We start from the raw sequence: 49,385 nt of genomic DNA, 5'->3' as shown, positions 1-49,385 counted from the left end.
CAGAACTTCAGTAAGTACGCCTGCAGGGTCGACAATATGAGGAGCGGTCATCGTGAGATGTCCTTTCGAGTGGGATGTGAGAATTTTCCTCGAAGGACCCACGGTGACCGCCCCCTTTTCAGGGCTACCGGTCACCGCCGGGTGTTACACCACTCTACGGGGCACTACTTGGCTCAGAATGTAGCAGCGGCTCTGATTAGAAATGTCTCCCACAGCCTGTGCGTCACTCCTGAGTTGTCACTGTTGGTCGTATGCCAGAAAGGAACCCTGACCGACCGGCGCCTAGGCCGCAGGAAAACATTTGTCCATGGTCATGCCTTCGCAGATCGTACGGAGTTTCTGACTTATTTGCTTGATTGCCACTTCTTGTATGAGTTGGGCAACAAGATTGCCACCATGACCACTATGGCTATTCCCGGCATAAGTGCCCACAGATTGGGATTGCCCTCGGACCCAAAAAATAACGAGATACAGGCTAACGATTCCGAGCGCCAAAAGTAAGATGTGAATCCAGAACATGGCTCGCCACAATCTCAAGTCGCTTTGTCGGCTGGCTGCTTCCCAATCCACCATGTCCCCACCCTAGAACGCCAGCAAGAATTTGGATAGCAGGGAAGTGAGTCCCGAAAGGGGCGTCCCGTATGGACGCCACCGAAGTGTCCCGTAAGCCGGTCCTCCACCGGACACGCCCGCCGCTGACCTGCTGCTTTGCTAATGGTGACCTATGAAGTGTCCGTATAGGGTGTACGGTGAACTGTCCGGTGAAGGATCCCTAAGTGACACACTGATCTACATGTCTAAGATCATGGTCGGTTTCGCACGCGTGTCCACGGAAGAGCAAGACCTCACCGCCCAGCGTGATGCCCTGTCATCCCTCGGCGTTGAACCCGAACGCGTCTATGTTGATCATGGCTTTACCGGCAGGAACAAGAATCGCGCAGGACTTCGCGAAGCCCTCGCCGCATGCCGGGCCGGAGATACCTTCGTCGTTACCAAACTCGATCGTCTGGCCCGGTCCGTCCGGGACGCCCACGAAATAGCCGGCGACCTTGCCAGCCGCGAAATCAAACTCAGCATTGGTGGTTCCGTCCATGACCCCACCGACCCCATGGGCAAACTGCTATTCAACGTCCTGGCGATGATCGCCGAGTTCGAAGCCGACCTCATCAGCATGCGCACCCGCGAAGGAATGAAGGTCGCTAAGGCTAACGGCCGACTCCGGGGAAAACAGCCAAAACTCAGCGTGAAACAAGAAGCCCATCTCCTGGAACTGCACGATGCAGGGAAATACACCATGACCGAAATGGCCGAACTATTCTCCATCAGCCGATCCACCATCTACCGGGCCGTTGAACGCGGACAACGCGGGCAGCCGAACCACTACGCTCCTGAGAAATGTGCCGTCGACTTCTGACGGAGCCCACCCAACACGAAGCCAGAATAAGCATCGGCGGCGCCGTCCGCGATCCCACGGATCCCGGCGGACAGTTCCAGCGTTCAAAGCCAGAATCAGCATCGACACACCCTAAATGTGAATTTCCGTACCGATCCTCCTCAGACCCCAATACGCCATCAACTGGAACCTTTCACGTTGACTGTGCCGGTGGTCTTGGCTTTGGCGAGGCGGCGTCCACGCGTGGGACGAAGGTCCCGGCACAGCCTCGCGAGCCATCGTTGCCGTTGAGGCCTCGGGCATGACCGGTTAGAGACGGACGGTTCCCTCAATGCAGCTCGTCACATGCCCACCAACCCAGATGGTCCCGTTGTGGAGACTTATCTGCACTCGACCCTGGCGTCCCAGAACTGTTCCCTGAGCTGCCGTGTACGGTGGCGTGGCCGCAGCTGTGTCGATCATCCATCGCGCAAGGCCGGCGTTGAGGCTACCTGTTACGGCGTCTTCCCACACGGGGTCTCCTCCGACGAAGGCACGCACCTCGAACTGCGTTTCCCCCTTGGACTCGTATGGACCTACAACGCCGATTTCATGATCTCCGGCTTTTCCCGGGTCGGGGTGCAGGGCCAAAACTTCCTGTGCCGAGGAAAGCCGGACGCCAATCCACTTGGGACCACTAACCAGCCACGACGCATCGATAATTTTGTCCCGGGAAATCCCCAAGATCGTTGCTATTCTGTGTATGAGTGACTCTTCAACTGGGCCGTAGCGAGTTAGAGGTGGTGCCTCAAAGGCGATTTCACCATCTGCTACACGGACCGTGATTAGTCCTGCTGCACATTCCTGGATGACCATCCCTCCGGGCCTTGTTGATCCACCGGCATCCAGCCACGCCTTGGCGGAACCAAGTGTTGGATGGCCCGCAAAAGGCAGTTCTTCCTTAGCGGAGAAGATCCTCACCCGATAGTCAGCCTGCGTACTGCTTGGTGTAAGGAGAAACGTCGTCTCCGACAGGTTGGTCCAGTTGGCGAACCGCTGCATGTCTTCGGCGCTCAGGCCGTCAGCATCATGAACGACAGCCAGCGCATTGCCCCGATATGCCTCATGGGAGAAGACATCGACTGCACTGTATCGGAGTGTTTTCATGGCGCCACTGTAACAGGCTCCCTCCGCGGTGCCCTAGTCCCATATAACGGGCGAACGGGGGCTACGACGCTCTTGTGAACCTTGGCGTCGGGTGTTCCACTTTTTCACAAGCCACCCCTAGTTGACGCTGCGGGCTGCCCGGATGAAGTCACGAATCAGTGCTGAGTCTTTCACACCGCGGCTGATTTCCACCCCGCTGGAGACGTCCACGCCGTTCGGGCGCAACGCCTGGGCCAGTGCCGCGACATTGTTGGGGTTGAGCCCGCCAGCTAAGAGCCAGAATCCCGTGGGCGTCCCCTGAGCCAGTTCGCTGCTGTCAAAGGTCACGCCGGCACCGGGTTCGACGGCGTCGAGCAAGAGTCGATCGGACGCCCACGCCAGTTGCGCTGCGGAGTCCAAGGCGTTGTAGGTGGCCACGGAGAATGCTCGCAGGGTTCTAAAGCCTTCTTGACGCAGGCGAACCACATCCTCCCAGGACTCAACACCGTGTAGCTGCACAGTTGTCAGCCGCGCGTCGCGGGACGTTTTCACAACCTCTTCCAGTGGCTGGTTGCGGAATACACCCACGGTTTCAATGGCGTTGGGCACGCGGCGCACCAAGTCAGCTGCCAGTGCCGCGGTAATTGTCCTGGGGCTGCCGGGCGCGAAAACGAATCCCACGGCGTTGGCGCCAGATTCGACGGCGGCGGCAACTGTCTCGGCAGTCTGCAAGCCGCAGATCTTGATGTACATTTTTTGCTTCGGTCCTGACGTCTTTGCTTCGTGTGTGCCGCCATCAGCTTTATGGGGCCGTCCTTTTCATATTAACAGCAGATCACTCAACGAGCGGTCCCACATACGGTCACGCTCGTGTGTGGCAACGGGGGACGGCGCCTAAGGTGCTAGGAGAACACAGCGTCGGCGATGGCCCAGACGACGTAGCCGCTGACAGGGACCAGAACCAACCATTCCCGCACCGAGCCGGCATTGCCCAAAAGGGGTATGGCAACGTTTCCGCTGGGTCGCCACATGTTTTTCACCAGCGGTATCTTGCGCAGCATCCGCGGTGGCCTGATCCGAAAGGGCCACAAGAGATTGCAGCCGCCGGTGGTCAGCATGTCCCCAACAATGTGGATACTCACGCCCATGGCCATGGCCAGTGGGAACCAGTAGGGTTCCTGCGGGGCAAAGAGGGTAACAAATACGCCAACGGTCAGCCCTACCACCCACGGAAACTTTCGCATGGTGTCGGGGATGAACTTCAACGATTTCGCGGCGAAGGACGCTAACAGCACGGCCAAGATCCCCGCTCCCGGGAAGATGGTGCCAAACTGTGCCACGTCAACGGTCCACATCCCTGCAAGCCAGGCGATAACCACAAAGAAGGCCAAGCCCAGAATGGAATGTGTGCCATGGCGGTGCCCGCCCGACATCTTGCCAATCTGGATGCACAGGACATTGGACAGTGGCGGCAGGGAATGGGCAATGGTGGCGTGGCGATGGTCTGCATCGGGCACGAGTGCCGCCCCGGCAGTTACCAGCGCCCCGGCAACCACTGCCGTCGGGGTGAGATCAAGCAGGCCCATGCCAACGGCGACGTGTTCGGGTACAACTGGCAGGATTTGGTGCACAGCACCCAGACCCACACTGAATTGTGTGGTCAGCGCCAACCAAACGGCGGCGCCGCTGGCAGCGTGATGGGCTCCCATCATGAGGGTACGTCCTTGCATACTCGGGTTCTTTTGTTCTGATCCCGCAATACGTGGACAAAACCTGCTGGTTCAAGCCTAGGCGCAGCCACTGACATCCGCCCATGCGCGACGCCGGGTGGAAACGATCTGTGGGCAGGCTCATATCCAAGCCACCTACCAGGTCATGTTCGCAACCATCGGGTCGGGCAGTACCACCAACTTGGCACGGGAGGCAGCAAAGCCGGTGATGAATCAGGTAGGACGTGCCAGCAGAAACGCTCGGATGACTGTCACTGCGCAAGAATGGGTGTCACCAGCGAAATATAGGAGGAAATCCATGAGCGATCCACGCGCCGAGCTGTTGCAGCTCCATGGGGTGGGGCCCAAATCGATCCGAATACTGAGTGAGGAGTTGGCGCAGCGCGGACTAGCATTTGCTGGCGAATAGTCCAGTGTTATTTGCTGAGCTGGAGCAGCATTTCAACCGATCCAGTGCCCTCAACCTTGACAAACCCCAGATCGGGGGCGGCAATGCCGAAGTCAGAGAAGGAGATTGGGATGGAGCCTTGAACCTCCACCCCAGCGGCAGTGGTTTGTGCCTCGAGGCTGACGGTCACTGATTTGGTCACGCCGGCCACCGTCAGATCACCTGTCGCCTGCACGGAGGTCACGCCGTCGTTGACCGCTGCAATGTCTACGGGTTCGGTCAGGGTGAAGGTTGAGGTGGGGAATTCGGCTGTCTTGAGGATGCTCAGGAATTGTCCATCTCGCCTACTGTTGTCCGTGGCAACGCTGGTCATGGAGACAGTAATTTGCGCGGCGCTCAAGCTGGTTCCGTCGATGGTTACCTGGCCCTCGACGTCGTTGGTCCTACCCACAACCGTGACGTCCTGGCCATTCAAGACTTCCTTGACTCGGTAGCCGGCCCGCGAAGTATCACTAACGCTCCACGTCCCGGCAATACTTGCTGCCGGCGAGGTGCCGGTGACCCTGGCCGTACTCGTGCTGGTGGGGGTCGACAGGGCAAGTTGGTCGGGCGCATTGCTGTTCTCGAGCGTGGCGTAAATGGCGCTGCCGCCCCACACCCCGGCAACAAGCACCAACAGTGCAATCCCCAAGACGATCAACTTTTTGCGCATGGCCTTCCCTTTGATGGACACGGATCTCCGCTTTGAACAGCGCGCCTGATCGGGTCCCGCCGTCGTGCCCGCCTCGACAGGGGTTCACGAATGTAGGTGATAAGCGTAGGGTCAAAAGATGAGTAGAAAACCAGCACACGATCAGTCCGGCGACGACTCCACTCACGGCGAGGGCGCTTCCTCGCTGGAGGAATTCATTGGTCTCATAGTTCCCGCACCCGAGCTTCTGGAAGAGGAAACCACCACCGATCCGGACATTGAACCCCGCGTGACAGGGTCCTAAGAAACAGCTACAAGGAAAGGGTTGACGTTGCCATGACAGCTCAGTCGATAGTGCGGGTGTCCATTCCAGATCCCGGCAGGCCACCCATTGCCCCCGATCCGTCACGGCCCCCGGATCCCACAACGCCCTTCCCGCCGCCCTTCTCCCCGGATCCCAGCTTCCCTCCAGATCCCACGGGGCCGCCGGATCCAAACGCGCCGCCGGAGCCGTTCCCCTCGCTAACCCGTACGACGGCGCAACTCACCCTCTGAGGGCCGGTGACACCACCGCTAGCGGGGCAACCATCGGGCCAATCCTTCAAGGATCAGAGTCAGGCCAATCTCGAATTCGTCGCCAAAGTTATAGCCGGGTTTCAAGACATGCTCCGTGGCCACCTCCACCAGATGCGGGAACTCGCCACTGGAGAATTGCTCCACCATGGGGGCCGCAATCTCTGCCACGTCATTGCCCTCACCTGTGAAGGGTAGAGAATTCTCCTGCAGCGCGAAGCCGTAAATATAGCTGTCCAGCAAGGCGTAGGCATGAGCACTGAGCGCGACAGAAAATCCGGCGTGGCGCAGGACTCCCAGGGTGGCGTTGTGGTGGCGCAAGGTGGCAAGTCCCGGTGCCATGCGCGACTCCAGCAGGCCAATGGCCCACGGATGACGGCCCAGGGCACGGCGGACCGAGGCGGCGCGCGTCCGCATAGCTGTATCCCATTTTTCTGTGCTGGAGGGCAGCTCAACCTCACTGAAAACAATGTCAATCAGACCGTCAAGGAGCGCACCCTTATTGGCCACGTAGTAGTAGAGGGACATGGGCTTCACGCCCAACTTCGCTGCGATGGAGCGCATGGTCACGGCCGCGATGCCCCGACGGTCGGCAATCTCCACGGCGCACTGCAGTACCCGGGCGCGGCTCAACGGCACGCGAGCCTGGGGAATTTCGGCACTTTCTTCCACTGACATGATGCCAGCCTATCGCATTACCTTACAATGTAAGATACGCTTTCTTACTAAGTAAGGTAACTGGCCATTCGGGACCACCACAGTGAAGGATGCTCTCATGTTCAACGAAGCAGCAAAGCAAGCGACTGACGCAAGCGTGACGGCCGGCCAAGCAGGGAAGCTCATGAACGCCGTCGTCCAGGAAAAATATGGCGACGCAGACGTTTTGCACGTGGCGCAGATTCCACGCCCCACACTGGCGGACGACGAGGTACTGGTGCAGGTTCACGCTGCTGGTCTTGACCGTGGAACCTGGCACCTGATGACCGGGCGGCCATACCTATTGCGTTTGGGGTTTGGTTTCCGCGGGCCCAAGAATCCCGTTTCGGGCATAGACCTTGCCGGGACCGTGGTCGCTACGGGAGCGGCGGTGACCCGCTTCGAGATTGGCGCGGAGGTGTTCGGTTTCGGCAAGGGATCGTTCGCCGAATACGCGGCCGTCAAGGAAAATCAGTTGGCAACCAAGCCGCCCAGTCTCAGTTTTGAACAAGCGGCAGTCGTGCCGATCTCGGGCGGGACAGCGTTGCAGGCCGTGTCTGACGCCGGCCACCTCAGTGCCGGGCAGAAGGTGCTGATCACGGGCGCCTCCGGGGGAGTGGGCAGCTTCGCCGTGCAACTAGCCAAGGCCATTGGTGCTGAGGTGACGGGTGTGTGCAGCGCCGCCAAAGCGGACCTGGTCAAGTCGCTCGGGGCAGATCACGTCATCGACTACACCACAACTGACTTCAGCACTTCCGCGGAACGGTATGACGTGATTCTGGACTTCGCCGGCAACACGCCCGTGCGCCGGATGCGGCACGTCCTCAAGGGCAAGGGAATCTTAGTAGTTGGCGGCGGCGAACAGGGCGAGACCGTCACCGGTATCAGCAAGCAGCTCCGGGCCGCGCTGCTATCGCCGTTCGTTCCCCAACGGCTCATCATGTTCATTTCCAGGCAGCGCGTCATTGATCTGCAGAAACTAACTGAGCTGATTGAATCTGGTGCGGTAGCGCCGTGTCTGGATACCGTCTACCCGTTGGAGCAGGCGGCCGAGGCCATGAGGCACCTGGCGGATGGCAAGGCCCGCGGCAAGATCGCCATCAGGGTCTTGGCGCCAAAGCAGTAGTGCGGCTCTTGGAACCTCGAGTCTTGGTGATGGGAGCGGGGGTTGGCCGAGATTCACACGAGGGCTGCTTGGTGTGCAGGCTGGCCGCCGGGAAATGCACTACGACAAACTGGGCTAACGCGAGGTTGAGGATGTTGCGCCACGTCCCCTAGGATTCGTTTGACTCAGGCATATCCGCCATCAAGCCTCTGCGCTGCGGCAAGAACATCGGGGGAGAGAACTGCGGATGCGAACAGCACCTCAACCCCCAGCAGGAATCCGTCATCGTCAAAGTCGAGAATTAGTTCCCCGTTCCCTCCGGGCGCTTGAATCGAATGGAGCTGCTGGGTCGCTTGACTGGCAGCGATGGGCCCACCGATCCGGATATAGGCCGCGTCCGCCTGAGAGTCGTGGCTAATCTGCACTGCCATCCCTTACTTTGCCGTGAGATGGGTTGTGGACGATTTTTGATTGGCGCGTCGCCGGGTCCCGGGACCGTCTCAGGACCAGTCGTTTTTGGGTGGGTGCGATCAACCGGACGTAACATGCCCTTAGTGATCGCTAGCTGCCTGGGTACGGGCTTGGTACCCTCAGAAATAGCGAATGAAGGAGTTCTGATGGCTGGCGAAGTGATTCTGGTGACCGGGGCCACAGGCAATATCGGCCGGGTCGTGGTCGAGCAGTTGTTGGACGCCGGACAGTGGGTTCGGGCCGCGGGGCGCACAGTGGATTCTGTCAGGGGAATGTTTGGGGAGCGGGTTGAGGCGGTCGCTTTGGACTTCACCGATGAGATAACTTGGTCCGGGGCATTTGATGGGGTCAAGCGGATGTTTCTGTTGCGCCCACCGCAGTTGGGTAAGCCGAAGAAACAAATTGTTCCCGCCCTTGAATATGCCCGAGCTCAGGGCGTCGAGCAGGTGGTGTTTCTTTCCCTGCAGGGTGCGGAGAAGAATAAAGTCGTCCCGCACGCATCCATCGAAGCATGGTTGCGTACTTCCGGCGTTGACTGGACCTTTGTGCGGGCTTCCTTTTTCCACCAGAATCTCTCCACCACACATTTGTCCGATATCCGGGACCGCGATGAGCTTCTGGTTCCGGCCGGCCGGGGAGCAGCCGCGTTTGTTGATGGTCAAGACGTCGGCGCCGTCGCCGCCGCCGCGCTTCTGAGCCCCGCCGGTCATCGCAACACCGCCTGGACCGTCACCGGGAACGAAACCCTGACCTATGAACAGATCGCACGAATACTGACCAGCGAACTTGGCCGCTCCATCAGGTACGCCCGGCCGGGCATCCTCCGATACCTCCGGCACGCGCACCGAACCCTTGGAATGCCGTGGGGCATGGTGTTGGTGACGGCCGCCATCTACACCACAGCTCGTCTTGGGTTGGCCGACGACTTGACCGAGACCGTGCATGAAGTATTAGGCCGAGATCCGATCAACTTCGCGGAGTTCGCGCATCGGGAACGCGAAATCTGGACCTTACCGTCGACGACGAAGGAAAACTCATGAAAATTGCGGTTCTTGGAGCTACCGGTCGCACTGGCAGCCTTGTTCTGGCCGAAGCACTCTCGCGCGGACACCAGGTCACCGCACTTGCCCGTAATCCCGGCGTGCTGGGGCATTCGGACGTGAACGCAGTCGAAGGTGATATCGGCGACCTAAGCGCACTCGGTCGCGTCTTCGAAGGAGCGGACGCGGTGATCTCGGCAATTGGCGCCCGAGGCCGCACCTCAGATCTGCACACCCTGCTCGCCACGAACAGCGTCAAGGCCATGACAGCCACGGGCGTGAAGAGGTTCGTCGGTGTCAGCGTCGGAGGGCTCGATGTTCCTGGCGACCAAAAAGGGCCCCGCGACCGGTTCATCGGATTCTTGGCACGGACCAGCGCCGGCGCATCATCGGCCGACCGGGAACGCGAATACCTAGCATGGCAGGCCAGCGCCCTGTCGTGGACGCTGGTCCGGGTCCCCCGCCTCCTCGACGGCGAAACCAGCATACCGGCAACCGCCGACCCACACATCCCGCCCCGCAAGACTGTGCTGCACCGTTCAGCGCTTGCGGTGTTGCTGCTGGATTGCGCCACCACCGATCGATACGTGCAGCAAGCACCCTTCGCCGCCGACAGCTGACATACGGTCACTGCACAATCCCGCACGATGGGCTCCGGGACCGTCTCAGAATCGATCGATTGTGGACGCCGCCATTCATCCTCGGTGGAGCTCGCTGGATCGCGTAGCGGCCGGAAAGTACCTCGCCACATCGACGTCATCTACGGGATACCCCCTGCTCTGGCAGAGCGGTCAGGGCCGCGTCTATGTAGCGGGTGTTCCACAGGATGACCGCGTTCAAAACGAGCCCGAGTGCGCCGAGTTGGTCCTCTTGGCCTTCGCGGTTTCGATTGGCGGAGTTCCCCGCGCTGGACGAAGAAGATTTTCCGGGCCGTGCGGTGATGGTATTCCTGGACGGTGCGTTGAACGTGTATCGAACGGCAGCACTCATCGTCCAGGTCATACATGGCAAGAAGATGCAGGGTCTTTGCTGCACGCCCATAGTGAGGCGAACACTGTCCCGAGAGGTGTGGGGTTGCCGTCGCCGCCCAGCATTCTCGACAGGTCGTAGCCGGCGACCGAACCGCTGTGTAGGAACCCCACGACGTGCGGTACGTCGGCCCATTGCGTCCGGATACGCTCGGCGGAGAATCTGCTCGTCGAGACAGGTGCTCAGAGTGCCATAATCAGCAGAGTTCATCATGAGACATAGCGTTTCAGATCTGGTTGCAGATCCGGTCACCGACCCGACATAAGCACGTCACTTCGGACTCGTTCGTGGGCGAATCCAGCATCATTTCCGCGCTTACATCACGCCCCTAGCCGTTCCCCCTACGCCAGGAGAAGGTGTGCAGACAGCTTGGGAGAATGACACTGTGCACGATAGTTGGGAGAATGGCTCCATGCGCCTCTACCTGTCTTCGTACCAGCTGGGTGACCATCCTGAAGCGTTCACCCGACTGGTCCGGGGGAGTGGACTCGGGTGGGTCATCATGAACGCCCTCGACGGGGCTGGTCCTGAGATGCGGCGCCGAGAGACTGAACGCCAGGTTGAGAATCTCGCGGCCCTTGGGCTCACAGCGCAAGAGCTCGACCTTCGGGCACACGACGCCGAGAGCCTTTATGCGACGTTTGGCCAACCGGATTTCCTTTGGGTTCGGGGCGGCAACGTCTTCACACTCCGGGCGGCTATGGCCAGATCGGGGGCCGACACGCTCATTGCGGATCGTCTCAGAGGGGACGCACTGGTCTACGCCGGTTTCAGCGCGGGGGGCTGTGTTCTCGCCCCGAGCCTGTTGGGCCTGGAGGAGTGCGACCCAACGGAGGACGCCTCGTCCGTGTACGGAACCGTCGAGTTTGACGGCCTCAACATCCTGGATCGACCCTTCGTCCCTCATCTTGGATCGTCGGCGCACCCGGAGACCGAGGCCCTAACCCGGGTGGCGGCTGCCTACGCCCAAGAGGGCAAGCCGTATTGGGCGCTTCGGGACGGTCAAGCGTTGGTGGTTGATGGCAGCCGAGTTGCGCTTCTCTAAGAGATAGCCCGTTCCGGAATTCACTTCCAACAACACCTCTGAAACCTCGGATGCTACGGGCAGCCAACTCCACTAGGGGTTGCCTACCTGTAGCGTCTTTGGAACTTCCCGGGCTTGGGTCGCAGGAAGAACCGGGGCGGTGCACGGTCCCGTGAGCGCAGGGAGGATAATTACTGTGGTGGCCGCATCGTCACCACATATTCCACAACTTTAAGGAAGCTCATGTCCAAGTTGAAGCAACAACTGAAGTCCGACGTCGTTGTCCATATGAAGGCTGGCAACAAATTGGCTTTGACCACTGTGCGCAACGTCTTGGGTGAGATAGAGACGCGTGAAAAGTCAGGCAAAACACCCATTGAGCTCGACGACGTTCAGGTAACCACCTTGCTGCAAAAGGAAGCCGCAAAACGACGTGACACTGCACAGATATACAGCGAGGCGGGGGAGCCCGGGCGCGCGGCCGCGGAGATCAGCGAAGCAGAGGTCATTGAGGCGTACCTGCCGCAGCCGCTGAGCGCCGACGAGGCGGCTGGCATCGTGGATCGGATCATCAGTGGACTTGAAGTGGAACAAGGCCAGTTGTCCATGAAACAAATGGGTCTTGCCATGAAGCCCATCACAGCCGAGATCGCAGGTCGCTTTGACGGCAAAGCCATTTCTGAAATGGTGCGCCAACGCCTGCAGTAACGATCCAAGGCTAGTGAGTCCTAGCCACACGGCTCGCCAGGGCTGTACCTGAGGCGGCGACCACAGCGGCGAGTTGGTCTGCCACGCAACAACCGCTAGGGAACGACCGACCGGTTTCAGGGTGATACGTTCGGCCACGAGACGGCGACCCTTACGCTTGCAACCTGCCTAGGCAACAGCGTCCCCTTTGACAACGCGCAGCCAGGCCTAGTCATCAACTTCATCATTTTCGTGGAAGGCATCTATGCCTCACGGGATCAGTAGCCGATGATCAAAGTATCCGGTACAGCTCGCGGCGGATTGAGGACGGGCAATGGCTCTTGGCCCCTTCGTGGCAGTGTCGTTAGGGCGCGAGTTTCTGCGCCAACACTTGCTGGTGTTACAGGAGCAGGCTCAGCGTCAGCAAGGGGCTCGTCTCCGGGGCAGCGGTGGTGAGTTGACTATGGATCCCACCGTCAGTGGTGAGGGCCTTGGACGGCACATCAGGTCCGACCTCTGGACGGCGGGGGATGCGGCAGGTGCCACCCTTGAATTCTCGGTCACCACAGACAATGCAGTCGCTCGCCAACTATATGAGAGTCTTGACTTCCAGCCCTGCGCAAAGTCAGGGGACACTAGCGAGCTCTCATGGACTATGAAGCGTGCTGCCAAAGAGGAACCAACTTCATGATCAAACTCAAACAAGACGCCGATGGCTTTATCCGCATGAGCCGGCATTTTCCCTCTAGAACGCTCATCTGCATCACTTTTGCCGACGGCACTGAAGGTGAATACACCGGGCAGCGACTGAACGGACTATACGATCAGGCGCTGGCAGATTTCAGGCTCCACAACAACATGGATGCCAAGGGATTTGACCGCAACGCAAAGAACATCCACCGCAGGAACGCCGTCGAGTTTGTCCCTGTTCAAGCAGGCATGGAGCCCTAGCCCTCAAGCTCTGGCGCAGGGCTCCCGCCAGAGTGGCGCCCTGCCTTGCGCCGCCAGAGCTGCCAGGGCCCTACGCTCAGCAGCGGCTCCCACTGGATCGTTGCTGACCGTGGTCGCTGGAACGCTGTGGCGCCGGGACGAATCGGGTGGCCTCGTGGAGAATGCTGCGGCACTGCGCTTCTGTCTGATCCCAGATGAAGTCCTTGCGGGATCTCAATAGAACCTTGCCCAGGTCGCAGCGGTATTGGCTGGCAAACGCTGCAATTGCCAGCAATCCAGCAATTGCCCAAGTAATCGCCAATTCACGATCCGGGCCCCCGTCTCTGACCGCCACCAGTTCCTGCATGGCAAAGAAACACGACATCACCGCCAGCAAACCCAGCGGCACCAGCCACTTTCCTGCCGCCAACCGGTAGTTGAAAAATAGTCTGCGGTGCAGGTACTTGGTGCGCGCACGGTGTTGCGGGTGGTTCCTGAGGTACCGCAACTGCTGGCGCAGGCGGGGCCGGTCATCCTGCTCCATGGAGGTGAAGTATGTTGCAAAGTCGCCGGAGGTGAACCGTTTGGCCCGGTCCTGTTCCCGTGCCTGACACAATTGATCCAGCTCGGCGGTGTAGTGCGCAATCTGCCGGGGGCTGTCCAACGCACCAAATTTGCGGGCATCATGGAGATCGGCCAGCAGTTCGGGCAGCTCGATGCGTTCGTTCTTCAAGAAGAGCCCGGCAACAACAAGTATGGCTGTGGCATACAGCACCAGTGTCAGCAATGTGAACCCGAGCCCTGGCAGGGAAAACAAGCCAATCGGCTCAGTAACCTCGTCAATGTGGGATGCGGCCATGCTGGAGGTGATACCCGTGATGTAGTTGGCCACGAGTGTCAGCAGACCCAAGATCAGCACTGTGTAGAAGAACATCCGGCCCCTCTGCCGTGCCTCCTGATTGGGGCCTGCCACCATGGCAAGTTTTCTGCGTTGCCGAGCATTTTCCAGTATTTGAATACCAAGTGAAATCAGGGAAACTAGGAAGAAGAGTATGACCAGTAGAGGCCACCCGTTCTCGATGATGATGGTTACCTCGCTGTCGTCAGTCACCTACAGCCCCCACTGTCGTGACCTTGGGAAGGCGGGCGCGCATTGGTTTCAGCGGCTGCCCTGTCAAGGACAGTGCCACCAGGACGGCGAACAACGCCACATAGGCGCCAACCCATACCAACTGAGGGCCAGCCAGGCCGTTCCCCATCCCCGTAACTGTGATGGTCACGGGCATGGCCACTGTCAGAAGGAACACCGCGAGCAAGTAGATCACCAAGTATCCGTGGCCGGGAGCTGTCAGCCGGACGTCACTCTTTGTTCTGCGACGTTCCACCCGACGGTGAAGGGCATTCCAGATCCACCCGTTGAGCATTTGAAGAAGGAGAGATCCGATAAGTGCAGCCATCAAAAACAGGATCCACAGATCGTTGGGGTTGGACCATTCCGGGGCACTGGTACACGGCCAGATGACGAAGGGGGCGTCCGCCGCTATCTTTGAGCATTTGGCCAAGTAGCCCGGGAAGCTCCACGCGCTCAACCATTGCAGCAGTTGCCCACTCACCGCGGCTCCGGCAATGAACGCCAGCAGCCTAGTCATGCCGAGACTTTTCACCAAGTTGTGATGAGCTCGCAGGCGAGCATCACCATCGGCGCCCTGTTCTTCAAGCGGGGGTAGCCACAACCCATCCGATCCCGGAACCGGAATGGCGGTGGCTGCGGGTGCGGCCGCGCAATCGCGGTAGATGAGTTGTGCCACGGGGTCAATGACCTCGACCCTGTTTCTGGAGTACACGATGTGGTCCTTGATCAACGCGGAACTGTTGTAGATGGGGTGCTCTTCCGGGCCGTAGTTGTTGCCATCGCCGCCTGTGTACAGCTCCTTGAATGTTGCCTCATTGTCCCGTCCAGCCGTGGGTCCCACGGGGCCTGCCGGAACAAAATCAAACCTGGCCCAGAGGTTGATCCACCGTGGCATGTTCCGATGACGCAACCAATCCTTCACAGGGCTCGCCGGCAGGTCCTGTGCGGCGGCTGCGTTCTGGATAAGTGAATGGTCCTGCTGGACTTGCCCTAGCAGATCAGGGCTAATTTCATCGCCCCATCTGGCGTAGCCAAGAAGCGGCAGCCCATTGCCAACACAGATGAAGTTCGTTACGTCCAGGCCACCCTGAAAAATGACTTGGGCGCTGATGGCAGCACCTTGACTATGAGCCAAAACTGTCACCTGAGTGTCAGTCCAAGGGTCCTCGGCAGTACCCTTGCACGCCAAGATGGCTCTGCTGACGGTATCTCTCATGGCCGCGGCCTGCAGGGGCCTACGTTGCCATGTTTCGGGATCGCCCAGAAAGTCAGCGAACAAGGATATGAAGCTACCCACCAGCCTCCCCACGCCCGGTATCGGCGTCAAAACCAGCACAAGTCCCAGCACCACCAGGCCTAGCGCGATCAGCGGAAAGAACAGGATCACGAGCAGAAGAGCCAATGCGGGCCGAATCCACGATAATGACTTGCCCAAATACGCGGCCCACGCCCGCGGCATGATGTTCCATGACAACAGGCGGGCAACGCGCCGGATGACTATGACGGTGCTTTTCCAAGCCCAGGCGTAGGTGGCCCCGGCAGTGGCTGGGCGAAAATCCTTACCCCACGATGCCTCCGTGATGACGATCCGGGCGTAGTCGTTCGCGTCTTTCGGAGTTGCCCGAAGCACCCTGATCCATGTGTTAGGTGTTTCTTCAAGGGCGTCGGCCGAGTCGATGATGAGTGGCGGCAGCCTGCGAAACTCGGAGTCCTCGGGCAGCAGATCCCGCCCATCTAGGGCAATGTCGTTCAAGCTGTTCAGCAACGGCTGTGCCCACTCCTGCAAGGTTCCACCCTTGAGCGCCTTGCCCATGCCATGGACAAGAATCACCACATGGTCCGGTCTCTTCGAGCCTGAATCGCTGTCCATACCTCATGATGAACCTCTGTCTGATGTCTGTGAAGAGGCTGGGAACAATTCACCGAGACGTTGGCGGCACCCACCAGGGCACACATAGAATAATCCATCATGTGGAGAATTGCGGGGTATTCCGTAGGATCATAGCTAGGAGGCGGGCTGGAAGTCTCAGAACAGGCCGCCGTGAAACCCGAAAGGTCTCATGTTAATGACCCTCATTCCCTGGATTATTGGACTAGGCGTGCTGGTGGTGATTGTCATCATTGCCGCGGTGATTTCCAGAATGGCATTGCATATTGCCAGCCCGGACCAGGCGCTTGTTATTTCCTCCAAGGACAATAAGAACCAACCCGATCCGAACAGCCAGCGTGTGGTTTTTGGTCGCATATTCATCAACCCCTTTACGCAGCGCGCCTATCCGCTGTCGCTGGCTTCCCGGCAGGTCTCCTTGAAGATTGAGGCGATTTCCATGAACGGAATCAAGCTTCACCTCACGGGTGTGGCCCAGGTGAAGGTCGGTGGCGACGCCGATTCGGTGCGCAAGGCCGCCCAGCGTTTCCTGAATCAGCAGGACGCCATTGATCACTACACGCAGGAGACGCTCTCCGGATCCCTGCGCTCCATTGTGGGCACCTTGACGGTGGAATCGATCATCAAGGACCGCGCCTCCTTCGCCAAGAGCGTGAAGGAGGAGGCCGAGCATTCAATGCACAATCAGGGCCTGGAGATTGATACCTTCCAGATCCAGTCGGTGGATGACGATACCGGCTACCTGCTCAACCTTGGCCGTCCCGAGGCGGCGTTGGCGGAGAAGAACGCCAAGATTGCCGAGGCAAGGTTCCTGCAGGAGGCCGAACAGGCCAAGGCCCTGGCCGACGAGCAAGTGGCGCTTGCCCAGCAGCAGCTGATCATCAAGCGGGCCGAGCTGAAGGAAGTTGCCGACGCCCGCCAGGCCCGCGCTGATGCGGCCGGCCCCTTGGCCGCCGCCGAGCAGCAAGAGCAGGTCATTCTGCGTGATCAGCAGGTTGCCCTGCGCCGTGCCGAGCTCCGTGAAAAGGAGCTTGACACCGAGGTGCGCAAGCCGGCCGACGCAGAAAAGTACCGGCTCATTCAGCAGGCGGACGCCAAGCTTGAGGAACGCCGCCGGGCCTCAGAAGCCGCTGAAATCGAGGCGACCGTGGAACTTGCCAAGCGCAAGCTCACAGCCGAGGGTGACAAGGTGGCGGCCGAAGCAGACGCCGCTGCCGCCACCGCCCGTGGTACTGCTCAAGCCTCTGTGATCGAGGCCAAGGGTCGCGCCGACGCAGCCGTCATCAAGTCCTTGGGCCAGGCGGAAGCCCAGTCCACCGAGGCCAAGGGCGTGGCAGAAGCAGCCGGTATCGCTGCCCAGGCGGAAGCCTACGAGAAGTTCAATGAGGCAGCCATCCTCAGCAAGGTCTTGGAAGTTCTCCCGGCCATGGCCCGTGAAGTCGCGGCGCCCATGTCCGCCATTAAGAACATGACTGTTGTCTCCAACGACGGCGCCAGTCAGTTGAGCAAGAACGTCTCCACGGGCGTTCAGCAAACAACTCAGCTGATCAAGGACTCCACAGGATTGGACATCATCGGCCTCCTGCAGGGCATGATGGCCGGTGCGCCTGCTGTTCCTGCGGCTGGCCACGTGACAGCGCCCGTTGCCACTCACAGCAGCACACGGGCTGCCGACAACGGAGCCGTTAACGACGAGCCGGAATCCACGCACTAGAGACTATTTACATGCGCGGCCCGGCCTACATGCGTAACACGCCGGCGGCTCACCTGGGGTGGGTCGCCGCTGTCCGTTAACGCTGTACGTGGAATGTTGGTGGAGCTAGAAGGGCGCCGGGAGGTCTTCCTCGTTCTGCGGGTGGAGGTACACACGGCCGGTGGGAGTGGTGGTTTTGGTGATACCAACGCCGCTAGGCTCAACAGTCCATCCCGTGCTGGGGTCGTCTTTGAGGCGGTGGCAGTACTTTGAGCGGGGACGCAGGTTTTCGATGCTGGTATCACCTTTTGGCAGAAGGGTGCCGTCGGGGCTGTAGCGGCTTTGGTGGAAGGGGATGGTGTGGTCGATCTCGCAGGATCGTGAGGGCGCGTCGCAGCCTATACCGGTGCATACTGGGTCCTTGAGCCTGACAAGCCGGACCATATCCGCCGGGGGCTTATAAGATTGGCGGCCGATGCTCAGTATGGTGCCTTTCTCTGGGTCGGTAAGAATCCGGTGCCACGAGGTTGCTCCGGCAGCTAATTCCCGGGCTTGCTCGGGCGGGATGGGACCGTAGCCCTCGAGCATGCCCGGCTTATCGGAGTCGTTCAGCAAGGTCAGAAACGGGATGCTCACACTGACCTTCGCCGGGATGCGGGACTGGAACCAGGAATCGTCAACCGCGCCATTCGATTCTCTGGGGGCCTGTTCCGGGTTGTGACTGGAGTAGCCGTTGCTGGATTGGTTGGTGCTGATGCGGCTGTCGCAGGAACAGTTGGCGCAGGTGGTGGCGGGGTGTAAAAAGGCTTGGTGAATCAGGTCCAGGAAGCAGTCGGCCAGGTAGTTGTCCAGGCTGCGGGAGGGCCGCCCGGTGGGGGTCAGTGCGGTAGATGGCGCGCCGTCACGCTGGGCTTGCAAAGCCCATGTTTCCAAGGTTTGGAACAAGGCCAGGGCGGGTGTGGCGGGCAGGATGACGCCCAGTTTTGCCATGCCATCGGGCAGTGGCGTGAACCAGACCCTTCTTTGCACGCGGGCCCTGTGAAAACGTTCGGTGAGCGATTCGGGGTTGTGCTTTTCTGCCAATCTCCGGATCTTGCGGGTCAGCCCGGCCGGATTCATTCGGGATGCCCCGGGCAGGAACAGTGGCTCCAGCACCGGGAAGAGGGATTCGGGTACGTTTTCCAGGCCGCGACGGATGGCGCGGATCCGGGTCTCGTCCAAAAGCCCCTCCCTGAACAGTGCCCCGGTGGATGGCAACGCTGCCAACGTTGCGGCGTCTTCTAGGCGATGCTGGGCAGTGCCCGCACTGATCGCGTACACGGCCATGAGTTCCCCTGCGGCCCACAGGGAAACTTCAGGGTGCTGGTCTCTGGGTGTTTCCTCGTTCATGGGCGGTCGGCGGGTAGCGAACTCGGTCAGCGCCGCCATCTCCATGGCCTGGGCAAACGCCGCCAATCGGTTCGCCGCGTGTATGTAGTCCAGCAAGTCGTTGTCGGTCAACGTGTCCAGCTCCAGCCGCGCCAACGCCTCTGCGCCAGCGGCCGGTGTCCATGCCACACCTTCAGGATTGTTCTTTCTTGGCGCCTTTGGATGGTCAGGAACCGAGGCCCTGATCACTTTCACCATGGAATCGGTTCGGATGCCATCCAAGGAAAGCAGCCCACTTGCGGAAGCTCCTGGGCCGCCTGCGGCGGATCCGGTGCCTGCCAGCGTGGCCCATTCATCCACAGAGATCGTCCGGGATGGGCCTACCCAGGTCACATTTTTCATACGGGGGTCATCGGCGAAAGGATCACTGGCCATCAGTTCGGCCAATTCAGTATCCACAAGGAAATCATCGGAGCTGCTGGAACCGCCGGCAACGGTGACCGCGCAAGTATCAGAGGATGAAGGAGGGCAATCCGAAGCGGAGGGAAAATCGGTGGAAGCGGCACGTCCGCCGTCGTTGGCCTCCGACCAGTGGTCGGGGGCCTGATCCAGAAATAGCTGTCCGGAAGGGGTGGAAACCCTTTTCTTGCCGGGCCAATTAACTGTGCCCATACGCCAATTCTAGACGCCGCATGGCATAAATGGAAGACATTTTAGAATATATATTCTAGAATCTTTGTACTGATTCGGCGTTCCAAGCAAGAGACTCCGCTGAAGATTCCCAGCCGCCGCGTCCTACAACCCTGACGGATCGGTGTTTGCACCGCACAGAATGAGCGCCACACGTTCATTGTGCGCCGGCACATACGCTCCCGACGCCAGGGCTGCATAGGCCGCGGCGGCGCCATTCTCCAACGCAATCCGGTAGTTCTCCCACAAGAATATTCTTGCCGCACTGATGCTCTCATCACTGACAAGCACGCTTTGCACTCCCGTCCGGACGGCAACGTCAAATCCGATGGCCCCAATCCGGCGGGCGCCCAGCGAATCTGCGGCAATACCTGACACAGCAACATCCACAGGCTGGCCAGCAGCCAGGGCCGCGTGCAAACTTGGCGCATTTTCCGGCTCCACCGCAACAATTGTTGCGTGTCCCTCCAACGCTGCAGCAATGCCGGCCATAAGCCCGCCGCCACCCACGGCCACAATCACCGTGTCAATGCCGCCCAGCTGATCCAGCAGCTCTAGGCCGATGGTCCCGGCCCCCGCCGCAATTTCCGGTTGATCGTAAGCGTGGCAGTAGACCGCACCAGTCTCGGCAGCAAAAGCCACGGCAGCCTCATAAGCTTCAGCGTATTCCGCACCTTCTAACACCACAGTGGCGCCAGCCTTGCGCAGTTTGGCGACCTTCACAGCGGGCGCGCTGCGCGGCACATAAACAGTCGCGGGGACGCCCACCGCGGACGCCGCATAGGCGTTCGCCAGCCCGGCATTGCCACCGGAAGCCACCACGATGCCCACCTCGGGGTTCAGTTCCCCGCGCTCCTGGCAGCCAAGCACCCGGTTGAAGGCGCCACGAGCCTTGAACGTGCCTGTGTGTTGCAGAAACTCGCATTTGAGCCAGACGTCACCGGGGGAGTGGCCAGCATCTAGCTTCATGACAGGTGTCTGGCGCACCAGTCCGTCAATCCGGAGAGCTGCCTGGTCAACGTCTGCACGGGTGATCATTCAATGGCTTTCTTTTGCTGGCGGAGAGATTCACCCAAGGCTATAGCGGGCAGCGAAGGCGAGTCGAACCCTGTCCATCGCCAGAGGCTAGGGTGGATTCATGACTCTTGATTCCACCCTGATCCATGACCTGCCACAGCACACAGTGCGCTGCGCGGTCGTCTCCGCCATGGCGAACAATGTTTATCTAATCACTGCCAAAGCCACCGGCGCCCAGATTTTGATAGATGCCGCGGATGATCTGCCGGCCATCAACGCACTCCTGGACGACGGCGCAGCGGATTCAAGTGCCCCCACCTTCGTGGCCATGATTGCCACCACCCACCAGCACTGGGACCACGTGCGCGCCTTGGCAGCATTGGTGGCCCAGACCGGTGCAGCGACGGCTGCCGGGGCCGACGACGTCGCCGGGATTGCCGCCGAATGCGGCGTCGACACTGACCGCGCGTTGGGCGACGGCGACACGATGGCAGTTGATGGCATAGAGCTGACCACAGTGCATTTGCGCGGCCACACACCGGGCTCCATCGCCTACGTGCTCCACGGCGGGTCCGAGCTGGCTCCGTGCACGCTGATCTTCAGCGGAGACTCCTTGTTCCCCGGCGGTGTTGGCAATACCGAACAGGACCCGCAGCGTTTCACCCAGCTCTTGGATGACGTGCAGGAACGGCTCTTTGACAGCTATGGAGACGACGCCGTGGTGTTGCCAGGCCACGGTGACGCAACAACTCTGGGTGCAGAGCGCGCATCGCTACCAGTCTGGCGAGAGCGCGGCTGGTAATTGAACCAGCGCCCTCCCGGCCGCAGATGAATCGAAAGTACAGTAGTGGTCGATGTTTGAGTTAAACATCAACCACTGCTCCCCGTTCGCATGGGGTGGACACGCTTCGGGGCCCCTCGGGCGCTAGCGCCTAGCCCCCTCCCCAACCTCGCTCCGCTCGTTCGGGGCCCCTCGGGCGCTAGGCTTAGTCAATGTACTTTATTGTTGTGAAATTTTTGGTCCAGCCCGAATCCGCCGAGCAGTTTATGGAACTCGTTGATCCGTACACCGAATCAACCCGCGCCGAGCCGGGCAACCTCTGGTTCGACTGGTCGCGCAGCGTTGAGGACCCCAACGAGTTTGTCCTGGTGGAAGCGTTCCTCGATGACGCCGCCGCCGGCTCCCACGTCTCCAGCGCGCACTTCAAGTCCGGCCTTGACGCCATGCGGCCGGTCCTGGTCGCCACCCCCAAGATCGTCTCGCGCAAGGTCGACGGCGACTCCTGGGATGCCATGGGCGAGCTGCAGATCGGCTAATCCACATGCCCAACACGGCCGCCGTGGAGTATCCAAGCGGCCCCTTTAGCCTTGCCACACTCGGGCACGGCCTAGTCTTTGCCCAGTCTCTGCCCGAGTTGGCGAACGTCCTGACGCGCGCGCAGCCGGACGGTGCCGTTGCCGTAGTACAGGCCCCTCCCGGCACAGGAAAGACCACGTTGGTGCCGCCCCTAGTGGCCAATGTGCTGCATCACGGCCATCCCACACTGAAGATTCTCATTACCCAGCCGAGGCGGGTGGCTGCACGGTCAGCAGCCAAACGGCTGGCGACCCTAGACGGCAGCGCCCTTGGCGGCAAAGTTGGCTACACGGTACGCGGCGAAAGCCACACGGGCCCGGAAACTATCGTCGAGTTCCTCACCCCCGGAATTCTTTTGCGCCGCCTGCTGCGTGACCCCGGGCTGGAAGATGTAGCCGCCGTGGTCCTCGACGAAGTTCACGAACGCGGGCTGGAAACTGACCTCTTGTTGGGCATGTTGGCCGAAGTGCGGCAACTGCGCGGCGATCTGACCCTGCTGGCCATGTCGGCAACCCTTGATGCCCAACGGTTTTCCCGGCTGTTGGGGGACGACGGCGGACCCCCGGCTCCCGTAGTCGACTGCCCCTCAGCGCTGTACCCACTGGAGGTGAGGTGGGCACCGGCAGCCATGCCAAGGGTGGATGAGCGCGGCATTTCCCGCGCCTTCTTGGACCATGTGGCCGATACCGCCGCCGCGGCGCACGCGGCGTCCGTGGCCAAGAACCCCGCAGTTGACGCATTGGTCTTTGCTCCCGGCGTCTGGGAAGTGGGGCACATTGCCTCCCGCCTGAGGCGTACTTGTGCCGGCACCGAAATCCTTGAACTGCACGGCCAGGTGCCTGCACGCGAGCAGGACAAAGCCGTTTCGGCCAGGGTACCGGGCGGCTCTCCCCGCATCATCGTCTCAACGTCGCTGGCCGAGTCCTCGCTCACCGTCCCCGGGGTGCGCCTGGTCATTGACTCTGGCTTGTCACGGGAGCCCCGGCGTGATGCGGCACGCGGCATGAGCGGCTTAGTGACAGTGACGTCATCACGCGCCTCGGCGGAGCAACGTGCAGGGCGCGCGGCCCGTCTCGGTCCGGGCACAGTCGTGCGCTGTTACGACCAGAAAACGTTTGCGGCAGCCCCCGCCCACCCCATGCCGGAGATTGCCGTGGCGGACCTCAGTACTGCCGCCCTCCTCCTGGCCTGTTGGGGCGCCCCTGCGGGGGAAGGACTGCTGCTTCCGGACGCTCCACCAGCGCCGGCGATGGCCTCAGCCATTGAGGTTTTGACTGAACTGGGCGCACTGGACGCCCAGGGCCACGCAACAACCGTGGGCAAGACGCTCGCGGCAATCCCGGCAGAGCCGCGCCTGGCCAGGGCGCTTTTAGACGGGGCCGCTGCGGTTGGCCCGAAGGTGGCCGCCGAGATTGTTGCTTTGGTGGCCGGGGACAACAGGGCCCCGGGCGCAGACCTGACGGCCTTGTTGAAGTCACTGCGGACCGGGCGTGACCCCGGAGCCCGCCGCTGGGACCAGGAAGTGCGCCGCATGGAACAGCTCGCCCGCAAGCACGGCGCAGCCACCCCCGGCGCTTCGAGGGGCGCAACAGCAGTTGACGCGCCCGATGTGGTGGGGTTCGTGGTGGGGTTGGCGTTCCCGGACAGGGTCGCCCGGCTGGTCGAAAACGCACCGGGGAACCAATACCTGCTCTCCTCGGGAACCCGTGCCGGTTTGCCGGCCGGAAGCTCCCTGGCAGGGCACGACTGGTTGGCTGTGGCGGATGTTGCCCGGGCCCAGGGGCGCGATGCCGCAGGTACGGGTGCCATCATCCGTGCCGCTGCCCCCTTGAGCCAGCACAACGCGGGGCAGGTGGCGGCTCACCTGCTCCAGGATTCGGTGGTGGCGCAGTTCAACAATGGCAAGGTTATTGCGCGCCGGGAGCGTCGACTGGGGTCCATAGTGCTCGCCTCAACACCTGTTAAGGCCTCCGCTGCCCAGGGGCGTGACGCTGTGTCCGCCGCGTTGGCCCGCGATGGTGTGGGCATGCTGTCTTGGAGCGGACAGGCCGGGACTCTGCGACGCAGGTTGGCCTTGCTGCACCGTGAATTGGGGGAGCCGTGGCCCGATGTCAGCGATGCGGCTCTACTGGCAAGCCTGCATGATTGGTTGGGGCCGGAGCTTGAAGCCGTCGCGGCCGGCCGGGCGTTGTCGGCCCTTTCCCTCACCGACCCCCTGCGGCGGCTCCTGCCCTGGCCGCAGGCCTCGCAACTGGGCGAGCTGGTGCCTGAAACTCTTGCCGTGCCCAGTGGTTCACGGATCAAGATTGACTATCCGGACGTGGCAAGTGACGGCCCACCCGTGGTGGCCGTGAAGTTGCAGGAATGCTTTGGCCTCGCCGAAACGCCACTCCTGCTCAACGGCCGGGTGCGGGTGCTTTTCCACTTGCTCTCGCCGGCCAGGCAGCCCCTCGCCGTGACGGATGATCTGCAGTCGTTCTGGTCAGGCCCCTACGCCCAGGTGCGGGCACAGATGCGTGGGCGCTACCCCAAGCACCCCTGGCCCGAAGACCCGTGGAGCGCACCCGCCACGGCGAAGGTGAAGAAGCGCATGTGATGGTGGCCATCCTTAGGGCATCACGTCCACAACCTCGGTGCGCTCCTGGATCGATTGGCTCTCCCAGGAACGTTTGAGCACAAACAGCACTTCCTTGCGTCCGGGCTCAGTGGCCATGAAATGGAATTTCTGCGTGCCGGGGGACGGAACCAGCGCAGGATCGGCAAGCTGTCGTTCCGGGGCAAAGGTATTGTCCACCAGCTCAAGCCCGGCCGGCACCCGGGCCACTGACCATTGATAGCCAGTGGCCGGGGTGGCCCGGAACTCAACACTGAACAACTCACCTGCCCGGACTGTGATCACCGCTCAACTCTCCTCCTTGGCACGATCATGTCAAGGCCCGCATCAGGCATACCACTTGTGCCACATGGCTGAATCCGTGCCCTCCACAAACGTGTCGAGCCGGCCGGGCGCCCAGGTGGACACGCCGGTTCCGGAAGACAACAAGCCGCCAAGGTTCTCCTCCGCGCTCCATGCCCCGTCCCACCACCTGTGCATCATGTTGAAGCTGGCACCGGGGTAGAACATGTCGATCCGGTCGGGTCCCCACGAAGCAGCCGAGATGTCGCCACCAACGTATCCGCCCAGAGCCTCCCAGCCGCTCCACCCCGCTCCTGCCCAGTACTGGTGGTACAGCTGGCTGTCCGTGCCCTTGACAAAGGTGTCGAGCCGGTTGTCACCCCAGGACGCAACGGCTGGCGCGGAGTCGCACACCCCGCCCAGGCTTTCCCAGCCACCCCAGCTGCTGCCGTCCCACCACAGGTGCCACATGGCCGAATCCATGCCGCGGGCAAACACGTCAATCCGGTTCGGTCCCCACGAGACCGCTGCAGGGTCGGAGGACAGCAAGCCGCCGAGGGCCTCCCAGTCGCTCCAACTGCCACCGAACCACTTGTGGTACAGCTGGTGGTCGGTGCCCACCACGAACATGTCCAGACGCCCGGAACCCCAGGAACAGATGGCCGGGCCGCTCTGGCAGCCGCCACCTAGGGACTCCCAACCGTTCCAACTTGAGCCGTCCCACCACCTGTGCCAGATGGCCGAGTCGGTGCCGCGGGCCACGGCGTCGATCCTATTGGGCCCCCACGAGACGGCGCTGGGCTTGGAGGTAAGGATCCCGCCCAGGGACTCCAAGCCGCTCCAGCCGTGGGTGGGCGGCAGCGTCACGCCCCGTGCTGTGGAGAAGGCGTACACGTCAAAGTTGCACTGCCCGTAGGCGATCTTGAAGTAGCCGGACATGCCCCAACCGGTGCCCCATGAGTTCTTCACCAGCCAACACTGCTCGGATTCGGAGTAGCCGATCACCTCAACGCAGTGCCCGCCAACGTAGTTGCCCGTGACGTGGTGGTAGACACCGGTGGCGTAGCTGTAGAAGTCGTCGTAGACGTCGAAGGATGCGGCGCACGGGCCGGTGCTGTCCAGGTAGTTCTTGCGCTCGTTGATGTCCCCGATCAAACCGTAGTTGGTGATTGTGACCTGGCTGTCGGCCCGGTTCGGAGTGGGGCGCACATACGGCTTCCACAGATTCGTGGCCGGATCGATCACGGGCGGACTGTCAAAGGCGCTCGAGTACGGCAATGCCGTCTCACTGACCTGCCCCCGGGCCTGCAGCTGTGCCATGCAGGCATTGGAATTCCAGCCGCCACAGGACGGGCCATGGCTGGAGTTGAAGTGTGAATCGGCCTCGGAGAGGTCAAGGAGCTGTCCGTGCTCAATGGAGGCCATGGACTCAACCACTGCCGTGCAGGCAAACGACACGCAAGATCCGCAATATTGCTGGTCCCGCACTGCTGTGACGTGGTTGCCGTTCTTGTTGCGCCAGTCAACTTCCTGGGCAAAGGCCGCGGCTGCCAGCCCCGCCGCCGCCTGGGGTCCTGCCGCGCGCATGGCGACGTCGGCCGGGGTGAAAATGACGCCCAAAAGGGCCTTCTTGCCTTCGTCACTGAGCAGCGATTGGGGCGTGATGCGGGGGCTCCAACGAGCCTCTGCCGAGATAAGGTTTGCCGATAGTGCGCGAATATCCAAAGTGGCCATGGTGGTGCCCTCCGTGAGCACGCGGCCCTCCCACACGGACCGCAAAGTGCATGGGTTCCGTCATGAAGAAATTGTGGGTGGGGCGCCCCGCAGGCCACCTCGCCGGGCCTCCCGTTTCTCCCCCAGGAGCCCCGCCCGCACGCAAATCATTCAACACTGCATATGTTAGATCTGCGCTGCGGGCGGGGCTATGCTACTGGCCAGTGTTTAGCCAAAAGGACAAGGTGCCCACCTAATCTCCCTAGGAGGTGCCCGTCTAGGTCGCTTGTCGCCAGTCATGGGAGGCCAGATGCGAACTGGCCTGGGCACCCATCTGGGCCATTCCGCCGTCGACCTCCCAGCTGGCACCCGTGACATAACTGGCGGCGGGGGAGGCCAGGAAAGCGACGACGCCGGCCACCTCCTCCGCTGCCCCGGCATGGCCCAGCGGGATGCCGGGGCGTGGAATCTCATGCGGGTGCCGCGTCTCGCTGGGGCTCAAGTGAGTGGCAATCTCGCCCGGGGCCACGGCATTGACAGTGATGCCGTGTCCGGCGAGTTCCACGGCAAGGGTCATCGCCAACCCGTTCAGGCCAGCCTTCGAGGCACAGTACGCCCCGAAGCCAAACCGGGGCTGGTGGGCGTGGATGCTGGTGACAACCACTATCCGCCCACCGGAACCAGCGGCAATCAACAGCTTGGCCGCTGCCTGCAGGCACAGGAAGGCTCCGTTGAGATTGGTGTCAAGGATGCGCTGCCAGTCCTCATACGCCGTGTCAACGACCGAGCACGTCAGCCCCACGCCAACATTGTTGACGAAGACCCCCAACGATCCCAGCTCGGCGGCCAGCTCCTCCACGGCGGGGGCGCAGCTGGCCAATTCGGTGGTGTCCAGCCACAGCGAGGCAGCACGCTGACCCAACGCCTCGATGCTTGCCGCGGTGTCCCTGGCGCCGACTTCATCGTCATGCCAGGTAAATCCGACGTCGAACCCGTCCCGCGCCAAGGCGATTGCTATGGCCTTGCCAATACCGCGATCGGCGCCTGTAACAATGGCCGTCCTAGGATAGGCAGAACCTGTTGCGGAATCCGTCACGGCCGCTTTTACTTTGCCTTCTTGGCGGCGGAGCGTTCAGTTCTTGCGCGACCTGTCAGCAGTTCGCCGTCGTCGTCCTCAAGATGGGCGCGCATGAACCATTGGAACAATTCCAATTGGGCGCATTGGCCAATGAGCATGTCCTCGGTAATCGGGTCAAGCTCGGCGACTTCGGCCAGAGTCTTGCGGTGACTGGAGAGGAAGCCCTTGTAGACCACATCGAGAGCCGCAAGGTGTGCTGCCGTGCCTGCCCGCCCAATGGCGTAGTCATCCCAGGTCCGGGTGCTGACCAAGGCGCCGGGCAGGCCGTTGGGGGAGACCCCCAGGGTAGCAATGCGCTCGGCCGTCTCATCCACCATGGCACGGACCAAATCAATTTGCGGGTCAAGCATCTCGTGCACCCCGATGAAGTCCCTGCCCACCACATTCCAATGTGCGTGCTTGAGCGTGAGCTGAAGATCGTTGAGGGCGTGGAGCCTTGCTTGGAGCAATAGGCCCACCTTGTGGCCATCCTGAAGTGTCAAGCCAGGAACCGTGTATCCCGCGTGAGCTGTCCTCTTAACAACCATGTGAAACTCCTTAGCGTCAGCGCTCTCGTTAGCCATTACCTTGTTTCGCAGAACCGGCACGTGCCCGATCTGCTCTCACGGTAGCCATATCTACCAAGAAGGTCTAGAGGTGTTCGGTGCCAGGTCAGTTGGAACGCCGAACTTCCGGGTGCTGGCTAGTGCCCAGCTCCGAGTTTCCCTGCCATGCGTTCATGCATTTTTAGGCTGGCAGTGTTCAAGCCCTCGATCTCGACAGTCTTGCCGTACTTCTCGTACTTTGCGCTGATGGCATCCAGCGCCGCAATAGTTGAGGCGTCCCAGAGGTGGGAGTTGTACAGGTCGATGACGACATGGTTGGGGTCTTCGGCGTACTCGAACTGGGTGTAGAGGTCGTTGGACGAGGCGAAGAAGAGCTCACCGTTGACCTCATACTTGGCAATTTGTTCCCCGAAGTGCTCCTGGATGCTCCGCTCCACGGTGACCAGATGGGCCACCCGGTTGGCGAACAGAACCATGGCTGTGAGTACCCCAACACCCACCCCGATCGCCAGGTTGTGGGTCCACACCGTAAAGATGACTGTCGCCAACATGACGGTGGTTTCGCTCTTGGGCAACATGCGCAAGGTTGCGGGTTTGATGCTGTGCCAATCGAAGGTGGCCACTGACACGAAGATCATCACGGCCACCAGCGCGGCCATCGGAATCAGCGCAACGATGTCGCCCAACACGACCACCAGAATCAGCAAGAAAACACCCGCCAGGAACGTTGAGATGCGGGTTCGGGCACCGGAGACCTTGACGTTGATCATGGTCTGGCCAATCATGGCGCAGCCACCCATTCCACCGAAGAAGCCGGTGATGATGTTCGCCGTCCCTTGCCCCCAGGTCTCGCGGGTCTTATTGGAACGGGTGTCCGTGACGTCGTCGACGAGTTTTGCTGTCATCAGGGACTCCAGCAGACCGACGAAGGCCATGGCCAGCGCGTAGGGGAAGAGGATCTGGAAGGTTTCAACGTTCAGCGGCACGTTCGGCACGAACAGTGACGGGAGGCTGTCAGGCAGATCTCCCTTGTCGCCCACGGTGGGAACGGCCAAGGACGCAACGACGGCGATGACGGTCAGGACGACAATGGCCACCAGGGGAGCCGGGATGGCTGTTGTTATTTTTGGCAGGCCAAACACAATCAGCAAGCCCAAGGCTGTGAGTGGATATACCAACCAGGGGACACCGAGCAATTCCGGGACCTGGGACATGAAAATCAAGATCGCTAGGGCATTGACGAACCCGACCATGACTTGGCGGGGAATGAAGCGCATCAATTTGGCCACACCCAGCAGAGCCAGGATGATCTGGAAGATTCCGGCCATGATGACGGCGGCAACGAAGTAATCCACGCCGTGGCTCTTGACCAAGGGCGCGATGACCAGGGCGATGGCACCGGTTGCTGCGGAGATCATGGCCGGCCGGCCACCAAGGAACGCGATGGACACTGCCATGGTGAACGAGGCGAAGAGTCCAATGCGGGGATCGACGCCGGCGATGATGGAGAAGGCGATGGCTTCGGGGATCAGAGCCAGGGCCACCACGAGACCGGCCAGGACCTCAGTTTTGAGCAGGCGGGGAGATTTGAGGGTGCGGAGTACGGATTGTCGCTCTTCCGGTGCCAGAACTGGGTGTTCCGCCGTCGTCTTCGTGGCCATTGGTGGCTCCGTTCGAAATGAGAGCGCTCAAGCGCTCAGTGACAAAATATGGTGAGGGTTGGCGCATCTGTGCGCAGGGCTATGTATGGCGTCGCCCCCTTCACTGCCCAGGAGCTACTTGCGCACCAGGTAGATCGCGCGAATGAGAGGCGCAACAGGCTCGTCTTGAACCGCCAACGGGCCTACGCGTTTATTCAGGACCTGCACAGCACAGAAGCAACCCGTGACGGTTTATTCGAAACGGCCGGGATCGCCCATGCCACGCCTGACAATCTCGGCATAGCCGCTGGAGAAGTCAACAACTGTGGTGGGCTCGGCACCAACATCTCCGGCGTCGATGACAGCATCCACCGCATGGTCCAGGGCCTCCTTGATTTCCCAGCCCTGGGTGAGGGGCTCGGCCTCATCGGGCAGGAGCAGCGTGCTGGAGAGCATGGGTTCGCCCAACTCGGCCAAAATGGCCTGAATCAGGCGACTGTCCGGTATGCGCACGCCCACAGTCTTCTTCTTTGGATGGGCCAGACGCTTGGGCACCTCCTTGGTGGCAGGAAGGATGAAAGTGTACGGCCCGGGCGTGACAGCCTTGATGCTGCGAAAAATGTCGTTGTCCACCATGACAAACTGCCCCAGCTGCGCAAAATCCTTGCAGACAAGGGTGAAGTGGTGCTTGTTGTCCAGGCTACGGATGGATCGGATCCTGTCCAATGCCTCCCGGTTGCCCAGCTGCGCCCCCAGCGCGTAGCAAGAATCCGTGGGGTACGCGATCAGCCCGCCGGATTGCAGGATGGCCACGATTTGGCTGACAGAACGCGGCTGTGGATCGTCTGGATGAACGTCGAAGAATTTTGCCATGAATTGAGCATACGACGCCTGCGCCTACTCTGAGGTGATTGATGGGCAGGGTGTGATGTACTCGCGGCGTGTTGCCTGAGTTCTCGCGGAAATGCAGTACCGCTTCCAGCTAACTCCCATTTTTTCGGGGGACGCTGAAAGGGACTCTTGCCACGTGGGTCAGCTCCCAGAACGCTGCCTTGGCGAATCAGTACTTTAGCGGAAGGCCTTTCATGGCAGACGACTCACCACGGCAGCCTCAGGTTCGCCTCGTTTCGGCGGTTGCCGCCCTCCGGGGCAGTACCACCACCTCCGCAAAACTGTTGCGCATGCTCCTGGTCAGTTCAGTCATAGGCGTGCTGGTCGCTGTCATGTTCGTGCCCGGAGCAGCCGTAGCCAAGATGGCGGTGGCTGGCGTGGACGACTTCTTAACCACCGTCCCGGCGTCGATGGATTTCACGGCACCCGCGCAAACAACAACCATTCTTGCTGCCGACGGTTCCACTATTGCAACGCTGTACGCCCAAGACAGAAAGGTGGTAGATCTAGCCAGCATGTCGCCCTTCATCAAAGACGGCGTCATTGCGATCGAAGATGCGCGGTTTCACGAGCACGGCGGGATTGACCCCACCGGCATCATCAGGGCTCTGGTGGCGACTGCCAATGGTGGGCGCCAGGGCGCCTCAACCATCACGCAACAGTATGTCAACAACATGCTGATCGAACAGCTGGTTGCGGACGGAAAATCCGAGGAAGCCAAGTTTGGTATGGACAAGACTATGGCTGACAAAGTCACGGAAATCCAGCTGGCCATCGGACTGGAAAAGAAGACGTCCAAGGACGACATTCTGGCCGGCTACCTGAACATCATTTACTTTGGCAACGGGGCCTACGGTATTGAGGCGGCAGCGAAACTGTACTTCAACACCACTGCCAAGGATCTTTCGCTGCCGCAAGCGGCGGCGCTGGCGGGCGTGGTCAACAGGCCCGCCTCTTACGATCCAGTTACCCAGCCAGATTTAGTGCTCACTCGCCGCAACGATGTTCTGGCCAGAATGCTAGAACAAGAGAACATTAGTCAGAAAGACTACGACGCTGCCATCAAGGCCCCACTTGACCTCCACCTGACCACGAGCCCGCAAGGTTGCGCCGCTGCGACCGCACAGTACTTTTGCGACTACGTGCAGCAGCTTGTGCTCAACGACAAGGCCTTCGGCGCCACCGTGGAGGAAAGGACCAAAGTCCTCCTCCAAGGCGGGCTGACCATTCGCACCACCTTGGATTCAGCCTTGCAAAAGGTTGCCCAGGAACAAGCCAGCGCCACCATTAGCGCCACCGACCCTCTGCAGCGTGGTGCGGCGATTGTCAGTGTGCAACCGGGTACCGGCAAAGTCCTGACGATGGCCCAGAACACTGTGTACGATCCTGCGACGGCGCCCGGGAATTACATGGGCAATTTCGCCCTGCCCGTCAACGATGCCAACGGTCAGCCACTTCATGGTGCCGGTGGTTTTCAAGCCGGGTCAACCTTCAAGCCGTTTGTGTTCGCGGAGTGGCTCAACAGTGGTCATTCGATGATGACCTCGATCGACGGCACTGTTCGCACCTACCCGGCAGGTGAGCCGTGGACCAACTCGTGTGGACCCACTACCGGGTTCTATGACCCGGCCGCTGGCACCGACTTGCTGCCCAATGACGATCCGGATCATTACTATCCCATGAGCGCGTATGAGGGCCTGTACAACTCGATCAACACGGTGACGTTTCAAACCGCCAAAGCGCTGGACTTTTGCAATATTCAAAAGATGGCAACAGCAGCCGGGGTGAAGGATGGGCGAACCAATAAGCCCTACGACCTCAGCAGTATCGCGAATCTGCTCGGAACCCAAAACGTGGCGCCTCTGGACATGGCGACAGCGTTTGCCACCCTGGCCAGCGGCGGAACGCGCTGCAACCCCGTCGCTTTGACGGCCATTACCGACGCCGGCGGCACCAAATACCCTGTCCCTTCCGCGGACTGCAAGCGAACCATCAGCGCTGATGTTGCGGCCGGCGTGACTTACGCCCTGAACAGTGTGCTGCTGCGAGGATCAGGCTGGAACATCCCCCTAGCCGACAAGACCACCTCGTTCGCCAAGACCGGAACCACTGACCGCAACATTGATACCTGGACCATCGGCGGCAACAGCGGGGTAGTCTCCGCGTCGTGGTTTGGCAGCTACAAGGGAAACGGTGCCGAATACGTGAATCAAGACATCGTCATCAACGGCAAGTACTATGCCGGTGTTGACGGTGCAGACCTGGCCGGTGGCCAATGGGCGGCAGTCATGAACGCCGCAGCTGCGAACCCGGCCTATGCGGGATCGGAGTTGGTCACACCGCCTGCAGAAATGCTCGCCAACACAGCACCCTTGGTGGCCGGGTTTAATGACCCCAAGCCAAGTCTGGAATCGTTTCCGGAAACACCCGAGGTTCCTGCACCGGCCGACGAACCGGTGCAACCCGCACGGTAGCGCCGTCGCTGCGGTGATTCAATGAACTACTGCTGGACGAGGCAGCCGTGCGCAGATTGCTCGGCCGTCGCCAAGGCGTCCGCCAGCGCGGTGACGGCTCGCTGGTACTCGGCAACGCCGTCGTCCGCGTGGGACTCCTCCGTGAGCGGCTCAAGACTGTTTCGCAACCTTGCGGCGGCGCCGAGTGCCTTGATCAGGGCCGACGTTTCGGGCACCCGGACATCGCTCATGGTGGGGAAGTCAATGGTGGCTGCCGGATCCAACTCGTAGCGCCCCCATCGGGCCAGCAAGGCGTCGTGCTGCTGCGAAGCCGCGCTCAAGGTCAGGCTGAGCTGCCCGTGGTGCGCCGTGGCTGCGGCGATGACGTGGCGCCGCACCAGCAGTTTGTGCGTCACAACTGTTGTTGCCAGGGCCAGGGAAAGCAGCGCGAGCGACATGAGATTGCTGGCCAATGCTGGAATCAGAATCAGCGGAGCCGCCACGGACAAGCCGGCGAAGGCGTACCAAAAGGTCGAGTCGGGATCATGCTCCTGCGGGGCGCGCGCGCGGATGAGCCATACGGTGACGGCTGCGGTGAGACTGACCAACACCGCAAGTACTAGGAAAACCATTCTCGGCACCTCCCCGAACGTGGTCCGACGGCACCGTCCGGACGCTGCATGCAGGCGCACCTGACGTGTCGCCATACACCTATTGCAGGCCTAAAATGCCTCCGGGTCAAGGGGTTGATCCGTCGCTGCGGATTTCAGTCATCATTCGGGCGGATCTTCAAATCCATGCCCCAAATGAATCGAGGTGAGGCACAAGGTCACGACTAGGCGACTAGGCGACTATGGAAATCTGGATAACGATCATGACCAGCGCAGCTACGGCAGTATCGGTTTGGAGGAGTTTGCTGGCGGGGTGATGCGCCCGGGAGACCTGAAGGAATAGCGTGATATCACCCTCAATGACGAGGGTATCCACCGGTTCCCACAGAGGGTGTTTTTCATGAAAATCGTCAAGACTTGGCTAGCAATTGTGGGGTTGCTCCTAGCTTTTATTGTGGTTGCTCCGGCGCCTGCCCAGGCCGCTTCCGTGTCGCCTTACTGTGGCATCACGTGGGGCTCGCTGGCCAAGTCCGCCGGGACTTTTTCGGGCGGGTCCGTCACAAATGTTCGTGCGGGCAGGCATGCGTGCTTTGACCGCATGGTCATCGACGTTCGGGGCCATGCCAACGGCTACACCGTGAAGTACGTTTCAACTGTTTTGCAGCCCGGCAGTGGGCTTCCCGTCGCGCTGAGAGGCGGGGCGTACTTGCAGGTTGTTGTTCTCGTGGCCGCTTACGATCAAAGCACCGGATTGCCCACCTATTCACCAGCCAATAGGAATGAGCTGGTCAACACGGCCGGCTACGCCACCTTCCGCCAGCTCGCGATGACGGGCAGCTTTGAGGGCTACACCCACTTCGGTGTGGGCGTCAGGGCCAGGCTGCCGTTCAACGTATTCGTGCTGGATGGTCCGGGGAACACGTCTCGGATAGTGCTGGGTGTGGCCCATCGCTGGTAGTTGTCCCCGGCACTGCCTAGTCGAGGCCTCCACTGCCGCCGTTGCTCCTGTATTTCAAGGAACGACGGCGGCACGTGTGTTGGGCCCGCCATGTTGCGGCCGAATGAAACTAGGCCGTCGCTTCTCAGCACCGGCGCGGGGTTATTCGGTGAGGGGTGTCTACCCAGGTTCACGTTGACAGTTTGGGTTGACTTGTCGAAGCGTTGTTGGTGCGACTTGAGGTCTAGTAACGCTCCGGCTCTGCTCCCAGGTGGAAGCGGATCCCTCGAACACTGCTGGGCGTGATCTCCACAAACGTGTACTTCAGCGTTGGCAACCATGGCGTCAGGGGTAGGTCCATGACCGCGTCAATCTCTGTTTGCGACTCCAGCACCCGCGCAGTTCCCTTGAGGACAACGCTCCATGCCTGGTTTTCGGCAAGTCCATCGATCTCGAAGGCTACTGTGTCGTTGATGGTCAGTTCGGCCAGCTTGGTTCCCGGGTTGGTTCGGAGGAGGAGTCTGTGTTCCTGGGCCAGATAGTTGATGGGGAAGATGTCCGGCTGGTTGGCTACGCTCAGCGCCAGTCTGCCAAAGCTCGTGTTGGCCAGAAACTGCCACGCCTCGTCGACGGACATATTCTCACCGGGGCGCTCATCAGTAGTCATGGTGTGATTATGCCTCACCAGGACCCGAATAGACACCAGATTTCCAGCCGAAAGGCTTACTGCTGGCCGGCGTGCGCCCGCCAGCGCTTTCACGAAGCACCACGGCGCCTGTGACGCTGTTTGTCTGCTTGCCGGCCGGGTTAAGCGCCATCTCGGCAGTCAGCCTGCCCATGTCCTCAAGGGGCAGGCTTTACGTGGTCAGTCCGGGGGACCCGGCGTCGTGCTTCAAAGCAGACAGGACATCACCCGTGTCACCGAGCGAATCCAAGTACTCCAGCGTGGCGTCGTAGCCTCCCGTGCTGGTGAATGCTCCATGCACGACGGCGAGTGGCTCAAGTTTTGCCGCGGCAAGGCCCTGCATGAAGCCTTCCACGCGGACACGTGCCGTATTGCTTTCATGCGGTCCCGCCAGAATCCCTAAGCGAATGATTCCTTGGGCCACCAGCGCCGCCAGCAAAGCCGTGGCTCCCTCGCGGTTGGCCACAGTCAGGACCTGGGCATCCGGGATGGCGGAGGTGCCCAGGGTGACCACGCGGCCGCCATTGTGAATGTACTGCGAGAGAGCCTTGGTCAGTCGTAGATCCTCTTGCAGGAGCCGTGAAGCAGCCAGAATGATGGCGTCGGTGCGGTAGGAAACGAACGCGTTGACGGCCGCAAGTTCGGCGTCGCCGGGGGAGTCGCCGTCGCCAGCAATATCGGTGCCAGCCAACAGCTCCTGGTGGTGCGATTGCAGGGCCGCCTGCTGCACGCCATGGGCGGTCGCGGAAAAGTACGGGTCAGCAATGTCGTGGACCACCAAACCCACCAGCCCGGTCGTGGAACGTGCCAGGGCCTGGGCATTGGCCACATATCCCAATTCCTCTGCGGCTGACTTTACCCGTCTGGCAATCTCGGCGGCGGGCGTCCTGCTGGATCCGTTAATCACCCTTGATGCTGTAGCCAGGGACACGCCGGCATGCCGGGCCACTTCGATTAGTTTGACGGGCACGTGAGAGTCCCTGTCGTGAAATATTTTCCGGTCTCAGAATTGTCTTGACCCGGTGGTAGGTTCAGCACTTATTGGAAAGCGCTTTCCAAACTTTAGGCCACGCAGGGATTCCCGGCACACACTTGCAACAAATACCGGGAGATCACAGTGACTCTTTTAGCTTCCACCGGGCAAACCGCCGCCTCAGCTGCGGGCGAGCCTGCTGTTGTTCGAATCGCCATGAACGGCATCACCGGCGCATGGGCTACCGTCAGCACCTGCTGCGGTCCATCCTACCGCTGCGTGACTCCGGATTGTTCCTGGAAGACGGCACCAGGGTTGCCATCGAGCCGATCCTGATGGGCCGCAACGAGGCCAAGGTGTGCGAGCTCGCCGAACTCCACAACGTGGAGCACTGGTCCACCGACTTGGACGCCGTCATAGCCGACCCCACCGTCGACGTCGTCTTTGACGCCTCCATGACCAGCCTGCGCGCGGCCACCTTGAAGAAGGCCATGGCCAATGGGAAGCACATCTTCACCGAGAAGCCCACGGCGGAGACCCTCGAGGAGGCCATCAAGTTGGCCCGCATTGGTCAGGGGGGCGGCATCACGGCGGGCGTGGTGCACGACAAGCTGTACCTGCCGGGCCTGGTCAAACTGCGCCGCCTTGTCGATGAGGGCTTCTTTGGCCGCATCCTGTCCATCCGTGGCGAGTTCGGCTACTGGGTGTTCGAGGGCGATCACCAGGCGGCCCAGCGTCCCTCCTGTGACTACCGCAAGGAAGATGGCGGCGGCATGACCACCGACATGTTCTGCCACTGGAACTACGTGCTTGAGGGCGTCATCGGCCAGATCAACTCCTCCTGGGCTGTGCGCGTTTACCGCGACGAACTGGTGGAATTCCAGATCGACGGCACTCACGGTTCGGCTGTTGCTGGCTTGAACAAGTGCGTTGCCCAGCAGCGCGCCCACACGCCCAAGCCCGTCTGGAACCCGAACCTGCCCGTCACCGAGTCCTTCCGCGCGCAGTGGGCCGAGGTTCCCGCCAATGCCGATCTGGACAACGGCTTCAAGCTGCAGTGGGAAGAGTTCCTGCGCGACGCCATTGCCGGCCGCGAACACCGCTTCGGCCTGCTCTCAGCAGCGCGCGGCGTGCAGCTTGCCGAACTGGGCCTGCAGTCCTCCGCCGAGCGCCGCACCCTGGACATCCCGGAAATCGAGCTGTAATCATGACCATCTCACTGACGCTTCCGCGCCCGGACGGCGAGCTGGAAACCCTGACCCTGAACAAAACCGGGCCGTGGCGCAAGCCCACCGAAGTGATCCGTTGCCGCAAGGTCTACGCGACTGCCCACGTCACGCCCAAGGTTCTGTGCCACAACGTCCCCGGCGCCCCGGCCGACATTGACTGGGATGCCACGTTGGCGTTCCGCCGCGAACTGTGGAGCTGGGGCGTTGGCATCGCCGACGCCATGGACACCGCGCAGCGCGGCATGGGCCTGGACTGGGCCGCCACACAGCAGCTCATCAAGCGCACCGCCACCGAGGCTGCGCTTGTCGCTTCCCCGGAGCGGACCGTGCGCGACCTGCTGGCCTGCGGGGCCGGCACAGACCAGCTGGACCCGGCCGCCGTCGGGCCCGGCATCGCTGGATTGGCGGCGGTTCTGGCCGCTTACCGTGAGCAGATCGCCGTCGTCGAAGCGTCGGGTGCCAAGGTCATCATCATGGCCTCGCACGCTCCGGCCACGGTTGCGTCCGGCCCCGCCGACTACCTTGCCCTCTATGGCACGCTGCTCACCGAGGCCAAGGAGCCGGTGGTGTTGCACTGGTTGGGCATCATGTTCGATCCCGCCCTGGCCGGCTACTGGGGCAGCGAGGACGTGGCAGCCGCAACGGCCACGTTCCAGCAGTTCATCGAGACCCATGCGGCAAAGGTCGACGGCGTGAAGGTGTCCCTGCTCGACGCCGGACACGAAGTCACGCTGCGCGCGTCGCTGCCCGAAGGCGTGCGGCTCTACACAGGCGATGACTTCAACTACCCCGAGCTCATTGACGGCGACGGCGCGCACTATTCGGATGCGCTCCTTGGCATCTTTGCCGCGATTGCACCGGCCGCGTCCACGGCGTTGCAGGAGTACGACGCCGGCCGCCCCGCCGAAGCCCGTGCCATCCTGGATTCCACCACGGACCTGGGACTGCACATTTTCGAGGCGCCCACCTATTACTACAAGACAGGGATCGCCTTCCTGGCGTGGCTCAACGGCTTCCAGCCCGGGTTCCAGATGATCGGTGGCCTGCACGCCGCCCGCGACCTCAACCATTTGGTGAAGCTGTTCCACTTGGCCAACACGGCCGGTCTGCTGCTCCATCCAGAGCTTGCCGCATCACGCATGTCCGGTTTCTTGAACACCGCCGGGGTTGCCTCGCTTGTCAGGCAGGGCGCCACAGTATGAGCACGTTTGAGAAGCTGTCCATCAATACCGCGACCATCAAGAGGGCCTCGCTGGCAGAGGCGCTCTCCTTGACGGCAGCCGCGGGTCTGACTCACATTGGCCTGTGGCGCGACAAGGTTGCCGACATTGGCCTGGCGACGGCCGTTGAGATGGTGCGCGAATCCGGCCTGCAGGTTTCAAGCTTGTGCCGCGGCGGTTTCCTGACGGCAGCCGATGAGGCCGGGCAGGCCGCGGCCCTCGCGGACAACAAGGCAGCCGTCCTGGAAGCCAAAGCCCTCGGCACGTCCGAGATCATCATGGTTGTCGGCGGCCTGCCGGACTTCAGCGTCTCACCCGGCGCCGTTGACCGCGGCGTTGACGGCGGCGGAACGGCAGCGGCCGTGACCGGCGGCAAGGACTTTGTGCTTGCACGCCAGCGCGTGGCTGACCGGCTCGCGGAACTGGTGCCGTTCGCCCTGGAACACGGAGTGCGCCTGGTTTTGGAACCGCTGCACCCCATGTATGCCGCAGACAGGGCCGTCCTGTCGACGCTGGGCCAAGCCCTGGATCTTGCGGCCCCGCACCCCGTGGAGGCAGTGGGCGTGGTGGTTGACACCTTCCACGTGTGCGACTTCAACCTGCCCATCGCCGCCGACGCTCTGTTGTCGCGCGGTTTCATGGGCGACGGCGTGATCGACTTCGCCTCAATCGGCGCCTGGGTTGCCGAGGCAGGATACGACGGCGTGGTTGAGGTGGAAATCTTCAACGAGGACATCTGGACCCAGCCTTTCGCCGCTGTCATCGAGACAGTGAAGTCCCGTTACGCCGAGCTGGTGGCCCCGCACCTGCGCTAGCCACCCAACTGGCCCGCAGAAAACGCCGAAAAACACGCGATTTCCGTGAATTTTCGCCGTTTACTGCGGGCCAGTTGGGAGGAGAGCCACGATCCTGTCGTCACCTTGCCGGGGATTGCCTCGGCCGTCCGTATTGTTCGTCAAGATATACAGGCTGCCGTCGCCAGCTATCGCGACGTCGCGCAGCCGGCCATATGCCCCGATCAGCCGGGCCTGCGCCCGGGGAGGCCCGGCCAGCTCAACGACCCACAGGCGTTCCCCGCGCAGGGCGGCCATGTACAAGGTGGTCCCTTGGATCGCAATCCCGCTGGGGCTAGCCTCGTTCGTGGGCCACTCCAGTACCGGGTTGATGAAGCGGGCGTCGTCGCCCTTGCCCTCCACCACCGGCCAGCCATAGTTGCTGCCCGGCTGGATCTCATTGAGCTCATCCCACGTGTTCTGGCCAAATTCGGAGGCCCACATGCGGCCCTGACCGTCCCACGCAATGCCTTGCGGGTTGCGATGCCCCAGGGACCAAACGCGGCTGCCCGGGAACGGATTGTCGGTCGGGATTCCGCCGCCAGGAGTCAACCGCAGGATCTTTCCCGACAATGATGCGGCGTCCTGAGCGGCGTTTCGGTTCCCGGCGTCACCCGTTGTGGCGTAAAGCATGCCGTCAGGGCTGAAGGCCAGCCGGCCACCATTGTGATTGCTGGCCTTGGGGATTCCTTCAAGGATGGTTGCCGGCGCCCCGAGGGCCCGCACACCGGCAGCCCCCTGGACGGGGATGCGGACAATCCGGTTGTCAGTTCCGGTGGTTAGGTAGGCGAACAAGTCAACGCAGGGTGCAGCCGTATCGACGCATCCCGGACCAACGGCGAGCCCCAACAGACCGCCTTCTCCGGCCGGGACCACGCCCGGGACTGCACCTATGCCTCGCTTGGCCCCCGTTTCTGAAACCTCCAAAATCTGTCCCGTGTCACGTTCACTGACCAACAGGGAACCATCGGCCAGCAACACCATCGACCAGGGGGATTGGAGCCCTGTCACCACATCCCCGGTGCTGGCCGTTGCAGCAGCCGAGCTACTCTGCGTTGGTGAGGGCGCAGTTGAGGGCGCAGGGTTGGGCATTGGTGCGGGGGAGTTGGGCACACAAGCTGCCATGGGAAGTGCCGCTGCCAAAGAAACTGCAGCCGCAAAGAACCGGAAGCCATGTGGGCGGCTCCGTCCGCCAGGCTGCACTGCGCAGGGGCTCATGCGCCGAGCATACCGCAGAGGATCAATCCGCCGCATCCCATTTTCGGTGGATGAGCTCTGGCTGCGTGGACAGATACCGCCGGCGGTGAACTCGCACTCAGGCCGCCGCGGGCGATCTTGGTTTGCCTTACTGGGCCGAGTGGAGTGTTCTCTGCTGGCGGTTGCGGCGAGACTTGACCAACAGCACCACACCGAGGCCAATCCACCACAGCATTGCCAGTGGGATCAGCGCAAGGGAGCCAAGCCAGAGAAACTCGGACATGTCGCCAGCACCGGTTGCCGCGTTCGCGTCAGAATCGCTCGTTGCGGCCGTCATGAAGGGACCTGCGATGAGGATCACGACCCGGAGGCCGGGAAAGACTCCCAGGGCACATAGCCACAGTGGAAGAGTGCGGGAGCGAGCTCCGGCGGCACAGATTCCCACAGCCCAGAGGCCGAGCGTCATTATCCCTGCCTGGGCGAAACCGTGGATTCCCAACGCCTGAACGGCGAGATAGGTGGACTCGCCCCAGCCGCTGTTCAGTGATTCGATGTAGAGCAGGGCCCCCACTGAGGAGCGCAACACTCCGTGCATGAAGAAGAAGGCAGCTGAAAAGAGCCCCAGCGCGCTCAGGCTGCGTCGGGTGAGGCTGTTTGTCCGCGGCGCAAGCACATCGGAGACGGCGAAACTCGCCACGACAAGAGCCACGGCCACGATGAACACCGCAATGCCGGCGAGGGAGTAAATCCGTGGGTACTGGCGCAGATACTCCAGACTTACGGCGGGGTTGTCTGTGTCCTCGAAGCCGAGGAGTGGCGGCATGACTTCCAAGGCAAACCATGCTGTGCCTGCGAGCCCGGCGACAACGACAGCAATTCCACCTGCCCGCAATGCCGCCCGATAGCTGTTCACGAGGGTAGTCTTCCCGCGCTGCGGGACTGCTGCGGGACTGCTGTGTTGCTCGCTTGATGCACGCATGGTGCACTCCTTTGGACCGGCTCCGCTCGGGCGAGTGGCAATGCTGCCACGGTTTAGCGACGCACTAAATGCTACTCGCCCGGGCCGCCGCGAGGAAGGGCACCGGGCAGTCCCGGGAGGTGGGTCCCGCCGTCGCGCCTTAACCACATCTGACCCGCAGAAAACGCCGAAAAAACGATCAAAATCGCATTTTTTCGGCGTTTTCTGCGGGTCAGTTGAGAAAGTTGCGGAGAGTTAGCGGCCCTTGACGGGGATGCCGTTGCGGGTCATTGACTCGGCGTAGGCCTTGGCCGATTCCAGCAGCCACTGTTCCTGACGCTCGGGCGAGCCGGCAAAGCTGCGACCGGACAGCGAACGGACCTTGTAAATTCCGAATCCACGCTTGTACAGCATGGGCCCCTGCGCTTTCAGGAGCTGATCGGCCAGCCGGTGCGCCTCGGTGCCGTGCGCCACCAGTGCCGATGCGCGCGGGACCATCGTCATGAACTTCACCAGCGGGCGCAGACCCTGCTCAATCTGCGGTGCGGTGAGGCGTCCGTTGGGCTCACCCGGGGTGAACCACGGGTGCACATTCCAGGGCATGACCAGGCTGGGGCGCAGACCAATCTGCCAGTGGATACCCAAAAGCCGTGTTGCTGCCTGCTCGTCGCCGGCTGTGATGAAGCCCGACTCGTCCATCTCGCCAACATTGGAGAACAGGCTGATGATCTTGCACTCGTCGACATCGTGAACGGGGTCCACGTAGGCCACCTGCTGCTCGGGCCGGGCTTCCGCAAGGCTGTCGCACAGCTCGGTGATGGGGGCAATGTTCTCGTCATAACGGCGATTCCAAAGCTGGTCACGCAGTGATTCAGTGGCCACGGATGTCATTGAGGCGTTGTTCTCCTTTGAGGGAATGAGAGTGTTGGGGGCAGCTACCCAGCATGGGGGCCATGTCCGGCTTCTCAGCTTAGCAATCTTCGCCGGTCCATGGGCTGCCCGGGGTGTGCTAAGGGAACGGAGAAATTCTCGAGTGTGAGAAAGGCGACAGCCCCCGAATCGCCTGTTTTTCCCCTTCAACTCCGAATGTTCGACGCCGGACCCTAGACGTTGTGCGCGGGGCGGGAGGGCCGCAGCTGGCCTTGCCCGCCGTATTCGACACCGCGGCGGCGTTGGCGGCAAAATGGTGGCATGGCGAACATTGAGCAGTCCACCACCTGGCCCCAAGACTCCCCAACCCCACCGTGGGTGAAGAACTACCAGCCAGGCGTCCCGGCAGATATTGAACTTCCCACCGAGTCCCTGGTCGCCATGTTTGAGCACGCTGTCGCCGAGGGCGGTGACCACCCAGCGCTGGAGTTCTTTGGCCGCCGCACCAGCTACCGCGAATTGGGGGAGCAGGTGGCACAGGCGGCCGAGGGTCTGCGCCGTCTGGGTGTGCGGGCGGGGGATAGGGTGGCCCTGATTTTGCCCAACTGTCCGCAGCACGTTGTGGCGTTTTATGCGGTGTTGCGTGTGGGCGCGGTGGTGGTGGAGCACAACCCGCTGTACACAGCACGCGAGCTCCGGCACCAATTTGAAGACCATCAGGCCCGGGTTGTCATTGCCTGGGACAAGGCAGTGACAGCTGTGCGCCAGTTCCCCGCCGACGTCCAGATTGACCACATCGTGGCGGTGAATCTTTTACTTGCGTTCCCCACCATCAAGCGGCTCGCCTTGCACTTACCGGTGAAGAAACTCAGGGACACACGCAGCGCACTGACAGTATCGGCGCCGGGCGCCATGACCTGGAAGGAGTTGTTGGCCCACGGCAGGATCGACTCCGCCCACCCTCGCCCGCACGTGCAGGATCTGGCGGTGATCGGCTACACCTCCGGCACCACAGGACACCCCAAGGGCGCCATGCTCACCCACTTCAACCTGTATTCCAATGCCCGCCAGGGTGAGGCATGGATGCACGGCGCGCAAGTGCGCAAGGAAGTCCTCTACGCCATCTTGCCCATGTTCCACGCCTTCGGCATGACCTTGTACCTCACCTTTGGCATCCGCAAACAAGGGCTGCTCGTGCTGTTCCCAAAATTCGATACCAATCTGGTGTTGGCCGCCATGAAGAAGTCCCCGGCCACTGTATATTGTGCGGTGCCGCCCATCTACGAGCGCACAGCATTGGCTGCGAAGGAGAAGGGCGTCTCGCTGCTGTCATGCAAGTACGCCATCTCCGGCGCCATGAACTTGCCCGACCGTGTGGTGGAGCTGTGGGAGTCAGTCTCCGGTGGCCTGTTGGTGGAGGGCTACGGCATGACCGAATCCTCGCCCGTGGCGCTGGGAAATCCCTTTCACCCCACGCGGCGCACCGGCACCATTGGCGTGCCCTTCCCCTCCACTCTGATGAGGGTTGTCGATGTGGATGATGCCAGCGTGGACGTTGCGCAGGGGGAGCGGGGGGAATTGCTACTCAAGGGCCCACAGGTTTTCCAGGGCTATTGGAACAATCCCGAAGAAACAGCCAAGGTACTGACGGAGGATGGCTGGCTGCACACAGGTGACATCGTGACAGTGGACCCGGACGGTTTCACCACCATCGTGGACAGGTCCAAGGAGCTCGTCATCACGGGTGGCTTCAACGTTTCCCCCTCCGAGGTGGAGGCCGTTCTTCGCCTGCACGACGGCGTGGCCGACGTCGCCGTCTTCGGCAAGCCCTTGGAACGGGGTGGCGAAATGGTGGTTGCAGCAGTCCAGCTCCAGGCCGGCACCGAGCTGGATGAGCCAGCCCTGCGCGCGTACTGCCGGGAGCGCATGACGAGCTACAAGGTTCCAGTCCGGATTGTGCAAGTCGCTGACATGCCCCGCTCCATGCTGGGCAAGATTCTGCGCAAGCAGGTCAAGGAGCAGGTGCTGCCCACCCTCTAGGCCGGTCAGTGGCCGCCAGTTGGGTGCGGCGCCTGCCCGAGATTTGGACAGTTCACCGTTGCGCCCTCACCCTTGTGTGAAAATGGAAGGCATGCGCCCCATGCAATATTCCAGCAAATTGGCCAACGTTCGCTATGAACTTCGTGGCCCCATCCTTCATGCCGCCCAGAAAATGGAGGCGGAGGGACACAGTATCCTGCGCATGAACCTTGGCGACACGGCGCCCTTCGGCCTCGAAGCGCCCGAATCAATTGTTGTTGACATGATCCACCACCTGCGCGGGGCCCAGGGCTATAGCGATTCCAAGGGCATCTTCTCGGCCCGCACAGCCATCTCCCAGTATTACCAAACCAAGGGTTTGATGACTATTGGGGTGGATGACATCTTTGTTGGCAACGGAGTCAGCGAACTCATTTCCATGACCTTGCAGGCGTTCCTAGAGAACGGCGACGAGGTCCTGATTCCGGCCCCCGACTACCCGTTGTGGACGGCGTCTGTCACGCTCACCGGCGGGGTCCCTGTCCACTATCTGTGCGATGAAGACAACGAGTGGTGGCCCGACATGGCCGACGTCGAAAGCAAAATCACGCCCAACACGCGCGCCATAGTCATCATCAACCCCAACAACCCCACGGGCGCGGTGTACCCGCGCCATATTCTTGAAGCGTTTGTGGAACTGGCGCGCAAACACGATCTGGTGATTTTCTCGGATGAGATCTACGAGAAAATACTCTACGACGGCCACACCCACCTTCACATGGCGGCCATGTCCAAGGATGTTTGCACGCTCACGTTCAGTGGCCTGTCCAAGGCGTACAGGATGCCGGGCTACCGGGCGGGCTGGGTGGCCTTGTCCGGTCCGCGCGCCGCCATGGCGGGCTTTAAGGAGTCGCTGGAATTGTTGGCGTCACTGCGTCTATGCGCCAACGTGCCGGCCCAGCACGCCATTCAAACGTCCCTGGGCGGCTACCAGAGCATCAACGACCTCATCAAGCCCGGCGGACGGTTGCGGGAGCAGCGCGACGTCGCCGCACGGCTGCTCAACGCCCTACCGGGAGTGTCGTGTGTGCCTGCCGCCGGAGCCATGTACCTGTTCGTCAGGCTCGACCCGGACATGTACCCCATCGAATCCGATGAAGATTTCGTGATCGAACTCTTGCAGGACCAAAAGATCCTGGTTAGCCACGGCACGGCTTTCCACTGGCCAACGCCGGATCATTTCCGCTTCGTCATCCTGCCCTCGGTGGATGATATTGAAGAGGCCGTGCGGCGCATCTCCACGTTCCTGGCTGTCTACCGGAGCAAGGCCACGCTGCTGCGCCGCTAACGGCGAGGGAATAGAATCCACCAACCCCCGGTTGTGAAAGTAGATGCAAACGCATATTCATAGCGGGGTGTTGGCGGCCCCGGACTTTCGTTGAGAAATGGACGGTATTCCCGTGACAAACGGCACCCTTGAACGGCGCAGTAGCGAAAACGGCGGCATTGAACTGGGCTTGGACACCTTTGGTGACATCACCGTTGATGAGAACGGCGTACCCAAGCAGGCGGCGCACGTCATTCGCGACGTCGTCGAACAAGCCGTACTGGCCGACAAGCTGGGGCTGGACTACTTTGGCGTCGGCGAGCATCACCGTGGCGACTTTGCCATCTCCGCCCCGGACATGGTGCTGGCAGCCATCGCCGGGCAGACCGAGCGCATCCGACTGGGCTCGGCCGTGACAGTTCTCAGCTCGGATGACCCCATCCGGGTGTTCCAGCGTTTTTCCACGCTCGACGCCGTTTCCAACGGCCGCGCCGAGGTCATCCTGGGCCGTGGCTCCTTCACCGAGTCCTTCCCGTTGTTTGGCTTTGACCTGGCCAACTATGAGGAACTCTTTGAAGAGAAACTTGAACTGTTCAACGAGCTGCGCAAGCAGGGCCCCGTGACGTGGCGCGGCAACACCCGCCCCGCCCTCAGCGAACAAATGGTGTACCCGCACACCGAGTCAGGAACGCTGACGTCGTGGGTCGCCGTCGGTGGCAGCCCGCAGTCAGTGGTCCGGGCGGCGCAATACGGCATGCCGTTGATGTTGGCCATCATTGGCGGGGAGCCGCAGCAGTTTGCGCCATTTGCCGAGCTCTACCACCGGGCGCTGAAGGAATTTGGCCATCCAGTGCAGCCCATTGGGGTACATTCCCCCGGTCACATTGCTGAAACTGACCAGCAGGCCAAGGATGAGCTGTGGCCGCACTACCAAGCCATGCACAACCGCATTGGCCGTGACCGCGGCTGGCCGCCCTTGACCCGTGCAGAGTTTGACGTCACGGCAGGTCCGCGCGGCGCCCTGATGGTTGGCTCACCGGAAACTGTCGCCACCAAGATCACCACCGTGGCGAAGTCACTGGGGCTTTCACGCTTCGATCTGAAGTACAGCCACGGCACACTGCCTCACTTGGCCATGATGAAGAGCATTGAGCTCTACGCCACGAAGGTGGCCCCCATGGTGCGGGACAACCTCCGCGAAGGCTGAACCAGCTGTGATCTCGTTGAACTCCGTGCTGTTTTGGCCGTGACCGCCCGGTCAGTGTGCAGATAATGCGCTCCAGATCGATTCTGCGCACGGTTTGTTCCCCAATGTTGCGCCACCCTCAAAGTGGCGCAACATGTGGGCCTAACGGCACGCAGGCGCGTGGGCGGCTCAGCTCGGGTTGGCGCGCGGCCGCAGCCTCACGGCGGGCAGCACGGGGGCCGGCAAAGGAGCGTCCGTGAGGTGGCCCGGTAGACCGAAGTGGGGTCCGGCGTCGTCCATGGCAGCGTGCTCCACACCGATGACGCTCTGCCACGCGCGCCTGAAGGCAACAATCTCCTCGTGGGTGCGACCCACAAAGTTCCACCACATCACAATGGATTCCCCCAGCGGTGTCCCACCAATCAGCAAGAGTCGCACAGGATCGGGTCCAGCCACCATAGTCAGGCTCGCATGCCCGGGCCCCACATAGCCCAGCTCGGCGTAGGCCAGGGGCTGTCCCGCCACCGTCACCGTCCCCTCATCGACCAGAACGCCGTGCTCAAAGTCGGTCCGCACCTCCAACGTGAGGGTTGCACCGGCGTCGAGCAGGATCTCAGCTCCCAGCAGGGGCGTGAACGTGTGCACGGGCGAGACCTGACCGGCCAACACGCCCAAGAACACACGCAGCACGGCGCCGGGCAGACTCGCAGCGGCCGGGGCGTAGTGCGCAAAGGTGGGCTCCGTGAAGCGGGCCTCCGCGGGCAAGGCCACCCACAGCTGAGCGCCATGCAACATGGTGGTGGCGGCTGTGGAGTATTCGGAGTGGCTGATGCCCCGCCCCGCGGTCATCAGATTCAGCTCGCCGGGCCTGACCGTGGCGTGATATCCAGCACTATCGGCGTGCTCAATTTCGCCGGTGAATAGCCAGCTCACAGTTTGCAATCCCGTGTGCGGATGCGGTGGAACGGCCATGCCGCCTGTGGCCGCCACATTGTCCGGGCCATAGTGATCCAGGAAGCACCACGCCCCGATGAGGGACCGCTCACGCTGAGGAAGTGTCCGCCGGACAGGCATGGCGCGGGGGCCACCCAGTGGCACTTCACGGGGCTCCAGAACCTCCACAGTGCCCGGATTGCTGGGGCAGGTCAGTTCCGGGGGTGCCACTTCCAAGTTGCTCATGGGAAGTTACCTTTCAGTGCGTTCGGTCCCTGTGCCGAATTGTTGGCCACAGCCCCAGCGTAACGCTCGACACCCGCCTCGCAGCTGCCCTGCTACGGCTCCGCCGGACATCAGCTGAACAGGAAAAGTGTTGGGCGCGCCAAAAAAGCGTCGCAGCAGCATAAGGTTGTATAGACATGTTGCCGGGGTGCTTTCCGCGCTGCGGGCAGATGTGTGCCGGTTTTCCTATTAGACTTTTTTAGTCCGCAATTGCCCTCTTTAGATTGGACCGCGGGTGGATCTCACCTTCATGGTTGTGCTTGTCATAGCACTAGCCCTTTTCTTTGATTTTACGAATGGCTTTCATGACACCGCCAACGCAATGGCTACACCCATTGCCACAGGCGCCATCAAGCCCAAGACAGCCGTAGCATTGGCCGCGATTCTTAACCTTGTGGGAGCTTTCCTCTCCACTGAAGTGGCTAAGACCATCTCCGGCGGCATCATCAATGAGGGCGGGCCCAACGGTGTTGCCATCACCCCGGAGATGATCTTTGCCGGGTTGATGGGCGCAGTCCTGTGGAATTTGTTCACCTGGCTTCTTGGCCTGCCCTCAAGCTCCTCGCACGCCCTCTTCGGCGGGCTGATTGGCGCAGCCATTGTTGGCACCTGGTCCTTCGGGGCTGTGAACTTCATGGTGGTTCTCTCCAAGGTGCTGCTGCCGGCCCTGTTGGCGCCCACCATCGCCGGTCTGGTGGCCTACCTGTGCACCAAGATGGCCTATTCCATCACCAAGCGTTCGGACACCGATTCTGGTGACAAGCGCACCCAGAAACGTGGCGGGTTCCGCCGCGGCCAGGTCTTCAGCTCCTCGCTGGT

The 49,385-nt window shown here is 61.5% G+C and carries 48 protein-coding genes and 1 pseudogene (1 of these 49 only partly in view); 23 read left to right on the top strand and 26 right to left on the bottom strand.

What is annotated here, in order from left to right:
• Positions 1-282: 282 nt before the first annotated feature.
• A complete protein-coding gene (locus tag ACX80E_RS05645) occupies positions 283-573 on the bottom strand; it encodes a hypothetical protein (protein WP_459300928.1) in 291 nt (96 codons plus the stop codon).
• A 220-nt stretch (positions 574-793) separates the two neighbouring features.
• On the opposite strand from ACX80E_RS05645, the gene ACX80E_RS05640 reads away from it, so the two are divergent.
• Entirely contained in the window at positions 794-1,414 is a 621-nt protein-coding gene (locus ACX80E_RS05640) for a recombinase family protein (protein ID WP_459300927.1), read from the top strand.
• A gap of 288 nt (positions 1,415-1,702) precedes the next feature.
• On the opposite strand, the gene ACX80E_RS05635 is transcribed toward ACX80E_RS05640, so the two are convergent.
• The 4 genes from ACX80E_RS05635 to ACX80E_RS05620 all read right to left on the bottom strand — a co-directional run bounded on the left by ACX80E_RS05635 (position 1,703) and on the right by ACX80E_RS05620 (position 5,348).
• On the bottom strand, positions 1,703-2,539 hold the full coding sequence (locus ACX80E_RS05635) for a PhzF family phenazine biosynthesis protein (protein WP_459300926.1): 837 nt from the start codon (positions 2,537-2,539) through the stop codon (positions 1,703-1,705).
• 117 nt (positions 2,540-2,656) lie between these two features.
• A complete protein-coding gene (locus tag ACX80E_RS05630) occupies positions 2,657-3,271 on the bottom strand; it encodes a phosphoribosylanthranilate isomerase (protein ID WP_459300925.1) in 615 nt (204 codons plus the stop codon).
• Positions 3,272-3,420: 149 nt separating this feature from the next.
• Positions 3,421-4,248, bottom strand: coding sequence for a metal-dependent hydrolase (locus ACX80E_RS05625; protein ID WP_459300924.1), 828 nt, complete (start codon positions 4,246-4,248; stop codon positions 3,421-3,423).
• A 416-nt stretch (positions 4,249-4,664) separates the two neighbouring features.
• Positions 4,665-5,348 (bottom strand): YceI family protein, encoded by a 684-nt coding sequence (locus ACX80E_RS05620; RefSeq protein ID WP_459300923.1) that lies wholly within the window; start codon positions 5,346-5,348, stop codon positions 4,665-4,667.
• 118 nt (positions 5,349-5,466) lie between these two features.
• On the opposite strand from ACX80E_RS05620, the gene ACX80E_RS05615 reads away from it, so the two are divergent.
• The gene (locus ACX80E_RS05615; protein WP_459300922.1) at positions 5,467-5,631 is read left to right on the top strand and encodes a hypothetical protein; all 165 of its coding nucleotides are present in this window, start codon (positions 5,467-5,469) and stop codon (positions 5,629-5,631) included.
• A 269-nt stretch (positions 5,632-5,900) separates the two neighbouring features.
• Here the strand turns inward: ACX80E_RS05615 and ACX80E_RS05610 are convergent, their stop codons facing one another.
• Positions 5,901-6,578 carry a TetR/AcrR family transcriptional regulator C-terminal domain-containing protein gene (locus tag ACX80E_RS05610; protein WP_459300921.1) on the bottom strand — a complete coding sequence of 226 codons (678 nt, stop codon included), beginning with the start codon at positions 6,576-6,578 and terminating at the stop codon, positions 5,901-5,903.
• A gap of 97 nt (positions 6,579-6,675) precedes the next feature.
• On the opposite strand from ACX80E_RS05610, the gene ACX80E_RS05605 reads away from it, so the two are divergent.
• Positions 6,676-7,722 carry an NAD(P)-dependent alcohol dehydrogenase gene (locus ACX80E_RS05605; protein WP_459300920.1) on the top strand — a complete coding sequence of 349 codons (1,047 nt, stop codon included), beginning with the start codon at positions 6,676-6,678 and terminating at the stop codon, positions 7,720-7,722.
• A 164-nt stretch (positions 7,723-7,886) separates the two neighbouring features.
• Here the strand turns inward: ACX80E_RS05605 and ACX80E_RS05600 are convergent, their stop codons facing one another.
• A complete protein-coding gene (locus ACX80E_RS05600) occupies positions 7,887-8,132 on the bottom strand; it encodes a DUF2283 domain-containing protein (RefSeq protein WP_459300919.1) in 246 nt (81 codons plus the stop codon).
• Between the two features lie 186 nt (positions 8,133-8,318).
• Here ACX80E_RS05600 and ACX80E_RS05595 point away from each other — a divergent pair, with 186 nt between their 5' ends.
• Positions 8,319-9,212 carry an NmrA family NAD(P)-binding protein gene (locus tag ACX80E_RS05595; RefSeq protein ID WP_459300918.1) on the top strand — a complete coding sequence of 298 codons (894 nt, stop codon included), beginning with the start codon at positions 8,319-8,321 and terminating at the stop codon, positions 9,210-9,212.
• Positions 9,209-9,832 (top strand): NAD(P)-dependent oxidoreductase, encoded by a 624-nt coding sequence (locus ACX80E_RS05590; protein ID WP_459300917.1) that lies wholly within the window; start codon positions 9,209-9,211, stop codon positions 9,830-9,832. Before ACX80E_RS05595 ends, ACX80E_RS05590 begins: the two co-directional genes overlap by 4 nt.
• Before the next feature lie 136 nt (positions 9,833-9,968).
• On the opposite strand, the gene ACX80E_RS05585 is transcribed toward ACX80E_RS05590, so the two are convergent.
• Complete coding sequence (locus ACX80E_RS05585) at positions 9,969-10,154, bottom strand: Tn3 family transposase (RefSeq protein ID WP_459300934.1); 186 nt, start codon at positions 10,152-10,154, stop codon at positions 9,969-9,971.
• Positions 10,155-10,599: 445 nt separating this feature from the next.
• Between ACX80E_RS05585 and ACX80E_RS05580 the strand changes: the two genes are divergently transcribed.
• A complete protein-coding gene (locus tag ACX80E_RS05580) occupies positions 10,600-11,286 on the top strand; it encodes a Type 1 glutamine amidotransferase-like domain-containing protein (RefSeq protein WP_459300916.1) in 687 nt (228 codons plus the stop codon).
• Between the two features lie 222 nt (positions 11,287-11,508).
• Positions 11,509-11,973 carry a GatB/YqeY domain-containing protein gene (locus ACX80E_RS05575; RefSeq protein WP_459300915.1) on the top strand — a complete coding sequence of 155 codons (465 nt, stop codon included), beginning with the start codon at positions 11,509-11,511 and terminating at the stop codon, positions 11,971-11,973.
• Positions 11,974-12,352: 379 nt separating this feature from the next.
• Here ACX80E_RS05575 and ACX80E_RS05570 read toward each other — a convergent pair whose 3' ends face one another.
• On the bottom strand, positions 12,353-12,541 hold the full coding sequence (locus ACX80E_RS05570; protein WP_459300935.1) for a hypothetical protein: 189 nt from the start codon (positions 12,539-12,541) through the stop codon (positions 12,353-12,355).
• On the opposite strand from ACX80E_RS05570, the gene ACX80E_RS05565 reads away from it, so the two are divergent.
• Positions 12,455-12,643: a hypothetical protein gene (locus tag ACX80E_RS05565; RefSeq protein ID WP_459300933.1), complete on the top strand. Its 189-nt coding sequence runs from the start codon at positions 12,455-12,457 to the stop codon at positions 12,641-12,643. The genes ACX80E_RS05570 and ACX80E_RS05565 overlap by 87 nt on opposite strands.
• Positions 12,640-12,903, top strand: coding sequence for a hypothetical protein (locus ACX80E_RS05560; RefSeq protein WP_459300914.1), 264 nt, complete (start codon positions 12,640-12,642; stop codon positions 12,901-12,903). The genes ACX80E_RS05565 and ACX80E_RS05560 overlap by 4 nt, the downstream gene beginning before the upstream one ends.
• Before the next feature lie 76 nt (positions 12,904-12,979).
• On the opposite strand, the gene ACX80E_RS05555 is transcribed toward ACX80E_RS05560, so the two are convergent.
• Together ACX80E_RS05555 and ACX80E_RS05550 are read right to left on the bottom strand one after the other, a co-directional pair.
• Positions 12,980-13,993, bottom strand: coding sequence for a hypothetical protein (locus tag ACX80E_RS05555; RefSeq protein ID WP_459300913.1), 1,014 nt, complete (start codon positions 13,991-13,993; stop codon positions 12,980-12,982).
• Positions 13,986-15,884 (bottom strand): hypothetical protein, encoded by a 1,899-nt coding sequence (locus ACX80E_RS05550; RefSeq protein ID WP_459300912.1) that lies wholly within the window; start codon positions 15,882-15,884, stop codon positions 13,986-13,988. Before ACX80E_RS05550 ends, ACX80E_RS05555 begins: the two co-directional genes overlap by 8 nt.
• A 190-nt stretch (positions 15,885-16,074) precedes the next feature.
• Here ACX80E_RS05550 and ACX80E_RS05545 point away from each other — a divergent pair, with 190 nt between their 5' ends.
• Complete coding sequence (locus tag ACX80E_RS05545; RefSeq protein WP_459300911.1) at positions 16,075-17,616, top strand: flotillin family protein; 1,542 nt, start codon at positions 16,075-16,077, stop codon at positions 17,614-17,616.
• 105 nt (positions 17,617-17,721) lie between these two features.
• Here ACX80E_RS05545 and ACX80E_RS05540 read toward each other — a convergent pair whose 3' ends face one another.
• The gene (locus ACX80E_RS05540) at positions 17,722-19,635 is read right to left on the bottom strand and encodes an HNH endonuclease signature motif containing protein (protein ID WP_459300910.1); all 1,914 of its coding nucleotides are present in this window, start codon (positions 19,633-19,635) and stop codon (positions 17,722-17,724) included.
• Between the two features lie 123 nt (positions 19,636-19,758).
• Positions 19,759-20,691 carry a threonine/serine dehydratase gene (locus ACX80E_RS05535; RefSeq protein ID WP_459300909.1) on the bottom strand — a complete coding sequence of 311 codons (933 nt, stop codon included), beginning with the start codon at positions 20,689-20,691 and terminating at the stop codon, positions 19,759-19,761.
• Between the two features lie 100 nt (positions 20,692-20,791).
• Here ACX80E_RS05535 and ACX80E_RS05530 point away from each other — a divergent pair, with 100 nt between their 5' ends.
• The 3 genes from ACX80E_RS05530 (at position 20,792) to hrpB (ending at position 24,623) form a co-directional block, all read left to right on the top strand.
• Complete coding sequence (locus ACX80E_RS05530; RefSeq protein WP_459300908.1) at positions 20,792-21,472, top strand: MBL fold metallo-hydrolase; 681 nt, start codon at positions 20,792-20,794, stop codon at positions 21,470-21,472.
• A 191-nt stretch (positions 21,473-21,663) separates the two neighbouring features.
• Positions 21,664-21,987 (top strand): putative quinol monooxygenase, encoded by a 324-nt coding sequence (locus ACX80E_RS05525; RefSeq protein ID WP_459300907.1) that lies wholly within the window; start codon positions 21,664-21,666, stop codon positions 21,985-21,987.
• A 5-nt stretch (positions 21,988-21,992) separates the two neighbouring features.
• The gene (gene hrpB, locus ACX80E_RS05520) at positions 21,993-24,623 is read left to right on the top strand and encodes an ATP-dependent helicase HrpB (protein ID WP_459300906.1); all 2,631 of its coding nucleotides are present in this window, start codon (positions 21,993-21,995) and stop codon (positions 24,621-24,623) included.
• A 12-nt stretch (positions 24,624-24,635) separates the two neighbouring features.
• On the opposite strand, the gene ACX80E_RS05515 is transcribed toward hrpB, so the two are convergent.
• From ACX80E_RS05515 to ACX80E_RS05490, 6 genes are all read right to left on the bottom strand, one after another.
• Entirely contained in the window at positions 24,636-24,926 is a 291-nt protein-coding gene (locus ACX80E_RS05515) for a protease inhibitor I42 family protein (protein ID WP_459300905.1), read from the bottom strand.
• Between the two features lie 42 nt (positions 24,927-24,968).
• On the bottom strand, positions 24,969-26,678 hold the full coding sequence (locus tag ACX80E_RS05510; protein WP_459300904.1) for a C1 family peptidase: 1,710 nt from the start codon (positions 26,676-26,678) through the stop codon (positions 24,969-24,971).
• A 235-nt stretch (positions 26,679-26,913) separates the two neighbouring features.
• Positions 26,914-27,732 (bottom strand): SDR family oxidoreductase, encoded by an 819-nt coding sequence (locus tag ACX80E_RS05505; RefSeq protein ID WP_459300903.1) that lies wholly within the window; start codon positions 27,730-27,732, stop codon positions 26,914-26,916.
• Positions 27,733-27,740: 8 nt separating this feature from the next.
• The gene (locus tag ACX80E_RS05500; RefSeq protein ID WP_459300902.1) at positions 27,741-28,301 is read right to left on the bottom strand and encodes a Dps family protein; all 561 of its coding nucleotides are present in this window, start codon (positions 28,299-28,301) and stop codon (positions 27,741-27,743) included.
• Positions 28,302-28,456: 155 nt separating this feature from the next.
• Positions 28,457-29,980: a SulP family inorganic anion transporter gene (locus ACX80E_RS05495; RefSeq protein WP_459300901.1), complete on the bottom strand. Its 1,524-nt coding sequence runs from the start codon at positions 29,978-29,980 to the stop codon at positions 28,457-28,459.
• 231 nt (positions 29,981-30,211) lie between these two features.
• Positions 30,212-30,832, bottom strand: coding sequence for an L-threonylcarbamoyladenylate synthase (locus ACX80E_RS05490; protein ID WP_459300900.1), 621 nt, complete (start codon positions 30,830-30,832; stop codon positions 30,212-30,214).
• Positions 30,833-31,044: 212 nt separating this feature from the next.
• On the opposite strand from ACX80E_RS05490, the gene ACX80E_RS05485 reads away from it, so the two are divergent.
• Positions 31,045-33,324: a transglycosylase domain-containing protein gene (locus tag ACX80E_RS05485; protein WP_459300899.1), complete on the top strand. Its 2,280-nt coding sequence runs from the start codon at positions 31,045-31,047 to the stop codon at positions 33,322-33,324.
• A 26-nt stretch (positions 33,325-33,350) separates the two neighbouring features.
• On the opposite strand, the gene ACX80E_RS05480 is transcribed toward ACX80E_RS05485, so the two are convergent.
• Positions 33,351-33,935 carry a hypothetical protein gene (locus tag ACX80E_RS05480; RefSeq protein ID WP_459300898.1) on the bottom strand — a complete coding sequence of 195 codons (585 nt, stop codon included), beginning with the start codon at positions 33,933-33,935 and terminating at the stop codon, positions 33,351-33,353.
• A 184-nt stretch (positions 33,936-34,119) separates the two neighbouring features.
• Here ACX80E_RS05480 and ACX80E_RS05475 point away from each other — a divergent pair, with 184 nt between their 5' ends.
• Together ACX80E_RS05475 and ACX80E_RS05470 are read left to right on the top strand one after the other, a co-directional pair.
• Entirely contained in the window at positions 34,120-34,257 is a 138-nt protein-coding gene (locus ACX80E_RS05475) for a hypothetical protein (RefSeq protein WP_459300897.1), read from the top strand.
• Between the two features lie 57 nt (positions 34,258-34,314).
• On the top strand, positions 34,315-34,872 hold the full coding sequence (locus tag ACX80E_RS05470; protein ID WP_459300896.1) for an AMIN-like domain-containing (lipo)protein: 558 nt from the start codon (positions 34,315-34,317) through the stop codon (positions 34,870-34,872).
• Between the two features lie 223 nt (positions 34,873-35,095).
• Here the strand turns inward: ACX80E_RS05470 and ACX80E_RS05465 are convergent, their stop codons facing one another.
• Positions 35,096-35,518: a pyridoxamine 5'-phosphate oxidase family protein gene (locus tag ACX80E_RS05465; RefSeq protein ID WP_459300895.1), complete on the bottom strand. Its 423-nt coding sequence runs from the start codon at positions 35,516-35,518 to the stop codon at positions 35,096-35,098.
• Between the two features lie 190 nt (positions 35,519-35,708).
• Entirely contained in the window at positions 35,709-36,506 is a 798-nt protein-coding gene (locus ACX80E_RS05460) for a LacI family DNA-binding transcriptional regulator (RefSeq protein WP_459300894.1), read from the bottom strand.
• A 219-nt stretch (positions 36,507-36,725) separates the two neighbouring features.
• Between ACX80E_RS05460 and ACX80E_RS05455 the strand changes: the two are divergent.
• The 3 genes and pseudogenes from ACX80E_RS05455 to ACX80E_RS05445 all read left to right on the top strand — a co-directional run bounded on the left by ACX80E_RS05455 (position 36,726) and on the right by ACX80E_RS05445 (position 39,773).
• A pseudogene (locus tag ACX80E_RS05455) lies at positions 36,726-37,714 on the top strand (Gfo/Idh/MocA family protein).
• A 2-nt stretch (positions 37,715-37,716) separates the two neighbouring features.
• A complete protein-coding gene (locus ACX80E_RS05450) occupies positions 37,717-38,940 on the top strand; it encodes a dihydrodipicolinate synthase family protein (protein ID WP_459300893.1) in 1,224 nt (407 codons plus the stop codon).
• Positions 38,937-39,773 (top strand): sugar phosphate isomerase/epimerase family protein, encoded by an 837-nt coding sequence (locus ACX80E_RS05445; protein WP_459300892.1) that lies wholly within the window; start codon positions 38,937-38,939, stop codon positions 39,771-39,773. The genes ACX80E_RS05450 and ACX80E_RS05445 overlap by 4 nt, the downstream gene beginning before the upstream one ends.
• 60 nt (positions 39,774-39,833) lie before the next feature.
• On the opposite strand, the gene ACX80E_RS05440 is transcribed toward ACX80E_RS05445, so the two are convergent.
• From ACX80E_RS05440 to ACX80E_RS05430, 3 genes are all read right to left on the bottom strand, one after another.
• Positions 39,834-40,904, bottom strand: a complete 1,071-nt coding sequence (locus tag ACX80E_RS05440; RefSeq protein WP_459300891.1) for a PQQ-dependent sugar dehydrogenase — start codon at positions 40,902-40,904, stop codon at positions 39,834-39,836.
• Positions 40,905-41,136: 232 nt separating this feature from the next.
• Entirely contained in the window at positions 41,137-41,967 is an 831-nt protein-coding gene (locus ACX80E_RS05435; protein WP_459300890.1) for a hypothetical protein, read from the bottom strand.
• 234 nt (positions 41,968-42,201) lie between these two features.
• The gene (locus ACX80E_RS05430; protein WP_459300889.1) at positions 42,202-42,837 is read right to left on the bottom strand and encodes a uracil-DNA glycosylase family protein; all 636 of its coding nucleotides are present in this window, start codon (positions 42,835-42,837) and stop codon (positions 42,202-42,204) included.
• A 300-nt stretch (positions 42,838-43,137) separates the two neighbouring features.
• Here ACX80E_RS05430 and ACX80E_RS05425 point away from each other — a divergent pair, with 300 nt between their 5' ends.
• From ACX80E_RS05425 to ACX80E_RS05415, 3 genes are all read left to right on the top strand, one after another.
• Positions 43,138-44,856 carry a long-chain-fatty-acid--CoA ligase gene (locus ACX80E_RS05425; RefSeq protein WP_459300888.1) on the top strand — a complete coding sequence of 573 codons (1,719 nt, stop codon included), beginning with the start codon at positions 43,138-43,140 and terminating at the stop codon, positions 44,854-44,856.
• A 91-nt stretch (positions 44,857-44,947) separates the two neighbouring features.
• Complete coding sequence (locus ACX80E_RS05420) at positions 44,948-46,183, top strand: pyridoxal phosphate-dependent aminotransferase (RefSeq protein ID WP_459300887.1); 1,236 nt, start codon at positions 44,948-44,950, stop codon at positions 46,181-46,183.
• Between the two features lie 97 nt (positions 46,184-46,280).
• Positions 46,281-47,369, top strand: coding sequence for an LLM class flavin-dependent oxidoreductase (locus ACX80E_RS05415; RefSeq protein WP_459300886.1), 1,089 nt, complete (start codon positions 46,281-46,283; stop codon positions 47,367-47,369).
• Between the two features lie 168 nt (positions 47,370-47,537).
• On the opposite strand, the gene ACX80E_RS05410 is transcribed toward ACX80E_RS05415, so the two are convergent.
• On the bottom strand, positions 47,538-48,527 hold the full coding sequence (locus ACX80E_RS05410) for a pirin family protein (protein WP_459300885.1): 990 nt from the start codon (positions 48,525-48,527) through the stop codon (positions 47,538-47,540).
• Positions 48,528-48,801: 274 nt separating this feature from the next.
• Here ACX80E_RS05410 and ACX80E_RS05405 point away from each other — a divergent pair, with 274 nt between their 5' ends.
• A protein-coding gene (locus tag ACX80E_RS05405) for an inorganic phosphate transporter (protein ID WP_459300884.1) crosses the window boundary here: on the top strand, positions 48,802-49,385 show its 5' end (the start). 856 nt of this gene lie beyond the right edge of the window; 584 of the gene's 1,440 nt are visible here — the first part of the coding sequence; it begins with the start codon at positions 48,802-48,804; its stop codon lies off the right edge, out of view.

The sequence above is a fragment of the Arthrobacter sp. TMN-49 genome (assembly GCF_054511095.1).
This window is presented reverse-complemented; position numbering and strand designations above follow the sequence as displayed.

Coding starts and splice junctions, on each gene's coding strand:
- ACX80E_RS05645 (WP_459300928.1), bottom strand. CDS start 573: ATGGTGGATTGGGAAGCAGCCAGCCGACAAAGCGACTTGAGATTGTGG.
- ACX80E_RS05640 (WP_459300927.1), top strand. CDS start 794: ATGTCTAAGATCATGGTCGGTTTCGCACGCGTGTCCACGGAAGAGCAA.
- ACX80E_RS05635 (WP_459300926.1), bottom strand. CDS start 2,539: ATGAAAACACTCCGATACAGTGCAGTCGATGTCTTCTCCCATGAGGCA.
- ACX80E_RS05630 (WP_459300925.1), bottom strand. CDS start 3,271: ATGTACATCAAGATCTGCGGCTTGCAGACTGCCGAGACAGTTGCCGCC.
- ACX80E_RS05625 (WP_459300924.1), bottom strand. CDS start 4,248: ATGCAAGGACGTACCCTCATGATGGGAGCCCATCACGCTGCCAGCGGC.
- ACX80E_RS05620 (WP_459300923.1), bottom strand. CDS start 5,348: ATGCGCAAAAAGTTGATCGTCTTGGGGATTGCACTGTTGGTGCTTGTT.
- ACX80E_RS05615 (WP_459300922.1), top strand. CDS start 5,467: ATGAGTAGAAAACCAGCACACGATCAGTCCGGCGACGACTCCACTCAC.
- ACX80E_RS05610 (WP_459300921.1), bottom strand. CDS start 6,578: ATGTCAGTGGAAGAAAGTGCCGAAATTCCCCAGGCTCGCGTGCCGTTG.
- ACX80E_RS05605 (WP_459300920.1), top strand. CDS start 6,676: ATGTTCAACGAAGCAGCAAAGCAAGCGACTGACGCAAGCGTGACGGCC.
- ACX80E_RS05600 (WP_459300919.1), bottom strand. CDS start 8,132: ATGGCAGTGCAGATTAGCCACGACTCTCAGGCGGACGCGGCCTATATC.
- ACX80E_RS05595 (WP_459300918.1), top strand. CDS start 8,319: ATGGCTGGCGAAGTGATTCTGGTGACCGGGGCCACAGGCAATATCGGC.
- ACX80E_RS05590 (WP_459300917.1), top strand. CDS start 9,209: ATGAAAATTGCGGTTCTTGGAGCTACCGGTCGCACTGGCAGCCTTGTT.
- ACX80E_RS05575 (WP_459300915.1), top strand. CDS start 11,509: ATGTCCAAGTTGAAGCAACAACTGAAGTCCGACGTCGTTGTCCATATG.
- ACX80E_RS05560 (WP_459300914.1), top strand. CDS start 12,640: ATGATCAAACTCAAACAAGACGCCGATGGCTTTATCCGCATGAGCCGG.
- ACX80E_RS05550 (WP_459300912.1), bottom strand. CDS start 15,884: ATGGACAGCGATTCAGGCTCGAAGAGACCGGACCATGTGGTGATTCTT.
- ACX80E_RS05545 (WP_459300911.1), top strand. CDS start 16,075: ATGTTAATGACCCTCATTCCCTGGATTATTGGACTAGGCGTGCTGGTG.
- ACX80E_RS05540 (WP_459300910.1), bottom strand. CDS start 19,635: ATGGGCACAGTTAATTGGCCCGGCAAGAAAAGGGTTTCCACCCCTTCC.
- ACX80E_RS05535 (WP_459300909.1), bottom strand. CDS start 20,691: ATGATCACCCGTGCAGACGTTGACCAGGCAGCTCTCCGGATTGACGGA.
- ACX80E_RS05530 (WP_459300908.1), top strand. CDS start 20,792: ATGACTCTTGATTCCACCCTGATCCATGACCTGCCACAGCACACAGTG.
- ACX80E_RS05525 (WP_459300907.1), top strand. CDS start 21,664: ATGTACTTTATTGTTGTGAAATTTTTGGTCCAGCCCGAATCCGCCGAG.
- hrpB (WP_459300906.1), top strand. CDS start 21,993: ATGCCCAACACGGCCGCCGTGGAGTATCCAAGCGGCCCCTTTAGCCTT.
- ACX80E_RS05500 (WP_459300902.1), bottom strand. CDS start 28,301: ATGGTTGTTAAGAGGACAGCTCACGCGGGATACACGGTTCCTGGCTTG.
- ACX80E_RS05495 (WP_459300901.1), bottom strand. CDS start 29,980: ATGGCCACGAAGACGACGGCGGAACACCCAGTTCTGGCACCGGAAGAG.
- ACX80E_RS05490 (WP_459300900.1), bottom strand. CDS start 30,832: ATGGCAAAATTCTTCGACGTTCATCCAGACGATCCACAGCCGCGTTCT.
- ACX80E_RS05485 (WP_459300899.1), top strand. CDS start 31,045: ATGGCAGACGACTCACCACGGCAGCCTCAGGTTCGCCTCGTTTCGGCG.
- ACX80E_RS05480 (WP_459300898.1), bottom strand. CDS start 33,935: ATGGTTTTCCTAGTACTTGCGGTGTTGGTCAGTCTCACCGCAGCCGTC.
- ACX80E_RS05470 (WP_459300896.1), top strand. CDS start 34,315: ATGAAAATCGTCAAGACTTGGCTAGCAATTGTGGGGTTGCTCCTAGCT.
- ACX80E_RS05465 (WP_459300895.1), bottom strand. CDS start 35,518: ATGACTACTGATGAGCGCCCCGGTGAGAATATGTCCGTCGACGAGGCG.
- ACX80E_RS05450 (WP_459300893.1), top strand. CDS start 37,717: ATGACCATCTCACTGACGCTTCCGCGCCCGGACGGCGAGCTGGAAACC.
- ACX80E_RS05445 (WP_459300892.1), top strand. CDS start 38,937: ATGAGCACGTTTGAGAAGCTGTCCATCAATACCGCGACCATCAAGAGG.
- ACX80E_RS05435 (WP_459300890.1), bottom strand. CDS start 41,967: ATGCGTGCATCAAGCGAGCAACACAGCAGTCCCGCAGCAGTCCCGCAG.
- ACX80E_RS05430 (WP_459300889.1), bottom strand. CDS start 42,837: ATGACATCCGTGGCCACTGAATCACTGCGTGACCAGCTTTGGAATCGC.
- ACX80E_RS05425 (WP_459300888.1), top strand. CDS start 43,138: ATGGCGAACATTGAGCAGTCCACCACCTGGCCCCAAGACTCCCCAACC.
- ACX80E_RS05420 (WP_459300887.1), top strand. CDS start 44,948: ATGCGCCCCATGCAATATTCCAGCAAATTGGCCAACGTTCGCTATGAA.
- ACX80E_RS05415 (WP_459300886.1), top strand. CDS start 46,281: ATGGACGGTATTCCCGTGACAAACGGCACCCTTGAACGGCGCAGTAGC.
- ACX80E_RS05410 (WP_459300885.1), bottom strand. CDS start 48,527: ATGAGCAACTTGGAAGTGGCACCCCCGGAACTGACCTGCCCCAGCAAT.